32 protein-coding genes, 1 tRNA gene and 1 pseudogene (1 of these 34 running past the window's edge) are annotated in these 45,133 nt (G+C 71.9%); 19 read left to right on the top strand and 15 right to left on the bottom strand.

Features of this window, described 5'->3' with window-relative positions; all coding sequences use genetic code 11:
• The 3 genes from ACIPXM_RS05975 to ACIPXM_RS05985 form a co-directional block, all read right to left on the bottom strand.
• Positions 1 to 244, bottom strand: partial view of a hypothetical protein gene (locus ACIPXM_RS05975; protein ID WP_401652346.1) — the 5' portion only. It extends 50 nt beyond the left edge of the window; only the first 244 of its 294 coding nucleotides appear in the window; its start codon is at positions 242 to 244; the stop codon falls past the left edge of the window.
• Positions 245 to 302: 58 nt separating this feature from the next.
• A complete protein-coding gene (locus ACIPXM_RS05980; protein ID WP_401652348.1) occupies positions 303 to 1,025 on the bottom strand; it encodes a TetR/AcrR family transcriptional regulator in 723 nt (240 codons plus the stop codon).
• Between the two features lie 117 nt (positions 1,026 to 1,142).
• Complete coding sequence (locus ACIPXM_RS05985) at positions 1,143 to 2,078, bottom strand: diiron oxygenase (protein WP_401652349.1); 936 nt, start codon at positions 2,076 to 2,078, stop codon at positions 1,143 to 1,145.
• 111 nt (positions 2,079 to 2,189) lie between these two features.
• On the opposite strand from ACIPXM_RS05985, the gene ACIPXM_RS05990 reads away from it, so the two are divergent.
• Positions 2,190 to 3,320 carry a ferritin-like domain-containing protein gene (locus ACIPXM_RS05990; protein ID WP_401652351.1) on the top strand — a complete coding sequence of 377 codons (1,131 nt, stop codon included), beginning with the start codon at positions 2,190 to 2,192 and terminating at the stop codon, positions 3,318 to 3,320.
• Positions 3,321 to 3,410: 90 nt separating this feature from the next.
• On the opposite strand, the gene ACIPXM_RS05995 is transcribed toward ACIPXM_RS05990, so the two are convergent.
• On the bottom strand, positions 3,411 to 6,596 hold the full coding sequence (locus ACIPXM_RS05995; protein WP_401652353.1) for a DNRLRE domain-containing protein: 3,186 nt from the start codon (positions 6,594 to 6,596) through the stop codon (positions 3,411 to 3,413).
• A 645-nt stretch (positions 6,597 to 7,241) separates the two neighbouring features.
• Between ACIPXM_RS05995 and ACIPXM_RS06000 the strand changes: the two genes are divergently transcribed.
• Together ACIPXM_RS06000 and ACIPXM_RS06005 are read left to right on the top strand one after the other, a co-directional pair.
• Positions 7,242 to 14,759 (top strand): ricin-type beta-trefoil lectin domain protein, encoded by a 7,518-nt coding sequence (locus ACIPXM_RS06000; RefSeq protein WP_401652523.1) that lies wholly within the window; start codon positions 7,242 to 7,244, stop codon positions 14,757 to 14,759.
• Positions 14,756 to 15,274 carry a HEAT repeat domain-containing protein gene (locus ACIPXM_RS06005; protein ID WP_401652355.1) on the top strand — a complete coding sequence of 173 codons (519 nt, stop codon included), beginning with the start codon at positions 14,756 to 14,758 and terminating at the stop codon, positions 15,272 to 15,274. The genes ACIPXM_RS06000 and ACIPXM_RS06005 overlap by 4 nt, the downstream gene beginning before the upstream one ends.
• A gap of 93 nt (positions 15,275 to 15,367) precedes the next feature.
• Here ACIPXM_RS06005 and ACIPXM_RS06010 read toward each other — a convergent pair whose 3' ends face one another.
• The 8 genes from ACIPXM_RS06010 to ligD form a co-directional block, all read right to left on the bottom strand.
• A complete protein-coding gene (locus ACIPXM_RS06010) occupies positions 15,368 to 16,849 on the bottom strand; it encodes a penicillin-binding transpeptidase domain-containing protein (protein ID WP_401652525.1) in 1,482 nt (493 codons plus the stop codon).
• 32 nt (positions 16,850 to 16,881) lie between these two features.
• On the bottom strand, positions 16,882 to 18,282 hold the full coding sequence (locus ACIPXM_RS06015) for an FtsW/RodA/SpoVE family cell cycle protein (protein WP_401652357.1): 1,401 nt from the start codon (positions 18,280 to 18,282) through the stop codon (positions 16,882 to 16,884).
• A 65-nt stretch (positions 18,283 to 18,347) separates the two neighbouring features.
• Complete coding sequence (locus tag ACIPXM_RS06020) at positions 18,348 to 19,754, bottom strand: histidine kinase dimerization/phospho-acceptor domain-containing protein (RefSeq protein WP_401652359.1); 1,407 nt, start codon at positions 19,752 to 19,754, stop codon at positions 18,348 to 18,350.
• Positions 19,751 to 20,617, bottom strand: coding sequence for a hypothetical protein (locus tag ACIPXM_RS06025; RefSeq protein ID WP_401652361.1), 867 nt, complete (start codon positions 20,615 to 20,617; stop codon positions 19,751 to 19,753). Before ACIPXM_RS06025 ends, ACIPXM_RS06020 begins: the two co-directional genes overlap by 4 nt.
• Positions 20,618 to 20,675: 58 nt before the next feature.
• Positions 20,676 to 21,395, bottom strand: a complete 720-nt coding sequence (locus ACIPXM_RS06030) for a class F sortase (protein WP_401652363.1) — start codon at positions 21,393 to 21,395, stop codon at positions 20,676 to 20,678.
• Positions 21,396 to 21,744: 349 nt separating this feature from the next.
• Complete coding sequence (locus tag ACIPXM_RS06035; RefSeq protein WP_401652365.1) at positions 21,745 to 23,961, bottom strand: PBS lyase; 2,217 nt, start codon at positions 23,959 to 23,961, stop codon at positions 21,745 to 21,747.
• A gap of 438 nt (positions 23,962 to 24,399) precedes the next feature.
• A complete protein-coding gene (locus ACIPXM_RS06040) occupies positions 24,400 to 25,488 on the bottom strand; it encodes a DNA ligase (protein WP_401652367.1) in 1,089 nt (362 codons plus the stop codon).
• On the bottom strand, positions 25,485 to 26,402 hold the full coding sequence (gene ligD, locus ACIPXM_RS06045; protein ID WP_401652369.1) for a non-homologous end-joining DNA ligase: 918 nt from the start codon (positions 26,400 to 26,402) through the stop codon (positions 25,485 to 25,487). Before ligD ends, ACIPXM_RS06040 begins: the two co-directional genes overlap by 4 nt.
• A gap of 50 nt (positions 26,403 to 26,452) precedes the next feature.
• Between ligD and ACIPXM_RS06050 the strand changes: the two genes are divergently transcribed.
• The gene (locus tag ACIPXM_RS06050; protein WP_401652371.1) at positions 26,453 to 27,466 is read left to right on the top strand and encodes a Ku protein; all 1,014 of its coding nucleotides are present in this window, start codon (positions 26,453 to 26,455) and stop codon (positions 27,464 to 27,466) included.
• Between the two features lie 64 nt (positions 27,467 to 27,530).
• Positions 27,531 to 28,232 carry a 4'-phosphopantetheinyl transferase family protein gene (locus ACIPXM_RS06055; RefSeq protein ID WP_401652373.1) on the top strand — a complete coding sequence of 234 codons (702 nt, stop codon included), beginning with the start codon at positions 27,531 to 27,533 and terminating at the stop codon, positions 28,230 to 28,232.
• Positions 28,233 to 28,246: 14 nt separating this feature from the next.
• On the opposite strand, the gene ACIPXM_RS06060 is transcribed toward ACIPXM_RS06055, so the two are convergent.
• Complete coding sequence (locus ACIPXM_RS06060; protein WP_401652375.1) at positions 28,247 to 29,227, bottom strand: DUF5954 family protein; 981 nt, start codon at positions 29,225 to 29,227, stop codon at positions 28,247 to 28,249.
• 219 nt (positions 29,228 to 29,446) lie between these two features.
• Here ACIPXM_RS06060 and ACIPXM_RS06065 point away from each other — a divergent pair, with 219 nt between their 5' ends.
• Positions 29,447 to 29,932, top strand: coding sequence for a hypothetical protein (locus tag ACIPXM_RS06065; protein ID WP_401652377.1), 486 nt, complete (start codon positions 29,447 to 29,449; stop codon positions 29,930 to 29,932).
• Between the two features lie 101 nt (positions 29,933 to 30,033).
• On the opposite strand, the gene ACIPXM_RS06070 is transcribed toward ACIPXM_RS06065, so the two are convergent.
• Positions 30,034 to 30,105: transfer RNA gene (locus ACIPXM_RS06070), tRNA-Arg, on the bottom strand.
• 112 nt (positions 30,106 to 30,217) lie between these two features.
• Between ACIPXM_RS06070 and ACIPXM_RS06075 the strand changes: the two genes are divergently transcribed.
• The 13 genes from ACIPXM_RS06075 to ACIPXM_RS06135 all read left to right on the top strand — a co-directional run bounded on the left by ACIPXM_RS06075 (position 30,218) and on the right by ACIPXM_RS06135 (position 44,926).
• Positions 30,218 to 30,739: a response regulator gene (locus tag ACIPXM_RS06075; protein WP_401652379.1), complete on the top strand. Its 522-nt coding sequence runs from the start codon at positions 30,218 to 30,220 to the stop codon at positions 30,737 to 30,739.
• A gap of 169 nt (positions 30,740 to 30,908) precedes the next feature.
• Positions 30,909 to 32,015 (top strand): ArgS-related anticodon-binding protein NrtL, encoded by a 1,107-nt coding sequence (nrtL, locus tag ACIPXM_RS06080; protein ID WP_401652380.1) that lies wholly within the window; start codon positions 30,909 to 30,911, stop codon positions 32,013 to 32,015.
• 13 nt (positions 32,016 to 32,028) lie between these two features.
• Entirely contained in the window at positions 32,029 to 33,420 is a 1,392-nt protein-coding gene (gene lysA, locus ACIPXM_RS06085) for a diaminopimelate decarboxylase (protein WP_401652382.1), read from the top strand.
• A 183-nt stretch (positions 33,421 to 33,603) separates the two neighbouring features.
• Positions 33,604 to 34,902 (top strand): homoserine dehydrogenase, encoded by a 1,299-nt coding sequence (locus ACIPXM_RS06090; RefSeq protein ID WP_401652527.1) that lies wholly within the window; start codon positions 33,604 to 33,606, stop codon positions 34,900 to 34,902.
• Positions 34,903 to 34,909: 7 nt separating this feature from the next.
• On the top strand, positions 34,910 to 35,980 hold the full coding sequence (gene thrC, locus ACIPXM_RS06095; RefSeq protein ID WP_401652384.1) for a threonine synthase: 1,071 nt from the start codon (positions 34,910 to 34,912) through the stop codon (positions 35,978 to 35,980).
• Between the two features lie 346 nt (positions 35,981 to 36,326).
• Positions 36,327 to 37,244, top strand: a complete 918-nt coding sequence (thrB, locus tag ACIPXM_RS06100; RefSeq protein ID WP_401652386.1) for a homoserine kinase — start codon at positions 36,327 to 36,329, stop codon at positions 37,242 to 37,244.
• A gap of 414 nt (positions 37,245 to 37,658) precedes the next feature.
• A complete protein-coding gene (gene rho, locus ACIPXM_RS06105; RefSeq protein WP_401652388.1) occupies positions 37,659 to 39,719 on the top strand; it encodes a transcription termination factor Rho in 2,061 nt (686 codons plus the stop codon).
• 217 nt (positions 39,720 to 39,936) lie between these two features.
• The gene (locus ACIPXM_RS06110) at positions 39,937 to 41,028 is read left to right on the top strand and encodes an LCP family protein (RefSeq protein WP_401652390.1); all 1,092 of its coding nucleotides are present in this window, start codon (positions 39,937 to 39,939) and stop codon (positions 41,026 to 41,028) included.
• 188 nt (positions 41,029 to 41,216) lie between these two features.
• The gene (gene rpmE, locus ACIPXM_RS06115; RefSeq protein ID WP_309052006.1) at positions 41,217 to 41,441 is read left to right on the top strand and encodes a 50S ribosomal protein L31; all 225 of its coding nucleotides are present in this window, start codon (positions 41,217 to 41,219) and stop codon (positions 41,439 to 41,441) included.
• A gap of 97 nt (positions 41,442 to 41,538) precedes the next feature.
• Positions 41,539 to 42,615: a peptide chain release factor 1 gene (prfA, locus tag ACIPXM_RS06120; protein WP_401652392.1), complete on the top strand. Its 1,077-nt coding sequence runs from the start codon at positions 41,539 to 41,541 to the stop codon at positions 42,613 to 42,615.
• Between the two features lie 133 nt (positions 42,616 to 42,748).
• Positions 42,749 to 43,594, top strand: a complete 846-nt coding sequence (gene prmC / locus ACIPXM_RS06125) for a peptide chain release factor N(5)-glutamine methyltransferase (RefSeq protein WP_401652394.1) — start codon at positions 42,749 to 42,751, stop codon at positions 43,592 to 43,594.
• Between the two features lie 34 nt (positions 43,595 to 43,628).
• The gene (locus tag ACIPXM_RS06130; RefSeq protein WP_401652396.1) at positions 43,629 to 44,276 is read left to right on the top strand and encodes an L-threonylcarbamoyladenylate synthase; all 648 of its coding nucleotides are present in this window, start codon (positions 43,629 to 43,631) and stop codon (positions 44,274 to 44,276) included.
• On the top strand, positions 44,273 to 44,926 hold the full coding sequence (locus tag ACIPXM_RS06135) for a protein-tyrosine-phosphatase (protein WP_401652398.1): 654 nt from the start codon (positions 44,273 to 44,275) through the stop codon (positions 44,924 to 44,926). The genes ACIPXM_RS06130 and ACIPXM_RS06135 overlap by 4 nt, the downstream gene beginning before the upstream one ends.
• 107 nt (positions 44,927 to 45,033) lie before the next feature.
• Here the strand turns inward: ACIPXM_RS06135 and ACIPXM_RS06140 are convergent.
• Positions 45,034 to 45,133 (bottom strand): annotated as a pseudogene (locus tag ACIPXM_RS06140) (IS481 family transposase); the annotation flags it as partial.

The following is a 45,133-nucleotide window of genomic DNA, read 5'->3' on the forward strand; positions in this document are numbered from 1 at the left end:
ACTTCAGCTCCCGCCGCTCCCGCCCGTCCGGCGCGTACACGTACATCCAGCCGCGCTGCAGCCCGAGCCGCTTGGTGTAGCCGGCGGGCTCGCGGCGGTACGCGTGGACGGTGGCCGGGTGCCCGTCGTGGGCCGGGACCGGCACCTCGTACCACTTCGGCGGGTGCCCGATGGGGCCGACCAGGACGGGCAGCACCCGCCCGTCGAGGGGGCCGCCGCGGAAGGGGGTGTTCTCGCTCTTCACCCCACCAGTGTCACCCGCCCCTCACCCCACCCGTGTCACCGGGCGCGCCCGCCCCCGGTCACAGCAGGTGTGCGGCCTCGCCGATCACCGGGATCACGTTCCGGGTGAGCCGTCCCACCGGGCCGCCCGGCCGCTCCCGGCCGAGCAGCCGGGTCACCACGTCCGCCGTCTCGGCGTCCCCGGCCGCGGTCGCCGCGAGCAGTGCCACCAGGTGGTCCACCAGCCAGTCCCGCAGCTCCGCCGGGTCCGGCCGCTTGCCCTCGTCGACCCAGATCAGCGAGGCCGCCTCGACCGCCGCGATCCAGGTCCGCACCATCATCCCGAGCCGCGGCCCCGGCCGCTCCGCGCCCAGGTGGAACAGGATCTCGGCGGCGGCGGCCCGCCGCACCTCGTCGACGATCGCCGAGGTCCGCGAGGTCCCCGCCACGCTCCCGCCGCGCAGCAGCGCCGCGAACCCGGCGTCGTGCTCGTCGACGAAGGCGAGATAGCGGTCCAGGACCCGGGACAGCCGCTCGGTCGGCGGGCCCTCGGGCGGTTCGGTGAAGCAGCGTTCCAGCGCGTCGGCGGAGGAGCGCAGCGCCGCCTCGTACAACTGCTGCTTGCCACCGGGGAAGTAGCGGTAGACGAGCGGGCGGGAGACCCCGGCGGCCTCGGCGACGTCGTCGAGCGACACCTCCTCCGGCGGCCGGTGCGCGAACAGCGTCTGGGCGGCGTCGAGCAGCTGCCGCCGCCGCTCCTCGACGCCGAGCCTGCGGTACGCGGGGGAGGCGGCACTGGTCATGACCGCAGCGTAACCCCGGGGGGCGCGGGCCGGTCCCGGCCGCTTCGGCCGATCTCCGGCGACGGCCGACGGGGTCGCGCCCGTTCCGCGCCCGTTCCGCGCCCGTTCCGCGCCCGCTCAGGCCAGCAGGCCCGACGACCGCCAGAGCCGTCGCCCCGCGCCCCGCAGCACCCCGATGTCGTCCAGGAAGTCGGTGAGCCGCCCGGCCCCGGTCCGCATCACCTCGCGGCGGTGGCCGCTGGCCCGTACCTGGGCGACGGCCTGCCGCCGGTCCAGGCCGACGTGGTCGTACACCGCCGGGTTCACGAAGCAGGTGGAGAAGACCCGCGCCGCCTCGCCGCAGCTGAGCCGGGTGAACTCCCGCTCCCAGCGCGGCGCGGTGATCATCTGGCGGCGCAACTCCTCGCGGGCGTACCGGACATGGCGGGCCTCCTCCACCACATGGATCCGGGTGACCCCGCGCACCAGCGGCTGGACCCGCTCGTCGGGGAAGGTCAGCCGCTGCATCCAGTCCAGGATCTCCTCGCCGAGCAGGGTCGCGGCGAACGAACCGGGCGTGGTGGAGACGGTCTTGAGGACCCTGCCGAGCTGGTGGTAGACGCGCGGCACCGGGTACGCGGGCGAGCCGCCGCGGGTGATCAGCCGGGCGAACATCATGGAGTGGCGGCACTCGTCGGCGATCTCGGTGAGCGCGTAGCGGACGTGGTCGCTGGTCAGCGGCTTGTCGTAGATGTGCCGGACGAGCAGCTGCATCAGGATGATCTCGAACCAGATGCCGAGCGAGGCGAGCGAGGCGGCCTCGTGGCGGGCCAGGTCCTGGCGCTGTTCCTCGGACATCCGGTGCCACAGCGGGGTGTCGTACAGCGACACCAGCTCGGGTGGCCAGAACCACTTGCCGTCCTCGAAGGGGGCCGCCCAGTCGAGTTCGGTCTCGGGGTCGAAGGAGTGCTTGAGCGAGGACTCCAGGAGGCGCTGGGCGACCTGTTCGCGGTCGCGCAGCGGGCCGAGGGCGTCCCGCAGCAGAGTGAAGTCGGGTTCCGTCAGGCGCGGCATGACACTTATCAGACTCTCCGTCAGTAACGTCGTCAATCCCTCCCGCACGACTTGTTGACCCCGCGTCTACCAACGTGTGAGCCTGCTGCCAACCGCAGGAAGGAGCCGTCAGTGTCGACGCACGACTTCTACGTCCAGACCCCGAACGAGCCCTCGAAGGGCCCCCTCTGGCAGGTGCCGGCGTCCGGCGCGGCCCGCTTCACCTGGGAGTACGACCTGAGCGCGGCCGGCAATCCGCGCCTCCTCGCCCTCTACCAGAAGGGCAAGGACAAGCAGTGGGACGGCGCCACCCGGATCGACTGGGACCTGGAGGTCGACCCGTACGACCCGCTCGGCACCCCCGACGAGGCCCTGGCCCTCTACGGCACCCGGCACTGGGCCAAGCTCACCGAGAAGGACAAGGGCGAGCTCCGGCAGCACTACACCGCCTGGAACTTCAGCCAGTTCCTGCACGGCGAGCAGGGCGCCATGATCTGCGCCGCCCGGATCGTGGAGTCCGTCCCCGACCTCGACGCCAAGTTCTACTCGGCCACCCAGACCATGGACGAGGCCCGGCACGCCGAGATCTACGGCCGCTTCCTGCACGAGAAGATCGGGATGCTCTACCCGATCAACGACAACCTCCAGGGGCTGCTCGACGACACCCTGCGCGACTCCCGCTGGGACATGCCCTACCTCGGCATGCAGGTGCTCATCGAGGGCCTGGCGCTCGCCGCCTTCGGCATGATCCGCGACACCACCGACAAGCCGCTGCCCAAGCAGATCCTGGCGTACGTGATGCAGGACGAGGCCCGGCACGTGGCCTTCGGCCGGATGGCGCTGCGCGCCTACTACCAGCAGCTCTCCGACGCCGAACTGCGCGAGCGCGAGGAGTTCGTGATCGAGGGCTGCTATCTGATGCGGGACCGGCTGCGCGGGGTCGAGGTCCTGGAGAACTTCGCCATCCCGAAGCGGGAGGCCGAGGAGTTCAGCGAGCAGAGCGAGTTCCTGCACCTGTTCCGCAAGCTGCTCTTCAGCCGGATCGTGCCCTGCGTCAAGGACATCGGCCTGTGGGGCCCCCGGCTCCAGAAGGCGTACCTCGACATGGGCGTCTTCGACCTCGGCGACTCCAACCTGGACCTGCTGATGACCCAGGACGAGGAGATCGCCGAGGCCCTGGACCGGGAGCGGTTCGCGGCGGAGGAGGCGGCCCGGGTGGCGGAGGTGACGGCGGCGATCGCGGCGGGGGAGACGGACGGGTAGCGGGGCGGGCGCGGCGGACAGGGGTGAGCCCCCGGCGCCTGCGCGGCGCCGGGGGCTCGGTGTCATGACCCGTGGTGCGGGCCGGTGGGATCAGCCGAAGGCCCTGATGTCCCGCCAGTCGACCGACAGCACGGTCTTGGCCGGGCCGTTGGTGTTGGTGGTGGACGGGTAGTACAGGCGGATGTTGCCGGTGTCCCCGGTGCGCGCCCACATGTCCGGGATTCCGTCCTTGTTGACGTCGGGGATGCCGATCACGGAAGTCACGTTCGTCTCGGTCCAGTTGGTGCCGAAGGCGACATCACCGTTGAGCGAGTTCGCCGCCACCTTGATGGACTCCAGGTCGACCGCGCCGGTGACCGCACCGGGCTTGCCGTGCCGGACGTACATGTTGCCGTTGTCCAGGTTGCGCCACAGCAGGTCGGGGGTGCCGTCCTTGTTCATGTCCGCGATGTTGACGATGTCGCGGCGGGCCCAGGCGGTGCCCTCCATGAGCGTGGCGGTCTGGAAGCTGGCGCCGGTGTAACCGGACAGCACCCAGAAGGCGTTGCCGGCGCGCAGCGCGAGGTCCGGCTGCTTGTCGCCCGTGACGTCGCCGATCGCCTTCAGCTGCGTCCAGGTGCTCGGCGCGGGCGCGTTGGACGGGAGCCGGATCTTGATCCGGTCGTCCACGTTGAAGCTGCCGTAGCCGTCGCCCGGGTACAGCCAGAACTGCTTGTCCGGGGTGACGGCGAACAGATCGGTCGAACCGTCGCCCGGGTAGGCGTCGTTGTAGTGCGCGATCAGCGAGGCGGTGCCCGCCGCGTCGATCCAGTGGTTCGGCGGGTCGACCTTCTTGCCCGCGGTCATGTAGGACGCGGCCAGGCAGCTGTAGAGCTCACCACCGGTGCCCGGGACCGCGGCGTCGGCGGGAGCGCCGACACAGTTCTTCAGCCTGCCGTCCGGGAAGAGGACGAGCAGGTCGGGGATGTTGTCACCGCCGGTGTCCATCGGACCGTCGGCCGTGTCACGGGGCGGCAGGTAGAAGCTGTAGTCGCCGCGCAGGCTCTGGTTGCCGCTGACGTCGTACGCGAACACGTTGAGCTGGATCGGACCCGCGTGCGGCGGGGAGATGTCGAACGTGACCTTGCCGTTCACCGGCTTCGGCGAGTCCTGGTACCCCCACCCCTCGAAGCCGTACGAGAAGCGCGTCGCGCCCGTGGCCTCGAAGGTGACCGAACCCGACTTGCCGAACTTCACCTTCGCCCAGGTCTTGCCGTCCGGGGTGGCCTCGTCGAACACCGGGCTGGTGATCTCGGGCTGCGGCGGCGCGGTCGGGTCGATGGTGAGACGGCACGGGTAGCTGCCGTCCGGGAAGTACGACGAGGTCGAACCCGCGTCGGGGTACGTGGTGTCCTCGGACCGCACGTCCCACAGGAACGTGGTGTTGGTCTTGAGGTCCTTCAGGAGCGGATCCGTGGCCGGGATGATCACCTGTGCCCAGCCGTTGGCGTCCGGGGTCGCCAGCGGACGGTCCAGGGCCGAGCCGCCGTCCTTCCAGAAGCGGAAGCGCAGCTTGGACAGGTTGCCGTCGACGTCGACGGCCTTGGCCTTCAACGTGAGGTTGGTGCGCCCGATGAGCACGCCGGTGCCGGAGCTGCCGGTGATGCAGGAGCCGCCGGGCACGGAGGAGCCGGAGGTCGGCTGGGACGGCGCCCGGTTGAACTGGCCCGTCAGGGTCGCGCCGGTGGCGGCGAACTTGCGCCAGGTCTGGGTGTCGGACTCGCTGGTGGCGCGCATGCCGAAGGTGATGTTCGGCCAGCCCTTGTCCGCGCCCTCCTGGGCGGCGGCGGTGACGGTGAACGCCTCGTACTCGTCCGGGCAGGAGCTCGACCAGCCGTGCGCGAAGGACTTCTTCTGCAGCACCTTCGCCCAGCTCGGCTGCGCGTTCCAGGTGGTGCCCGAGGAGATCGAGCCGGTCAGCCAGAACTCCATCTGCCGGTCGGTGCAGGACCACGAGTGGTTGTTCTTCACCTTGAAGGTGGCCCAGTCGAACTTCGCGCCCTTGTAGCCGGACGAGAAGTTCATCCGCCAGAAGGAGCGGGCCAGACCGCCGGTGTCGCTCTCGTAGCCGACCCGGGCGTCCGAGGTGCCGGAGGAGAAGTTCGTACCGTTCCAGAAGCTGGAGCTCGGGTACTTGCGGTACGCGACCGTCCAGGCGAGCCAGCCGGCGTTGAGCGGCGGGTCGATGAAGACCGGGTACGTGGTGTCGGCGCGGGTCAGCAGACCCGTCTCGGCCACCTTCAGACCCACGGTCAGGTCGCCGGTGCCGTCCCCGTCGAGCGCCACCGGGAGCTGCGCCGAGTTGGCACCCGGCTCGATGCCGGTGAGGCCGGAGAGCTTGAGGACGTCGGCGGAGGTGGCGGCCGCGGTGCGCGGCGCCTTGTCCGGCGCGTCGGCGTCACGGCCCGCGGAGTCCCAGGCGAACGGCGTCGGGATGGACCCGATCTCCTCGCCCGCCTTGTCCAGGACCTGGATCACGTTCGCTTCGGCGTTCTGCCGGAAGACGGCGGTCTTCGACGTCACACCGAACTTCACCGTGGCAAGCGACTCGTGGCGCGCGGCCTCGCGGTTCTTCACGATCAGGACCTGGCCGAAGCCCCCCTCCGCACGGGCCACGAGCAGCAGGTCGACGCCCGGGAAGACCTCGGGGTACAGCGCGCGGGGACCGTCGAGCACCGGCTCGGGCAGGGCCGTCGGCCAGGTGTACGTGACGGTGTGGCCGCCCAGGTCGACCTCGGCCAGCGGGGTGCCGTGCGACGCGCCCGCGGCGGGCGATCCCTCGGCCAGCGGCAGGCGGCTGAAGGAACGGTCGGCGCGGGCGGCCTTGCCGCCGCCGGAGAAGCGGACCGGGACGACCGCGTTCGCCGGGACGACGTTCAGCGGCCCGGCGTCCTTCGACCGGTGCAGCGTGGTGTCGATCGGCGCCCAGTTGCCCTCGGCGTTCTTCGCCCGCTGCGGCAGGGCGTCGATCTGCGTGAGCATCTTGCCGTTGGGCTGGGCCCAGAGGAGCTGGGTCGCGGTGGTCGCCGTGTCGACGAGCACCTTCTTGCCCGTCCGCTTCGCCTCGGCCACCGCGGTGGCCTCGTCGCGCGGACCCACCGAGGCGTTGCGCGCCTCGGTGGAGGTCTGGGAACCCGGGACAGTCGGGCCGCTCGGCTGCCACCAGGGCAGGAGCGCGGCGGTGAGGGCGGCCAGAACGAGGCCGAGAGTGAGGCTCAGCCGCGTGCGCGTGCGCACGAATGGGCTGAGAAGACGAGGCGGCGCGGGCACGGCGGTCTACTCCCGTGGGAACCAGAGGATTTCGGACAGCACAGACAGCCCCGCGGTCCAGACCACGGGGCAGCACAGGCGCGCACACGATCACATGGCAACCAAGCCACGTCCATATCTGAGAGTTTTATGAAGACGTTATGAGGGAGTGTGAAAGAATTCGACGTGACGTCAGGATGGCCGGATTGTGCCCATTTGATGGAGCGTTACCTTCCGGATGTCCGAGGTGCCCGATCTGTCGCGAAGGTTGAAAGTGCGACAGTCTGTTTGCGAGTGCACCGTGGTGAAGCTCACCTTCGCGCAGTTGCAGACGTGATCATCGATCTTGAATCCCCGGCCCGCATGACAGAGAGTGCGCACGCACGCGCCTGATCCGGGCGCGTGCTCTTTGGTGTTTCCGCACCTCATCCGTTGTCTTGTTCGTCTGGGTGGGAGTCGACGCGTATGCGTGCTTCAGGTCCACTGTCATGGCTGGGGCGCAATCGCCTCGCCCTGACAGAGTCACAACGACGACGCCGTCGGCGAAGCCGCACGGCGATCGTCCTATTGTTGTCATCGACATTGACGGTGACCAGCCTGGGCTCGCAGGCCCTGGCCGTCCCCGGGGACGGGATGAGCCGGGAGGAGACGACCGCCGAGGTCGACCTCCCCGACATCCCGAAGAGCACCGTCCTCGACGAGGACATCGAGGCTCAGAAGATCCTGAGCACCGGTCAGCCGCAGGACGTCAACCCGTACAAGCCGGTCGCGGTCGACCCCTGGGCGGCGGACGCCGGCAAGGCGGACCCCTCCAAGGTGGCGCCCGGCACGACGGTCCAGGTCACCAACACCGCCACCTCGGCGCTGCTGCCGGTCGGCGTCGGCGTCCCGGTCGGACAGGACCCCGCGTCGATCGCCGGTGACTGGCAGGTCGCCATCAAGTCGACCACCACGTCCGAGGAATCCGGCGTCCCCGGCATGGTCATGGAGATCGTGCCCCCGGCGACCGCCGACCCCGCCGCACAGGTCCTCCTCGACGTCGACACCAGTGGCTTCAAGGACCGCTACGGCCAGCTCGCCGCCGAGCGCTTCGGCCTGATGCTGCTGCCGAACTGCGTCCTCGACTCCCCGGACACCGGTGACTGCGCCCCCGACGAGGGCGTCGAGACCATGGCCGGGACGGACGAGCAGGACCACGGCGTCGAGCGGCTGCGCAGCACCGTCAAGGACGTCCCCACCGCCCAGGCCGGCCTCAAGCCGGTCTCGGCGAAGAGCTCCGCGACCCGGCAGATCCTGTCCGGCACCGTTCCGGTCGCGAACCTGCTGCCGGACGCCGACGCCGCTTCGCAGACCTCGGGTGCCTCGGGTGCCTCGGCGCGCAAGGCGTCGCTGCCCGCGACGGACGGCCTGCAGGTCGTCGACGGCTCCGGCCGCCAGGTCGTCGGCGCGATGGACACCGGCTCCTCCGCGTCCGGTGACTTCACCGCGTCGCCGCTGCTGTCCTCCGGCTCGTGGGCCGCGGGTTCGTCGAACGGCGCGTTCACCTACGCGTACCAGGTGCAGACCCCGGAGACCGCCGGCGGCCTGATGCCGAAGGTGAACCTGTCGTACAACTCGCAGTCCGTCGACGGCCGCACCTCCTCGACGAACAACCAGGCCTCCTGGATCGGCGACGGCTGGGACTACAACCCGGGCTCCATCAGCCGGACGTACACCAACTGCCGCCAGGACTCCAAGAAGGCCGGCGCCAACAACAAGGACCACAAGACCGCGGACCTGTGCTGGGGCTCCAACAACGCCACCCTCTCGCTCGGCGGCCAGACCACCGAGCTGGTCTGGGACGCGGACAAGAAGGACTGGTTCACCGCCAACGGCGACGGCTCGAAGATCGAGCGGAAGACCGGCGAGGCCACCGGCAACGGTGCCAAGGACGGTGAGTACTGGATCGTCACCACCAAGGACGGCACCAAGTACCACTTCGGTCTGAACAAGCTCCCCAACTGGTCCGACCACGGCGCCGACGCCGACGACCCGACCACGGACTCCGTCCTGACGGTCCCGGTCTACGGCAACCACGCGGACGAGCCCTGCTACGCGGGCCCGACCAAGGAGGACTGGAAGAAGTCGTCCTGCACCCAGGCCTGGCAGTGGAACCTCGACTACGTCGAGGACATCCACGGCAACGCCATGTCCTTCTGGTGGAAGAAGGAGCAGAACTACTACGCCAAGAACTTCTACTTCAAGGGTCCGGTCAAGTACGACCGCGGCGGCTACCTGTCGCACATCTACTACGGCCAGCGCAAGGACAACCTCTTCACCGCCACCGCGCCCGCGCGCATCGGCTTCGAGGTCGCCGAACGCTGCTACCCCAACAGTCCGTCGGACACGACGACCTGCTCCCAGGCGAGCTTCACGTCGACCGACCCCGGTAAGTACCGGCCCTGGTTCGACACCCCGGCCGACCTGAACTGCCAGCGCGTCACCTCCACGTACAAGCGCAAGTGCTGGAACGCCGGTCCGACCTTCTGGACCACCAAGCGCCTGGACAAGATCACCACCTCGGCGCAGCGCCTGACCACCACCAGCGCGCGCCAGGTCGTCGACGAGTACCAGCTCAAGCAGAGCTTCCCGATCCTGCGGACGGGCGCGAACACGGCCCTGTGGCTGGAGTCGATCCAGCGCACCGGCTACGCCCGCAAGGGTTCCACCGACGCCAAGGTCGAGCTGAACCCGGTCCGCTTCGAGTACAACGCCGACGACATGCCCAACCGCGTCCTGCGCGGCGGCAGCGAGATGACCGACCCGCGGCCGGGCTTCTCGCGCCTGCGCGTCGCCCGCGTCGTCAACGAGTACGGCGGCGAGACGGTCGTCGGCTACAAGAAGCGCGAGGGCCAGTGCCTGTCGGGCACCGGTCTGCCGGGCAAGACCGACACGGCGGCGCTGAAGTCCAACACGCGTCTGTGCTACCCCTCGTACTGGCACCCGGACTCCGAGATCGAGGACATCGACTGGTTCAACAAGTACGTGGTCGACTCGATCGAGGAGCTGCCGAACGTCGCCGGCTCGTTCTCGACGACGACCGGGTACGACTACAAGAACGCCGGCTGGAAGCTGGCCGAGGCCGAGTTCACGAAGAAGTCCACCCGGACCTACTCGCAGTTCGCGGGCTTCGAGCAGACCACCGTCATCACCGGTGAGCGCAAGGCCGCATCCGACAGCGGCGAGGGCTCCACCCCCGGCGAGGACACCCCCGGCCAGGGCGGTCCCGGCGCCGAGGCGCCCAAGACCAAGGCCGTCACCCGCTTCTTCCGCGGCATGGGCGACACCGTCCCCATGACGGACATCCACGGCAACCCGATCAAGTCGACGGACGGCAAGCAGGTCTACGACCGCGACGCCTTCGCCGGCCGGATCGCCGAGGAGCTGTCCTACACCAACGCGACGGACGCCGACACCAACTGGCTGACCCGCAGCATCACCGTCCCCGAGGCGACGGAACTGGCGCGCCGCGACCGCGGCGACGGCCTGACCCCGCTGAAGGCGTGGCGGGTCACGGAGCCGGAGGAGGTCGCCTACACGAAGTCGTCGGGCACGGGTGACGACAAGCGCACCCTGCGGACCGTGCGGACCAGCACGACGTACGAGCCGACGTACGGGCTTCCCGTCCTCGTGGAGTCGCTGGGCGACGACGCGGCGGACAAGAGCGCGGACGACAGCTGCACCAAGCTGGAGTACCTGCACCAGACGGACAAGAACCTGATCGGTCTGTCGAAGCAGGTCCTGGTCTCGCCGACGACCTGCGCGAACGCCAACTGGGGCAACCTGGCCACCCTCAGCGGCGGCCAGCGGACGGCCTACGACGGCACGGCGTACGGCACGGCGCTCGGCGCCACGACCCGTGGCCTGGCCACCGAGTCGTGGTCGCTGAACGGCACCGGCACCGGCTTCCAGACCAACGGCACCAGCGGCTTCGACGAGATCGGCCGGGTCGTCCGGCAGACCAACGCCGAGCAGCTCGCCAAGGCCACCCCGAAGTCCTCCACGATCACCTACGCCTCCGACGGGCCGGCCACCGGCCAGGTCTTCAAGGTCACCACGACCAACGTCCTCGGCCACAGCCAGATCCAGGAGCTGGACCCGGGACGCGCGGTCGCGCTGAAGACGACCGACGTCAACGGCCAGGTCAGCCAGGCCGTCTACGACCCGCTGGGCCGGATGGCCGAGGCGTGGGCGGTCGGCCGCAATCCGGGCTCGGGCGTCGCGGACTTCCGCGCCGACTACGTGATCCCGAAGGAGACGGTCGACCCGGACGACCCGGACGGCAAGATGGTCCGGAAGCCTCCCTACGTCGTCACGTACACGCGTGGCTACGAGGACCGGATCGAGAAGTCCGTCACGATCTACGACGGTCTGGGCCGCGAGCGGCAGTCGCAGGAGGAGGCGGACGGCGGCGGCCGTCTGATCACCGACACGCTGTACAACAGCGCCGGTGAGATCTACCAGACCAACAACGCCTACCTGAACCAGGACGACCCGAGCGGAGACCTGTTCACTCCGCTGGCCGACACCACGGTCCCGAACATCACCCGCTACGAGTACGACGGCCTCGGCCGCGTGCTCGAGGAGATGCCGGTCCTCAAGGTGAAGGCCCCGGGCACCACCGAGGCCATCTCGCAGGAGGTCCCGGAGAAGGCCGTCCGCTACGAGTACGGCGCGGACTGGTCGAAGGTCATCCAGCCGCAGGGCGACTCGACCTACCGCGTCTGGACCGACGCGACGGGCCGCACCGTCCGGACCGACACCTTCAACCCGGCGGCGCCGGGCGGCTTCACGTCGACTCGCTACGAGTACGACACCGAGGGCCTGCCGGTGAAGGCGACCGCCTCGGCGGACCCGACCCACCCGTGGTCCTGGACGTACGACCGCCGCGGCAACCTGGAGACGACCACCGACCCGGACAAGGGCACGAGCCGCGTCGAGTACGACGCCTTCGACCGTCCGCTGACCACCACCAACGCGCGTGGCGTGAAGACCTGGACCGGCTACGACGAACTGTCGCGGCCGACCCAGACCCGTGAGACCAGCTCGGCCGGCAAGCTCCTGGAAGACCTCACCTACGACACCGTCCCGGGCGGCAAGGGCATGCCCGCCACCGCCACCCGTTACACGGACGCGCTGGCGTACACCCAGAAGGTCAACGGCTACACCAAGGACTACCAGCCGACCTCGACCACGCTGTCCCTGCCGCAGTCCCTCGCCGACACGTGGGGCTTCGCCAAGGACTACACGTACGACTACACGTACTCCGACAACGGCATGCTCGACGAGAGCACGCTGCCCGCCGTCGGCAAGTTCGCCAGCGAGAAGCTCGTCGTCCGCTACAACAAGGACGGCAAGCCGCTCTCGATCTCCGGAAAGGACTGGTACGGCTCCGAGACCGTCTACTCGCCCTACGGCCAGGTGCTCCGTTCCACCCTCGGCGCGATGCCGTACCGGGTGTGGACGCAGAACACCTACGACGAGAGCACCGGTGAGCTCTCCGGGCAGTCGGTCCACCGGGAGAAGGGCGGCCCCAACGACACGACCGCGGACCGGTCCCTCGTCGGCGGCACCCTGGTCTCGGACCGCGCGTACAGCTACGACCCGGCCGGCAACGTCGCCTCGATCCAGGAGAAGTCCGTCGGGATCGAGGAGCGCCAGTGCTTCGCGTACGACCCGCTGGGCCAGCTGAAGTCCGCCTGGACCAACAAGGAACCGGCGACGCAGGGCTGCACCACGCCGAAGAACACCGACGGCACGCTCAACGCCGTCTCCGGCACCGACGGCTCCGGCTACTGGCAGGAGTACGAGTACGACCTGCTCGGCAACCGCAAGAAGCTCACCGAGAAGGACCTGTCGGGCAACACGGCCAAGGACGCCACGACCGACTACGCGTACGGCAAGGCGGACGGCAGCCAGCCGCACACGCTGACCAAGGTGTCCAAGACCTACACCACCCCCGCGGGGCAGCAGGTCAAGACGGAGGCCACCCGGCTGTACGAGCTGACCGGCGAGACCAAGACGATCAGCTCGGTCGCGAACGGTGACAAGCAGGAGCTGAGCTGGACCTACGACGGTCAGGTCGACCGGATCACCGGTCAGGGCTCCGGCGGCAAGACCCCGTACCTGGGGCTCGGCCAGAAGTGCATCGACCTGAAGTCGGGTCTCGCGAGCGCCGGCAACGCCATCCAGCTGTACCAGTGCAACGGCACGGTGGCGCAGGCGTGGCATTTCGACCCCGCCCCGGCGCAGGCGGACGCCAACGTCGGCACCCTTGAGGTGTACGACACCTGGTGCGTCCAGCCGACCGCCAACACCGCGGGTTCGGCCGCGCAGCTGCAGAAGTGCAACGGCACCACCGCGCAGCAGCTCAAGCGCAACGCGTCGGGTCAGCTGACGCACGTCGCCTCCGGTCTGTGCCTCGCGGTGCAGGGCGCGGCGAACGTCAACGGCACGGCGATCGTGCTGGCCACCTGTGACGCGGCCCAGGCCGCCCAGCAGTGGCTGCCGCAGAACGACACCCGTCACATCTACGGCCCCGACGGCAGCCGACTGCTGACCATCCAGGGCAAGCAGGCGACCCTGCACCTGGGCGAGGCCACGGTCACCGTCCAGCAGGGCGGCATCCTGGTCCGCACCGAGCGCACCTACTCGACGGCCGACGGCGCGATCCTGCGCTACGCCAACGGCTCGGGCGGCGAGGCGCTCACCGCGCTCGCCACGGACCACCAGGGCAGCGTGTACACCGAGGTCGCCCTCTCCGGCGGCATGTCGGTGCGGGTGCGCAAGCAGGACCCCTTCGGCAACCAGCGCGGTGCCGACAGGGCAGGCCAGAACATCCAGACCAGCAAGGGTTTCCTGGGTCAGACCCGCGACGACGCCTCCGGCTTCCAGCCGCTCGGCGCCCGTCTCTACGACCCGGTGGTCGGACGCTTCCTGTCCGTCGACCCGGAGCTGGACCTGAACGACCCGCTGCAGTCCAACGGGTACGCGTACGCGCAGAACAACCCGCTCACGTACGCCGACCCGAGCGGCATGGCGATCACCCTGAACGCCTCGGAGAAGGCCGCGGCGCTCAAGGGCGCGGGACTGTCCCCGGCGCAGGTCGCCCAGGCGCAGTCCATGATGGGCAAGTCGCTGTCCTCGGTGATCCTGTCGATCGCCTGGTCGACGCTGAAGGACTTCATCGGCATCACCGACGCCATGGCCTGCTTCGGCGGTGACATGTGGTCGTGCGGCAGCATCATCCTGGACGCCATTCCATGGACGAAGCTCGGCAAGATCCCGTCGGTCCTGAAGGCGATCAACCGCACCATCGACGCCATCCAGGCGTTCAAGGCGGCGAAGAAGGCCGCCGAGATCGTCCTCAAGGCCGCCAAGGCGGCCGAGGCAGCGGCCTTGAAGGCCAAGAAGCTGGCCATCGAGAAGGCCAAGAAGGAGGCCGCGCAACGGGCCAAGAAGAAGGCCGCCGAAGAAGCCAGGAGAAAGGCCGACGCGGCAGCCGCGGCCAAGCGCAAGACGGGTAACAACACCCACAAGGCAGCCCAGGCCAAGGCGGCGCCCAAGCCCTCCTCCATGCCGCAGCGCAAGCCCGCAGCCAGCGGCAAGAGCTCCGGCGGTGGCGGCGGCGGCAAGTCCGGCGGCTCCTCCCGCAGCAGCGGTGGCTCCAGCGGCGGCGGCGGCTCCGGCAAGGCCGACGGCGGCAGCAGCGGCGGAGGCGGTGGAGGCGATTCCGACGGGGAAACCACCTTCTACCGGACGATGAGCGAGGAGCACTATCAGACGCTCAAGGACGGTGGCGGCCTGTCGGCGACGGCGGAGACGTTCATCTCTCCGACGCAGGGTTTCTCCGAGGCGTACGATGGTGTGCTCGTCAAGTTCACGGTGAAGCCGGGTACCAGGGCTGCCTTGGAACAGATCGGCGTGCGGGACGTGTCCCGCGCGGCGAAGAGCCGCTACCCGAACATGCCGATCGTCGGCAAGGGCTGGCGCAAGAACAACGCGTTCTTCAAGGGCGAGGGCGACTCGCACATCAACATCGGTCTCGGTGGCGGCAAGGCGCTTCAGCTCTTCAACAAGAACACGGACGCCTGGGAGGTGATCAGGCGATGACGCCTGATGAGCAGGATTTGATTCTGGGTCTGGTGGTCGCCCCGGGGCAGCCGCCGACGCGCACGCTGGACGAGGTGCTGGCCCACTTCGGTGAGTCCGACGGCGAGATCCTGGCCCTGCGGCTCCTCCGGGACGCCATGGAGCGTCAGGACGCCGACGACGTCGAGATGGCGTTGATCGTCAAGGGCGCCGCCGAGGCTTCGGGCGAGAGCTTTCTCGAGCCGCTGATCGAGCTCTCCGGGGCCGACTGGCACTACAAGCACGAGGACGTCGTCTCCGGGCTCGGCAGGTACCGCGCGACCCGGACGGTTCCGGCACTGGTCGCGGCCACCGGCTGGATCCCCGACTACCTGGACTACGACGAGTCCAGGGCCCTCGCGGTGAAGGCGATCTGGGCACTCGGTGCCATTCCCGGGCCGGAGGCCCGGCAGGCCCTTGAGGACCTGCGTGACGACGAGAACGAGATCGTCCGCGAGAACGCGCTGAAGCAGCTCGCCCGCCGCGGCGAGCTCTGACCGCGCAGCTGTAACCGCACATCCGGGACGCCCGGCCGAGTCTTCTCGGCCGGGCGTCCCGCCGTTTCCGCCCCTGGGGACACGCCCCGCCCCTCACCCCCCACCCCGCCCCTCCCGCTCCGCCCGCAACCCCTCCTCCAGCACCGCCCGCGCGATCGGCGCCGCGTTGCCGCCCCCGCTGATGTCCGTGCGGTTCGCCTCCGCGTCCTCCACCACCACCGCCACCGCCACCGCCGGCTGGGCCGAGTCGGCGGCCTGGGCCCAGGCGATGAACCAGGCGTAGGGGGTGCCGGTGTTGCCGAGGCCGTGCTGGGCGGTGCCGGTCTTGCCGCCGACCCGGGCGCCGGGGATGGCCGCGTTCGTGCCGGTGCCGTCCTCGACCGCGCGGACCATCAGGTCCTGGAGGCGGACCGCGGTCGACGGGGACATCGCCTGGCGGTAGCTGCGGCGGCCGGTGGTGTCGACGGTGGTGCCGCCCGCCGTGGTGGTGCGCTCCACCAGGTGCGGCTCGGCGATCTCGCCGTTGTTGGCGACCGCCGCCGCCACCATCGCCATCTGCAGCGGGGTCGCCGCTGTGTCGAACTGGCCGATCGACGAAAGCGCCAGCTGGTCGTCGCTCATGTCGGTGTCGAAGTTCGACTTCGCCACCCAGGACGGGATGCGCAGCCCGGTGTCGTTGAAGCCGAACTTCTCCACCGCGCCCACCATGTCGTCGAGCCCCACCTTCACCCCGAGCCCCGCCATCACCGTGTTGCACGACCACTGGATCGCGTACGCCAGTGACGCGTCCGCGCAGCCCCGCGCCTCGTTCGGCAGCACCTGACGGGTGCCCGGCAGGACGAATGGATCCGGGATGCCGGTCGGCGCGTCCACGTCCGTCACCACGCCCGCGTCCAGCGCCGCCGCCGCCGTCACCACCTTGAACGTCGAACCCGGCGGATACGTCTGCCGGATCGCCCGCGCCAGCATCGGCTGGTTCGGCGAGGTGTTCAGCCGCCGCCACGCCTCGGTCACCCCAGGACCCGTACCGGACAGCACCCCCGGGTCGTACGACGGCGAGGAGACGAGCGCCAGGATCCGCCCGCTCGACGGCTCGATCGCCGCCACCGCGCCCCGCTTCCCGTCGAGCCCCCGGAACGCCGCCTCCTGCATCCGCGCCCGCAGCGTGGTGACGACATCGCCGCCCCGCTGCCGCCCCCGGCTCACGTCGTTCCACAGCGGCAGCGGCGCCAGCATCGGATCCGTACCCGACAACAGGTCGTCCTCCGCGCCCTCAAGGAGCGTGGTGCCGTACGTCTGCGAGGCGTAGCCGGTGACCGGCGCGTACAACGGGCCCTGGGTGTACGTGCGTTCCCAGCGCAGCTGCTGGCCGCTGTCGCGCGAGCCGGTCACCGGCCGCCCGTCCACCAGGATCGCGCCGCGCGGCTGCGCCCAACGGGCGATCGCGATCCGCCGGTTCGCCGGATTGTCGTCGTACGCGTCGGCCTCGAACACCATCACCCGGGCCGCGTTGACGAGCAGCGCCACCAACAGGACCAGGCAGAGCGCGGCGGCCCGCCGGATGTAGCGGATCATGTCCCGTCCTCCGCCCATGTCCCGTCCTCCGCTCATGTCGCGTCCTCCGCGATCGGTGCGATCACCCCGGTGTCCGCCGTCTCCGGCCGCGGCGCCCGCGCCGAGTCGGAGACCCGTACGAGCAGCGCCACGATCACCCAGTTGGTGACCACCGACGAACCGCCCTGCGCCAGGAACGGCATCGGCATCCCGGTCAGCGGGATCAGCCCCATCACCCCGCCCGCGATCACGAACACCTGGAGCGCCACGATCGAGGCCAGCCCGATCGCGAGCAGCCGCCCGAACGGATCGCGCAGCGCGAGCCCGGCCCGGTAGCCCCGGGCGACGAACAGCGCGTACAGCAGGAACAGCGCGGTGAGCCCGGAGAGTCCCAGTTCCTCGCCCGCCGTCGCCAGGATGAAGTCGGACTTCGCGGCGAAGCCGATCAGCACCGAGTGGCCGAGCCCGAGCCCGGTGCCCTGCATCCCGCCCGCCGCGAACGCGAACAGCGACTGGGCGAGCTGGCCGGGCCCGTCGCCCGCCCGGATCGACGCGAACGGGTCCAGCCAGTCGGTGACCCTGCTGTGCACATGCGGTTCCAGCGAGCCGACCAGGAACGCCCCGGCCGCCGCGAGCACAAGCCCGACCGCGATCCAGCCGGTCCGCCCGGTCGCCACGTACAGCATGATCACGAACAGGCCGAAGAACAGCAGCGAGGTGCCCAGGTCCCGTTCGAGGACGAGGACGCCGACGCTCAGCAGCCAGATCGCCACGATCGGGCCGAGCACCCGGCCGGTGGGGAACTGCAGCTTCCACACCGTCCGGCCGGTGTACGCGAGCGCGTTGCGGTTGGCGGCGAGGTACGCGGCGAAGAACACCGCGAGCAGGATCTTGGCGAACTCGCCCGGCTGGAAGGAGAGTCCGCCGACCCGGATCCAGATCTTGGCGCCGTTCACCGCCGGGAAGAAGATCGGCAGGATCATCAGACCGAGCGCGCTCGCCACCGACAGATACGCGTACCGCTGGAGCAGCCGGTGGTCCCGCAGCAGCAGCACGACCGCGATGAACAGGCCCACCCCCAGCGTCGACCACTCCAGTTGCACCGGCGCCGCCCGCTCGCCCGGCGTCTCCAGGTCGAGCCGGTAGATCAGCACCAGACCGAGTCCGTTGAGCAGTACGGCGATCGGCAGCAGCAGCGGATCGGCGTACGGGGCCCGCCACCGCACCGCGAGATGCGCGAGCAGCGCCAGGAGCCCGAGCCCGGCGCCGTACCGGGCCGCGTCCGGCGGCACGGCGTGCGCCCGGGCGATGCCGACCTCCGCGTACCCGAGCACCGAGATCAGCACCGCGCCGACCAGCAGCGACAGCTCGACCCCGCGCCGCTTCGGCACCCGGAGCGCGGGCGGCGGCGCGTCCTTACGGTCCTTCGCGTCCGTCGGCGGCGGTGCGGTCATGGACCGCAACGTAGCAAGCAGTAAGCCTTATGTCCCTTTTGTGTGACGGTGTGCCGCCGGGTCGCTCACCCGGCACCTGTGCCCGCATCGCGACCGGCACCTCCAGGGCTCCCGTCCCCGTCCTCGTCCCCGTCCGGCTCCTCTGCGAGCCGTACGTACTCCGGCAGCGTCAGTCGCGCCAGCGCCCCGCCACCGCCACCGTCGCCCTCACCGCCACCCTCACCCTCGCCCTCCGGCACGTTGCCGAACACCAGCTTCGCGCCGATCGCCTCCGCCTGCCCCAGCGCGATCGTCAGCCCGAGGCCGTGCCCCTTGCCGCCGCTGCCGCTCTCCGTACGGAACCGCTGCGGCCCCGCCGCCAGCAGGTAGTCCGGGAACCCGGGCCCGTGGTCCCGGACCGTCACCACCGGGCCGTCCACCGTCACCACCACCGGCGGGGTGCCGTGCTTGTGCGCGTTGGCGACCAGATTGCCGAGCACCCGCTCAAGACGCCGCTTGTCCGTCTCCACGGTCACGTCCCGCACCACCCGCACCTCGGTGGGGGGTCCGGCCGCGTTGCCGCTCGCCGCGACCGCGCGCACCGCGCGCTCGGCGAGCGGCCCGAGGGCGTGCACGGCCAGGTCGACCTTCTCGGTGCCCGCGTCGAGCCGGGAGATCTCCAGGAGGTCCTCGGTCAGCGCCCGCATGGTCCGCACCCGGTCCTGCACCAGCTCCGACGGCCGTCCCTCGGGCAGCAGTTCGGCCGCCGCCGACAGGCCGGTGAGCGGGGTGCGCAGCTCGTGCGCCACGTCCGCGGTGAACCGCTGCTCCGTCTGCAGCTTGCGCTGCAGCGAGGACGCCATGGTGTCGAGCGCGCCGGAGACGGTGGCCACCTCGTCGAGCGGCCGCGAAGGGTCCTTCGTCCGGGGGTCGTTGACCCGCGCGTCGAGATCGCCGCCGCTGATCCGCCGGGCCACCTGGGCGGTGGCGTGCAGCCGCCGGGTGATCCGGGTGACCGCGAACGCGCCCACCAGCAGGGTCGCCCCGATGGCCAGCACCGAGGAGCCGAGGATCGAGCGGTCGAGTCCGTCGATGGTGGCCGCGCCCTGGCTGTAGTCGAGCCGTACGGCGAGCGCCCGGCCGTCCGCCGGGGCCGCCGCCCACATCGTCGGCCGGCCCTGGAACTCGGTGACCATCGTGCCCCGCTCGCCGCGCACCGCCAGGTCCCGCAGCGAGCGCGGCAGGCCGGGCGGGTCGACCGCGGCGAACCGGGGGAGCGGCTCGCCCGACTCGTACAGCCTGCTCATCTCCTCCAGCCGGGTCAGCGCCTTGTCGCGGGAGTCCTTGACGGTCTGGCTCGCCACCGACACATGGACGAGCACGCCGAGCAGCGCCGCGAGCGCGCAGCACATCACGGCGATGAAGACCGCGGCCTTCCAGGTGAGGGTCGCGGTCCACGCGGGCAGCCGGTAGCGGCGCCGCCGTCTGCTCACGGGGTGCCCTCCGAGGAGTCGGCCGAGGAGTCGGCCGGGGGTGCGGGGCGCGGCCCGGGCGGCGGGGTCGTGGCCGGCGTCGGGGTGGGGCTGACGAACGCGGGCGCCGGTACGACGGTGGCGCCCGCGCCCGGCGGCTTCACCCGCACGATCTCGTCCCGGGCGGGCAGCATGGTGCGCTGCTGCTCGTCCCAGGACCAGGCGGTGCGGTACTCGTACCCGGGGATCCCGGCGGAGCTGACCCGCATGATCAGGTCCCGGCCGGCCAGCTCGACGCTGACCACCTGGTCGACGGTGGACATGATCCGGGTCAGGCCGCCGTTCTCGGCGAGGTAGACCCGGACGCCGACCTGCTGGTCGGGCATCCGGATGCCGACGATCAGTTCGTCGCGGCCGTTGCCGGTGAGGTCTCGGTAGTACGGGGCGAGCACCGGGCAGTCACCCTTGCCCACGCCGGACCGGTCCCGGCCGCCGGGGTTGGCCGGGCACGCCTCGATGGCCCGTACGGTCTCCTCGTAGAGCCCGTCGGCGCCGGACCTGGCGTCCTCGTGGGCCCGCACCTCCGCCTTGACGACGGCGACCGGGTCGACGGCGTGGACGTCGTTGCCGGGCACGGTGATCCCGGGGACCCGCTCGGTGGTGTTCTCGCCGTAGTCGATCGGCGGATTGGTGGCGGGCGGCAGGTCGGGCCAGAGCCGGACCGGGCCGACGGCGCTGGGGGTGCGGCCCGAGCTCTCCAGGCCGCCCTGGCCGCCGCAGCCGCTGAGGGTGACCGCGAAGGCGATCGCGAGCACGCCGAGGCCCACGACCGGGACGGCCGTGGTGGTGGTGGCGGTGGCGAGCCGCCGTCGGCGCGAGGTCACCCTGTCGTTCTCCGTTCGTGCCGCCGGCCGGAACCGGCGGGGCCTGATTCGGCGGGGCCTACTTCACCAGGTCGGCGAAGAGGATGATGTTGTCGGACCGGTGGCCGTCCCGGACGGGGCCGCCACAGGTGATGAGCCGGAGCTCGGGACGGTCGGTCTTCCCATAGACCTTATTCGTAGGGAAGTCCTTTTTGTCCACCTGCTGGATCTCGCGGACCTCGAACCGGGCGGTCGTGCCGTCGTCCCGGCCCACCTCGATCACGGCGCCCGGCTTCACCTTGGCGACGTCCTTCATGAGCGCGGGACCGCGCGCGGTGTCGTAGTGCGCGACCACCACGGACGCGCCCCGCTCACCCGGCGTGACACTGCCCGTGTACCACCCGGCGAGCTCCGCCTGATCGACCGACGGCACCTGCATCTCCTGCTTCGCGTCCAGGCCGAGCTTCAGTACGGGCCCGGCATCCACTCCCGCAGACGGTATGACCAGGCGATTCGGTTCCGAAGCGGACATCGGGGCGGCCGGATCCCGCTCGACCCGCTTGACCGCGGCGTTGTGCACGGCCGGGTCCGGCACGCCGTTGCCGGCCGTTTCGGAGACCCCGGCGGCCCCGGACGCCCCGGACACCCCGGCGCAGCCGAGCAGCCCGCCCCCGACGGCGAGCACGAGCGCCCCGGCGACGAACGCGCCACGACGGCGCGGGCGAGGGTGCGGGCGCTCCGTGCGGGGACGGTCCGCGCGGTCCTGGCGGCCGTCCGGGTGGGTGGTGGTGCGGCTCATGGGGGGCTCCGATCCGGTCGGTGGGGGAGGGGTGACCGGATTCGAAGGTAAATGTCCGTCTTTGCGGTTGTGTAACGGAGAGCCGGAGGTGTGACGGCGGAGCTGTCACGGGGCCGGGCGGGGGCCTGATGGAGCCCGGGCGGGGGCCGGGTGGCGGGGGCGGGCGGGACTTATGGCCTGTACGGGGCCGGTACGGGGCCTGTACGTGCACGGGGCCGGGCCGGGCGGCCGGCTGGGCGGTGACGCGGCGGGGCTGGGCGCGGCCGGGCGGCCGGAAACCGTCCACCACCCCCCCCGCGCGTCACGCCCCCCGCGCGCCTCACGCCCCGCGCGCCTCACCCGGGCGGTCCTAGAACCCCCGCCGCTCCATCTGGTCCAGCGCCGCCCGGCACAGCGTGAGCAGCTTCTCGTCGTCGTGGACGTCGTGGGAGCCCGCACCGTCCTCGCGGGCGTTGTGCCGACGGCGCCGCGACAGCTCGGCGCGGATCGCCGGTTCCGCCTCCGCCGCCGACGGACCCATCTCCGCGAAGCACTCGGCGACCACCACCCGGGTGTGCCGGTTCTCCTCCCAGGCCGCCAGCAGCACCGGCAGGGTGACCTCGGCGTCGCCGCCGACCCGCCACAGCGCCGCCGCCGACCGCACCCGCACCCACAGGTCCCGCGAGCCGAGCCCGGCCCGCAGCGCGGGCACCGTACGGGCCGCCGCCGGACCGATCGCGCCGGCCGCCCGGGCCGCCGCACACCACTCGGCCGAGGTGGAGCCGGGCCGCAGCCACCGGTCGACCGCGTCCAGCGCCTCGTCCAGGGACCCGTCGAGCGACCACATCGCGCGCGCCGCCATCGACGACACCGCCGCCGACTCGGAACCGAGCAGCCGCCGCACGTCCGGCAGCGCCTCCCGGGCCACCGGACCGAACGACGCGAGGGTGCGCAGACACGCCTCCCGCACCCAGTCCCGCCGGTTCGCCGGTGCCCCGCGCAGCACCCGCAGCACCTCGGGCAGCGCCTGCGTGCCCCGGACCGCGCCGAGCGCGAACAGTAACGGCGCCGCCCGGTCGTACAGCAGGTCGTCGAGCTCCACCTCACCGAGCCGCCGCCGCAGCACCGGCGCCAGCGGCAGCGCGGCGGGGCCGAGCGCGTCGACCGCGTACAGCAGCTCACGGCGCACCTCGCGCTCCTCCAGGGCGCGCGCGAGCAGCGGGATCGCCCGCGGGTCGCCGCACCGGGCGAGCGCGAGCAGCGCACCGCCACGTCCGGCCCGCGCCCCGGGCCCGGGCAACCCGAGCGGCCCCGCCGAGGCGGCGGTCAGCCGCTGGGCGAGCGCGTCGGCGGCGGGCCCGGCCAGCTCGAAGAGCCGTTCGAGGAAGGAGGTGGCGGCCTCGCGCAGCCTCGGGTCGGGGTCGGCGAGCTGCGCCCCGACCAGCCGCACCACCTCGTCGTACCGCCCGCGCCAGACTCGTATCAGACCGCCGCACAGCCAGATGGCGTCCGACCGCTGCCCCCAGTCCGGGCTGCGCAGCTGCGCCAGGATCAGCGCGATGCGGTCGTCGACCCGGTCGTCGAGGGCGGAGTGGAGGGTACGGAGCAGCTCCTCGGTCCATGGCGAGGGGCGGCCGGCGGCCTGCTCGTCGAAGAGCTCCCTGACCTGCCCGATGAGGCTCGGCGCGGGCAGCCCGGCCCCGCCCTCGTCCTCGCCCTCGGCTTCGAGGCCGACGTCGAGGCCGACGTCGAGGCCGAGCTCCAGGTCGAGATCGAAGGGGCCGTAGCCGTCGAACTCGTCGGGGGCGCCGCCGGGGCCGGACCCCGCGCCGCCCGTGCCGTCCGCCGGGGCCGTCCGGACCTCGTCGAGCAGCGCCGTCACCCGCTCCACCACGTCGTACGGGATCTCGCCCGGCGCGACCCGGGCGAGCTGCGCGAGCGCGGCGAGCCGCAGGCCCGGCGCCTGCGCGGCCCGGGACAGCCACGACAGCCAGTCGACGGTCTCGGCGCGCAGCGTCTCGTGCCGCAGCGCGAGCCGCCCGACGGCGGCGACGAGTGCCAGCCGCACCTCGGTGTCCCGCTCCACGGTGAGCCGCTCGCGCAGCAGGTCGAGCACCCGTACCGGATCGCCGTGCAGCGACGCGAGCGCGCAGGGCGCGGCCAGCCGCACCTCCGGATCGGGGTCGTCGACCAGGCCGAGGAACACGTCGGACCCGGCGGCCACCGCGGCGGCGGCCATCGCGTAGTTCGCGGCCGGTATGAACTCCTCGTCGTCCGGGTCGAGTTCGTCCAGCTCCTCGTCGCCGCACAGGTCGATGCCGCCGATGCTGGTGAGCAGCTCCACGATGCCACCGCGGTCCTGGACGGTGGGGTCGGCGACGAGTTCGAGGAGGAAGGGGATGCAGGCGAGGGTGGAGTCGTAGACGTCGCCCTGGTGGTGCACGGCGCCGTACATGCCGTCGAGCGCGTTCTCACGCTCGGCGGGGTCGGCGGAGGCGAGCCCCCGCAGCAGCTCGGGCACGTCGTCCGCGGGGCCGTACGCATGGCCCAGCGAGGCCCAGTCGACCTCCTCGATCCCCGTCAGCATCCAGCCCGCCTTCCCCGTGAGCGCTGTACCAGGCAGCAAGTGTGCACCAACGTGCCGACAACAAGGCCCTGCCCGCAGCACGCGGCGCCGCGAGCCCCGCGCGGCCGCACGCTTTGCGCCACGCCGGGCCACGCCTCGGGCCCCGCCGACCCCCCGGCCCGCCGCCCACGGCGCTTTCCGCCCCGCTTCCGCCGCCGCCGGGCCGCCCGTAAGGGACGGCGGACATGGGCAGTTGTGCGCGGAGGGGCGGCACCGGGGGTGCGGGGAGGGCGCGCGGGCACTTTGTCCTGAACGGAACGGGGGGACGGGGGAATCGAATTCCGGCCGTTGGGCCAGTTCGCCCCGCAGTGGGGCGCGTCGGGAGTGGGTCGGGGGCGGTCAGGGGGCGCGCGGGGGGCGAGCGGGGTGGGGCGCGCGGGGGCGGGGCGCCCTGGCCCGTCAGGCGGCCCGGCCCGGGCGGTCGGGGGGCTCCCCGGCCGGGCCCGCGTTCCCGGCGTGGTCCCCGGTCGGGCCCTCGGCCGGGTCCTCGGGCCAGGGCGCGTCCTCCCGCACCCGGACGAAGCGCGCGGTGTCCTGGCGCCCGGCGATGAGCAGGAGCTCCACGGTGGCGGGCGGGTCGAGCGGCCGTACCGGGCCGTGCTCCGGATGGTCGACGGGTGGCCGTACGGGCGGTCGTACGGGCGGCCGTACGGGCGGTCGTACGGCTGCGTCGTCGGCGGCGGGGCGCAGCGCGGGCGCGGTCAGTTCGGCGACCTCGCGGGCCTGCGCGCCGGTGAGCCGGGGCGTGGTGCGCAGTTCGCGCCCGTCCGGCAGCCGGACGAGCAGCGCGTGCGGCCGGTCCGGCGGCCCGAACACCCCGACAAGGAGGGCGTCCTGGGTGTCGGACTGGCGGACCTTGCGCCAGGCCCAGGTGGCGCCGCCGGGCCGGTACGCCGAGTTCCACGCCTTCGCCACCACCCCCTCCACCCCGGCGTCGCGCAGCGCGCCGAACCACTCGCGGGCGGTGGTCTCGTCCTCGGTGGCGAGCACCCGTTGCAACGGCGGCCCGGTCCCGTCGAGCGCCGCGCCGAGCAGCTCCCAGCGCTCCCGCAGCGGCCGGGTGCGCAGATCGTGGCCGGGCAGCGCGAGCAGGTCGAAGGCGATGAACGAGACGGGCACGCCCGCCCGCTCGCGCTCGCGGTGGGTGCGCAGCAGGTCGGTGAAGCTGAGCCGTCCGTCGCGGTACGCGCAGAGCTCGCCGTCCAGGACGATGCCGGGCGGCAGCCGCGCGCCCAGGTAGGCGGCGATGGCGGGGAACTCGGGGGCCAGGTCGCGCCGGTTGCGGGACTGGAGGAAGACCTGGCGGTCGGCGAGGACGAAGGCGAGGGCGCGGAAGCCGTCCAGCTTGAGGGAGTACTGCAGGCCGCCGGGGACCGAGCCCTGCCCGGGGAGCCGGTCGGCGGCGCGGGGCCGCATGACGTCGACGGGCGGGCGCAGCACGATGTCGCCGGGGGCGGCGGTTCCGTCCTCCCGGGTGGACCCGCTCATGAGGATCGTCCTGTCCCCGAGGCCGGCAGGGCGCCCGCCACCTCGGGATCGAACAGAGGTGCGAGCAGCTCCCCGTACCGGTCGAGCCGGTCCGCCATGTCCCCGAGCAGCAGCACGAGCCGGTCCGGCGTGCCGCGCTCCGCCGTCTCCTCGACCTCGTCCCAGGTCACCGGCGCGGAGACGGCCGGCAGCGGCCGGGCCCGCAGGGTGTAGGGGGTGGCGGTGGTCTTCGCGGCGGCGTTCTGGCTGTGGTCGACGAAGACCTTCCCCGGGCGCAGGGCCTTCGTCATCCGGTGCAGCACGAGCCGCGGCAGCTCGGCCTCGGCCGTGACGGCGAGCTCGCGCGCGTACGCCGACACCTCGGGCGAGGGCGCCGGGACCAGCGGCACGAGCAGGTGCAGCCCCTTGGCGCCGGAGGTCTTCGCGTACGCCGTGAGTCCGTCGGCGGCCAGCCGTTCGCGCAGGTGGAGGGCGACCCGGCAGCACTCGACGACGGTCGCGGGCGGCCCGGGGTCGAGGTCGAGTACGAGCCGGTCGGCGAGGCCGGGCGCCCCGTCCCGCCACTGCGGGGTGTGGAACTCGACCACCAGGTTCGCCGCCCACATCAGCGACGGCAGGTCCTGGATCACCGGCTGCCGGGCCCGGGGCGCGTCCGAGCGCGGCACGGGGGCCGTCGTCACCCAGGCGGGTGTGCCGGGCGGCGGGTTCTTGGTGAAGAACAGCTGGCCGTCGGGGCCGTCCGGGTAGCGGAGGAAGGAGACCGGCCGGTCCCGCAGGTGCGGCAGGATCGCGGGCCCGACGGTGGCGTAGTAGTGCAGCAGCTCGCCCTTGGTGGTGCCGGTGGCGGGGTGGAGGACCTTGTCGAGGTTGCTGAGGCTCAGCCGCCGCCCCGCCACCTCGGTGATGGGCGTCATACGATGAGAATCCCACGATTCCCCCACCTTCGGCGTGAAAGGGGATAAAGGTGCGATCCATCTGGAACGGCGCCATATCCTTCGGCCTGGTCAGCATCCCGATCAAGCTGGTCAACGCCACCGAGAGCCGCTCGGTCTCCTTCCGGCAGATCCACACGGAGGACGGCGGCCGGATCCGCTACCGCAAGGTGTGCGAGCTGGACGGCGCCGAGGTCACCCAGGCGGAGATCGGGAAGGCGTACGAGGACGCCGACGGGACCATGATCCCGATCACCGACGAGGACCTGGCGGCGCTGCCGCTGCCGACGGCGAAGACGATCGAGATCGTGGCCTTCGTGCCGGCCGGTGAGATCGATCCGCTCCAGATGGACGCCGCGTACTACCTCTCCGCCAACGGCGTCCCCGCCGCCAAGCCGTACACCCTGCTCCGCGAGGCGCTGAAGCGCAGCGAGAAGGTGGCGGTGGCGAAATACGCGCTGCGCGGCCGGGAACGGCTCGGGATGCTGCGGGTGGTCGACGACGTGATCGCCATGCACGGGCTGCTCTGGCCGGACGAGATCCGCGCCCCCGAGGGCGTCGCGCCGGAGACCCCGGTGCAGGTCAGGGAGGCCGAACTCGACCTGGCGGACGCGCTGATGGCGACGCTGGGAGAAGTCGACATCTCGACCCTGCACGACGACTACCGCGAGGCCGTGGAGGAGATGATCGCGGCGAAGGCGGAGGGCGGCGCGGGGGTGGTCCCGCCGGAGGCGGACGCGGACGGCGGGGGACAGGTGATCGACCTGATGGCGGCGCTCGAAAGCAGCGTGCGGGCGGCGAAGGAGGCGCGGGGCGAGACGGCGGAGGCGGGGGAGGCGGCGCCGGTGACGCGGTTGCGGCCGCGCTCGCGCGGGACGACGCCTAAGGAGACGGGGGCGAAGAAGTCGACGTCGGCCAAATCGACCACGACGGCCAAGCCGACGGCCAAGTCGACGTCGAAGAAGACAGCGGCGAAGAAGACGACCGCGAAGACGACCGCGAAGACGACCGCGAAGAAGGCGACCCCGCGCAAGCGCACGGCCTGAGCCCACCGCTGACCCGGGTACGGGATACGGTCGTACGAGGTGAGGCGAGGTGGGAGGGGGCCCGATGCGGGCGACGGGGGCGACGGGGGCGGAAGCCTGGCTGCTGGAACTGGACGAGGCGGCGGCGGGCCCCGTTCGGGCGGCCGGGGCGATGGCGGTCCTGGACGAGCGGGAGCGGGCCAGGGCGGCGGCGTTCGTACGGGCCGAGGACCGTGTCCTCTATACGGCGGCGCACGTCGCACTGCGCCGGGTGCTGGGCGAACTCCTCGACGTCCGCCCGGCGGAGCTGGTCTTCCGGCGCGAGCCCTGCCCCTGTTGCGGCGAGCCGCACGGCCGCCCCGCGCTCGACGTACCGGGCCTGACCGAGCCGCCGCTGCACTTCTCGCTCTCGCACACCCGCGGCCGGGTGCTGATCGCGACGGCGCCGGTGCCGGTGGGCGCGGACGTGGAGGCCCGGCCCGACCCGGCGGCCGTACCCGACCTGACGACTGTCCTGCACCCGGCCGAACGCGCCGAACTCGCCGCCGAGCGGGACCCGTTCCGGCAGGCCCTCGCGTTCGGCCGGATCTGGGCGCGCAAGGAGGCGTACCTGAAGGGCCTCGGCACCGGCCTGGGCCGCGCCCCGCACCTGGACGACGTCCGCCCGTCGGCCGCGGCGCCCCCGCCGGGCTGGACGCTGTACGACGTGGACTGCGGCCCGGCGCACCACGGGGCGATGGCGGTGGCGTCGGCGGCGGGCCCGCCGCCGACCGTGCACCGCCTCTGAGCACCGCCGTCGGCCTACTCGCCCGCGGGGTCGGCCTCGTGGTGGATGACGCCGTTCTCGTCCATGGTGGGGTGGAGCTTCATCGGCCCGTACTGATCGACGTCGGTGGAGCGCGGCGGCTCGGGTCCGTCGGGGCCGAAGCGGACCATGCGTTCGGCCCGGAAGACACGGAACAGGCGGCCTTCCAGGGTGAGTTCGTTGGACCGGCCGCGGGCCCGGAACTCGTCGGCGGCGCGCTGGTAGCGGGCTCGCCGCTCGTCGTCGAACTCGTACATCATCGGCCAGAGTTCGGTGAGTACGTCACAGAGGAAGGCGCGGGCCTCGTGCGGGGTCGGCATGATGGAGCCCTGCGGCTCCCAGCGGGCGCCGGACTTTTCGACGATGCCGAACGTGGTGGGGAGCAGCACCACATCGGGGTGGGAGAGCAGGGCGTCGGTGGACTCGTCGCGGACCTCGGCCGGGTAGCGCGCGCCGAAATAGCTGAACTCGCGCAGGCTCGACCGCAGCGACTCCGCCACCCGCCCGAGCTTGCGCGCGGGGTCGAGGGTGAAGCCCTCGTCGGGCGGGGTGGGCTGGGGGCGGCGCTTGTCCCAGTTCGGGTCGAGGGGCTCCACGTCGGTGGGCCGCGGCGGTTCGAGCCCCTCGGGCCCGGACCGCGCCACCTCGTCCCCGCGCACCACCCGGAACCGCTCCCCGAGCACCCGCACCTCGTTGACGGTCTCCCGCTCCAGGACGTCGACCGCGGCGAGCAACTCCCGCCGCTCGGCCGGGTCGTCGGTGTCGTCCTTGGCCCGGAACCACAGCAGCGAGTTCAACGAGTCCCGCGCACACTGCGCGGTCGGCTCCCGCACCGGTTTGACCAGCGTCCAGACCCCGTCCTCCCCGCACACCGCAATCCCGAACAAGGCCCCCCGCACGGCCAGCGACGGATACCGCACCGCCGCCTGCACCGCGTCGGCCTCACTCACCAGCGCCACCGGATCGTCATCACCCATGCACGCATTGTGACCCTCCCCGCCCTCCCGCCGGGCGGGAACGCCGAACTCACCCACCCGCCGTCCGAAACCGCGCGCTCGCCGCGCCGCTCGCCGTGCCGGTCGCCCTGCCCGACAGGACGGCCCGGCAGGCCCGGCCCAACTCCCGAATCGGCCAAGTGGCCTTTTTGTACTGCTTTTCGGGAAGGCCGGTTCTCGTCACACTCCGATGGGGCGGGCATGAGTTCAAGCCCGGCGCGGGCCGTGCCGGGGGAGGACGACGTGCTGGCCGAGGCCGCACAGGCGGCGACGGCCCACCGGAACGGGGCCTGTCTGCGTATCCCCGTCGCCGTCGACACGTCCGACCGGCTCCCGGACCCCGCCAGGATCCGCGCCCTGCTCAAGGCGCTCCGCCTCGAACCCGAGCAGGTCGACCTCCTCCTCGACGCCGGCCCGGTGGATTCGGACTTCGAGCGGGACAGACTGGCGGATCGCGCGGTGCTCGCCCTGCACGCGCTGCGCCCGTGGCGCTGGCGCCACAACCTGACTGCGTTCCCGAGAAGTCGGTCGACAGCGGTGATCCACCACGACGCCCAGCTCGTCGACTGCGCGACCGGAAGACGCCCCAAGGCGGGCGGCGGCACGGAGTGGCGCGCCTGGGCGACCTCCCACCACCTGGCGCTGGTCACATCCAGGCTGGCGCCGGAGAGCGAAAAGGCGGCCTGACGGTCCATCGGCCCCGTCGACATCACCGCCCGCACATACAACAAGACCCCGTACTCAGCGTTTCCGCTGACCACGGGGTCTGTGTGGCACTTCCTGCGAAGTGCCCCCGGCAGGATTCGAACCTGCGCACACGGCTCCGGAGGCCGTTGCTCTATCCCCTGAGCTACGGGGGCGTCTGCCGCGTTCTCTTGGCGACGGGTAGAACCCTACCAGCTCCCCGAGGGTGCCCATGAACAGGTATTTCCGTGGTGTCACCAGGGGGGTGTTCGCTCGCACGGGTCAGAAGTGGGCAAAACCCGGACGCCGGTGGGTGGGGCGACCTACTCTCGAGGGGTGTCAGGCGTGTCCGGGCGGGTGCTGGTTGTGGATGACAACCGGGTGATCCGTCAGCTGATCAGGGTCAATCTCGAACTCGAGGGGTTCGAGGTCGTGACCGCGGCCGATGGTGCCGAGTGTCTGGATGTCGTGCACGAGGTGCGGCCGGACGTCGTCACCCTCGATGTCGTCATGCCCCGGCTCGACGGGCTGCGGACGGCCGCGCGGCTGCGCGAGGATCCGCGGACCCGGCATCTGCCGGTGGCGATCATCAGTGCCTGCACCGAGTACGAGACGGACGGCGGGGGAGCGGTCTCCGGCGTCGACGCGTTTCTCGCCAAGCCCTTCGAGCCGTCCGAGCTGGTCCAGGTCGTCCGGCAGCTCATGCACCGCGAGCGGCGCCGGCGTGGTGACGGTGGGGACGGGACCGGGCACGACGGCTCCGAGGAGCCGCCCGCAGTCGGGTCCACCTGTTCGCGCAGCGAGTTCTAGAGGGTTCTGCAGAGAGTTCCAGAGACAGATCAGGCATAGATCAGGCATAGATCAGGGAGAGGGCTCGGAGAGGGTTCCCGAACAGGGGCTCCGTCGCGGGCCCGCACCCCCTGCCCACATGCCGAAACCGGTTCGCCTCCCCACCCCCCTCCTCCCCTACGCTGGTCCCGTGACCCCCGCGGACCTCTCCCTCACCGTGCTGCACGCCGTGCGCCGCGCGGTCGACGACGGTGCGCTGCGGGTCGACGTGCCCGCGCCCGACGCCGTCAAGGTCGAGCGGCCGCGCGGCGGCGGCACCGGGGACTACGCGACCAGCGTCGCGCTGCGGCTCGCCGGGCCCGCCGGGCGGGCGGCCGGGGAGGTCGCGCGGATCCTGCGGGAGCGGCTCGAAGGAGCCCCCGGGATCAAGGCCGTCGACATCACCGGGCCCGGGTTCCTCAACTTCACCCTCGACGGGGGCGGCGGCCGGCAGGTCGTCGCCGAGATCCGGCAGGCCGGGCGGGCGTACGGCGCATCCGACGCGCTCGCCGGAGAGCGGGTCCGGCTGCGGCCCGCCGACGAGCACCGCGCCCGGGTCGTCACCGACACCGTCCTGCGGCTGCTCCGCCACCAGGGCGCCGACGCCGACCTGGCCCCCGAGCCCGACGGTGCCTCCTTCCCCGTACTGCCCGCGCCCGGCCGGACCTCACCCCCCGCCCCCGCCCCCGAAGGCGACCCCCTCCCCGTACTGCCCGCGCCCGGCCGGACCTCACCCCCCGCCCCCGCCCCCGAAGGCGACTTCGACGGCGACTCCGACGCCGTCCGCTGGGCCCTCCTCCGGCCCGCCGTCCACGACCACGCGCTCGCCCTCCCGCCCCTCCTCGTCCAGCACGAGCGCAACCCGCTCTTCCGCGTCCGGTACGCCCACTCCCGGGCCCGCCGGCTCCTCGTGAACGCCGCACAGCTCGGCTTCACCCCCGCCTACGAGCACGGGTACGAGAGCGAGAGTGAGAACGAGCGGCGGAGCGACGACAACGGCGACGTACTGCTCGGCGCGCTCCGGGACCATCCCGCCGTCCTCCTCTCCGCCGCCCGGCTCCGCGCGCCCGACCGGCTCGCGCGGCACCTCGAGGTCGTCGCCGACGCGCTCCTCGCGTACCAGCACACCGTCCTGCCGCTCGGCGACGAGAAACCCTCGGCCGCCCACCGCGCCCGGCTCGCGCTCGCCGAAGCCGCCGGGACGGTGCTCGCCGGTGGCCTCGCCCTGCTCGGCATCAGCGCACCCGAACAGATCTGAAGGACGACATCCCATGAGCCGCTCCGCCCACCCCGCCGGACCCCGCCACGCCGACGTCCTGCCCGAGGGGCACTACTCCGCGCCGCCCGCCGACCTCAACCGGCTCGACCCCAAGGTCTGGTCGCGGACCGTCGGCCGGGACGCCGACGGGGTCGCCACGGTCGGCGGGATCCCGGTCACCCGGCTCGCCGAGGAGTTCGGCACCCCCGCCTACTTCCTCGACGAGAAGGACTTCCGGGTCCGCTGCCGCGCCTGGGCCGACGCCTTCGGCAAGGACGCCGACGTCTTCTACGCGGGCAAGGCGTTCCTGTCCCGCGCGATCGTCCGCTGGCTCGCCCAGGAGGGCCTGAACCTCGACGTCTGCTCCGGCGGCGAGCTGAGCACCGCGCTCTCCGCCGGGATGCCCGCCGAGCGGATCGCCTTCCACGGCAACAACAAGAGCGAGGACGAGATCCGCCGGGCCGTCGAGGCCGGGGTCGGCCGGATCGTCCTCGACTCCTTCCAGGAGATCGTCCGGGTCGCGCACATCGCGCAGTCGCTCGGCAAGCGCCAGCGGGTGCAGATCCGGGTCACCGTCGGCGTCGAGGCGCACACCCACGAGTTCATCGCCACCGCGCACGAGGACCAGAAGTTCGGCATCGCGCTGGCCGGCGGGCAGGCCGCCGAGGCCGTCCGCCGCGCGCTGAGCCTCGACGGCCTGGAACTCATCGGCATCCACTCGCACATCGGCTCGCAGATCTTCGACATGGCCGGCTTCGAGGTGTCCGCCCGCCGCGTCGTCGGACTGCTCGCCGAGGTCCGCGACGAGCACGGCGTCGAGCTGCCCGAGATCGACCTCGGCGGCGGCCTCGGCATCGCCTACACCTCCGACGACGACCCGCGCGAGCCGCAGCACATCGCCAAGGCGCTCACCGAGATCGTCACCCGCGAGTGCGAGGCCGCCGGGCTGCGCACGCCGCGGATCTCCGTCGAGCCGGGCCGCGCCATCGTCGGGCCGACCGCCTTCACGCTGTACGAGGTGGGCACCATCAAGCCGCTCGACGGGCTGCGCACGTACGTCTCCGTGGACGGCGGCATGTCCGACAACATCCGGACCGCGCTGTACGACGCCGAGTACAGCGTCGCCCTGGTGTCCCGGACCAGTGACGCGGAGCCGATGCTCGTCCGGGTGGTCGGCAAGCACTGCGAGAGCGGTGACATCGTCGTACGGGACGCGTTCCTGCCCGCCGACCTGGCGCCCGGCGACCTGATCGCCGTACCCGCCACCGGCGCGTACTGCCGGTCCATGGCCAGCAACTACAACCACGCGCTGCGACCGCCGGTCGTCGCCGTGCGGGACGGCGACGCGCAGGTCATCGTGAGGCGTGAGACGGAGGAAGATCTCCTGCGTCTCGACGTCGGGTGATGAAATAGTCGAGTGACGGAATTGTCAGGTGGTGGAATTCATGTCTCACGATCCGGACCGGGTGAGGAATCGCCCGTCCGGTGAGTGAGACTGGTTCCCGGCGCGGTGTCGGCCGGAAACTCCCGGCCGGGGCGGCGCGAGCTCCACATGATTGACGAGAAAGACGAGAGACGAGGTCGGATGATGCGTACGCGTCCGCTGAAGGTGGCGCTGCTGGGCTGTGGAGTGGTCGGCTCAGAGGTGGCGCGCATCATGACGACGCACGCCGACGACCTCGCCGCGCGCATCGGCGCCCCGGTCGAGCTCGCCGGTGTGGCCGTCCGCCGTCCCGACAAGGTGCGCGGCGGCATTCCCGCCGAGCTGATCACCACGGACGCGACCGCCCTCGTCAAACGCGGCGACATCGACGTCGTCGTCGAGGTCATCGGCGGCATCGAGCCCGCCCGCACCCTCATCACCACCGCGTTCGAGCACGGCGCCTCCGTCGTCTCCGCGAACAAGGCGCTGCTCGCCCAGGACGGCGCGGCCCTGCACTCCGCGGCCGTCGACCACGGCGAGGACCTCTACTACGAGGCCGCCGTCGCCGGCGCCATCCCGCTGATCCGGCCGCTGCGCGAGTCCCTCGCCGGCGACAAGATCAACCGGGTGATGGGCATCGTCAACGGCACCACCAACTTCATCCTCGACAAGATGGACACCTCCGGCGCCGGATACTCCGAGGCGCTCGACGAGGCCACCGCGCTCGGGTACGCCGAGGCCGACCCGACCGCCGACGTCGAGGGCTTCGACGCCGCCGCCAAGGCCGCCATCCTGGCCGGGATCGCCTTCCACACCCGGGTCCGGCTCGACGACGTGTACCGCGAGGGCATGACCGAGGTCACCGCCGCCGACTTCGCCTCCGCCAAGCAGATGGGCTGCACCATCAAGCTGCTCGCCATCTGCGAGCGGGCCGCCGACGGCGGCTCCGTCACGGCGCGCGTGCACCCGGCGATGATCCCGCTCAGCCACCCGCTCGCCTCCGTCCGCGAGGCGTACAACGCGGTCTTCGTCGAGGCGGAGGCCGCCGGGCGGCTCATGTTCTACGGCCCCGGCGCGGGCGGTTCGCCGACCGCGTCCGCGGTCCTCGGCGACCTGGTCGCCGTCTGCCGCAACAAGCTCAACGGGGCGAACGGCCCCGGCGACTCCGCGTACACCCAGCTGCCCGTGAGCCCCATGGGCGACGTGGTGACGCGCTATCACATCAGCCTCGACGTGGCCGACAAGCCGGGTGTGCTCGCCCAGGTGGCGACGGTCTTCGCCGAGCACGGTGTGTCCATCGACACGGTCCGCCAGCAGGGCAGGCCCGACGGCGGCGGCGAGGCTTCCCTCGTCGTCGTCACCCACCGCGCGCCCGACGCCGCCCTCTCCGGGACCGTCGAAGCGCTGCGCAAGCTCGACACCGTGCACGGTGTCGCCAGCATCATGCGTGTTGAAGGGGAGTAAAGGACCCATGACCAGCAAGGGCACCCACCAGTGGCGCGGCATCATCGAGGAGTACCGGGACCGTCTTCCGGTCACGGACACGACGCCGGTCGTCACGCTCCGTGAGGGCGGTACGCCGCTCGTCCCCGCTCAGGTGCTCTCCGAGCGCACGGGCTGCGAGGTGCACCTCAAGGTCGAGGGCGCCAACCCCACCGGCTCCTTCAAGGACCGGGGCATGACGATGGCCATCTCCAAGGCCAAGGAGGAGGGCGCGCAGGCGGTCATCTGCGCGTCCACCGGCAACACCTCGGCCTCGGCCGCCGCGTACGCGGTGCGCGCCGGGATGGTGTCCGCCGTCCTGGTGCCGCAGGGCAAGATCGCGCTCGGCAAGATGGGCCAGGCCCTGGTGCACGGCGCGAAGATCCTCCAGGTGGACGGCAATTTCGACGACTGCCTCACGCTGGCCCGCGGCCTCTCCGAGAACTACCCGGTGGCGCTGGTCAATTCGGTGAACCCGGTGCGCATCGAGGGCCAGAAGACGGCCGCGTTCGAGATCGTCGACATGCTCGGCGACGCCCCCGACATCCACGTCCTGCCGGTCGGCAACGCGGGCAACATCACGGCCTACTGGAAGGGCTACACCGAGTACGCCGCCGACGGCCTCGCGACGCACACCCCGCGCATGTGGGGCTTCCAGGCGTCCGGTTCGGCGCCGCTGGTGCGCGGCGAGGTCGTCAAGGACCCGTCGACGATCGCCACCGCGATCCGCATCGGCAACCCGGCCTCGTGGCGCCAGGCGATCGCCGCGCGCGACGAGTCGGGCGGCTTCATCGACGAGGTGACGGACCGTGAGATCCTGCAGGCGTACCGCCTGTTGGCCGCGCAGGAGGGCGTCTTCGTGGAGCCCGCGTCGGCCGCGTCGGTCGCCGGTCTGCTGAAGGCCGTCGCGCAGGGCAAGGTCGACCCGGGTCAGAAGATCGTCTGTACGGTCACGGGCAACGGCCTGAAGGACCCCGACTGGGCCGTCGCCGGTGCCCCGCAGCCGGTCACCGTCCCGGTCGACGCGGCGGCCGCCGCCGAGCGCCTCGGGCTGGCCTGAACCGACGCACGACACGGCCCCCGGCGATGATTTCCGGTCGTGAGAACGGCCGGAAAACATCGCTTCACCGGGCCTCGGGGCCTTCCCGGCCCCGAACCTGACCCCGGGTCAAACCCGATCAGGAACCTACATAGGCGCACAGGTTGGCGCGCGACACGCATCGTGCGCCTCCTGTGCGCCCTATGTCGCGACAGAACCTTCCTTCGATAGGCTGTACCGAACCCGCCCCGACGCATATGCGTCGTGTCGTTGCCGTCGCCGCCCCAGGGGGCGAGCGGCGCCCGGGTTCTCCGTACGTCCTCCGAACAATTCCGCAAGTCCGCACGTCAAGGAGAGTCATCGAGCGATGGCCGGTCCCGCCTTCCGCGCCGCCGCCGTACGGGTGCGCGTTCCCGCCACCAGCGCCAACCTCGGCCCGGGCTTCGACGCCTTCGGGCTCTCGCTGGGGCTCTACGACGACGTCGTCGTCCGGGTCGCCGACGCCGGGCTGCACGTCGACATCGCCGGCGAGGGCGCCGACAACCTGCCGCGCGACGAGAGCCACCTGCTCGTCCGCTCGATGCGCACGGCGTTCGACCTGCTCGGCGGTCAGCCCCGCGGCCTCGAGGTCGTCTGCGCCAACCGCATCCCGCACGGCCGCGGCCTCGGTTCCTCCTCCGCCGCCATCTGCGCCGGCATCGTCGCCGCCCGCGCCGTGACCATAGGCGGCGACACCCGCCTCGACGACACGGCGCTGCTCGAACTGGCCACCGAGATCGAGGGCCACCCCGACAACGTCGCCGCCTGTCTGCTCGGTGGATTCACCCTCGCCTGGACCGAGTCCGGCGCCGCGCGGGCGATCAGGATGGATCCCTCGGATTCCATCGTTCCGGTGGTTTTCGTCCCCGGGAAGCCCGTACTGACGGAGACCGCCCGCGGCCTGCTGCCGCGCACCGTCCCGCACGTCGACGCCGCCGCCAACGCGGGTCGCGCCGCCCTGCTCGTCGAGGCCCTCACCCGCCGCCCCGAACTGCTGCTCGCCGCCACCGAGGACCGGCTGCACCAGGAGTACCGGGCGCCCGCGATGCCGGAGAGCCTCGCCCTGGTGAACCGGCTGCGCGCCGACGGAGTGCCCGCGGTCATCTCCGGCGCGGGCCCCACGGTGCTCGCGCTCGCCGAGCCCGCGACCGCCGACAAGGTCGCCCTCCTGGCGGGCGACGGCTGGGCCGCGAACCGGCTCGACCTCGACATGCCCGGCGCGAGCGTGCTGCCGCTGGCGCCCTGACGGGCAGCCGCGCGGCCCCCCGACCGGGGCCGCGCGGACACGGATTGCCGGTGACGGAGAGGGGGAATGTTTGTTGGAGCCGGTAGTGTTAACCTCAAGTCTGCACCCGACGTCTTCAAGGCGCGGTGCTCAGTGTCCCCCTCGGGACCATCAATTCTTCCGGGAGCCTCCTCCACTGCCTGAGCAGCCTGCCTGAGCAGATTCGAGCACGCTCCGGAACCGGCACGACACCCCTCGCTTTCTCCGCTGAGGGCCGAGCAGGGGGCTCGGGCCGGACACAGCACTTTTCTCTTTTCCGCCGTACACCCGGCGGGACCACCGCCCCGACACGGTTCGCCAAGCAGGACCGCTGCCGGACAGCACAACCGGTCGCCGAGCCAGATGGCCGACGTCCGCTCCAGGGAAGGACCCTTCGTGAGCGACACCACCGATCTGATGGGCGTGACTGCCGACAACAGTGTCGACACCGCCGCGCCCGCCGAAGGTGCTGCCACTGGCACCACCGCACGGCGCCGCCGCTCCGGCACCGGCCTCGAGGGCATGGTCCTGGCCGAGCTGCAGCAGGTCGCGTCCGGCCTCGGCATCAGGGGCACCGCGCGGATGCGCAAGAGCCAGCTGATCGAGGTCATCAAGGAGGCGCAGGCCGGGGGCGGCGCCCCCGCCGCCGCGCCCGCCACGTCCGGCGACGCCGCCGAGACCAAGCCGAAGCGCCGCGCCACCTCCAAGGCCCGCACCGGCGAGACCGCCGAAGCCGCCGCGCCGAAGGCCGAGAAGGCCGAGCAGGGCGAGCCCGCCGCCGCCCAGCAGATCGAGATCCCCGGCCAGCCCGCGGGCGACGCCGCCCAGACCGGCGAGCGCCGCCGCCGTCGCGCCACCGCCCCGGCCGGTTCGCCGGACGGCGTCGACGCCAAGGCCGCCGAGACCGTCAAGACCGAGGCGCGCGCCACCGAGACCCGTACCGCCGAGTCCCGCACCGAGGCCAAGGGCGACGCCCAGGCCGACGCGGACGGCGAGGGCCGTGGCCGTCGTGACCGTCGCGACCGCCGTGACCGGCAGCGCGACCGCAAGGGCGACGACCAGCAGGCCGGCGGCCAGGGCGGTGGCCAGGGCGGCCAGCGCAAGGACCGTCAGGACCGGCAGGACCGCCAGGGTGGTCAGGACCGCCAGGGCGGTCAGCAGCAGGGGCAGGCCGGCGGCCCGCAGGGCGGCGGCGCGGGCCCGCAGGACGACGACGACTTCGACGGCGGCCGTCGCGGCCGTCGTGGCCGCTACCGCGACCGCCGTGGCCGTCGTGGCCGCGACGACTTCGCGACCGGCGAGCCGCAGGTCTCCGACGACGACGTGCTGATCCCCGTCGCCGGCATCCTCGACATCCTCGACAACTACGCGTTCATCCGTACCTCCGGCTACCTGCCCGGCCCGAACGACGTGTACGTCTCGCTCGCCCAGGTCCGCAAGAGCGGCCTGCGCAAGGGTGACCACGTCACCGGTGCGGTGCGGCAGCCGAAGGAGGGCGAGCGCCGCGAGAAGTTCAACGCGCTGGTGCGCCTCGACTCGGTCAACGGCATGGCGCCGGAGTCCGGCCGCGGCCGCCCCGAGTTCAACAAGCTGACGCCGCTCTACCCGCAGGACCGGCTCCGTCTGGAGTCCGACCCGGGTGTGCTGACCACGCGGATCATCGACCTCGTGTCGCCGATCGGCAAGGGCCAGCGCGGTCTGATCGTGGCCCCGCCGAAGACCGGCAAGACCATGATCATGCAGGCGATCGCCAACGCGATCACCCACAACAACCCCGAGTGCCACCTGATGGTCGTCCTGGTCGACGAGCGTCCGGAAGAGGTCACCGACATGCAGCGGTCGGTCAAGGGCGAGGTCATCTCCTCGACCTTCGACCGTCCGGCCGAGGACCACACCACCGTCGCCGAGCTCGCCATCGAGCGCGCCAAGCGCCTGGTGGAGCTGGGCCACGACGTGGTCGTGCTGCTCGACTCGATCACCCGTCTGGGCCGCGCGTACAACCTCGCCGCCCCGGCCTCCGGCCGCATCCTGTCCGGTGGTGTCGACTCGACCGCGCTCTACCCGCCGAAGCGCTTCTTCGGTGCCGCGCGCAACATCGAGGACGGCGGCTCGCTGACCATCCTGGCCACCGCGCTGGTCGACACCGGCTCGCGGATGGACGAGGTGATCTTCGAGGAGTTCAAGGGCACCGGCAACATGGAGCTCAAGCTCGACCGCAAGCTCGCCGACAAGCGGATCTTCCCGGCCGTCGACGTCGACGCCTCGGGCACCCGCAAGGAGGAGATCCTGCTCAGCAGCGACGAGCTCTCCATCACCTGGAAGCTGCGTCGTGTGCTGCACGCGCTCGACCAGCAGCAGGCGATCGAGCTGCTCATCGACAAGCTGAAGCAGACGAAGTCGAACGCCGAGTTCCTGCTCCAGATCCAGAAGACGACGCCCGGCGGCAGCAACGACTGACGTTTCCCCGCTCCGGGAGACCTCGGTCACACGCCGGGACCGGGCCCCAGGCCCGTGATCTCTTCGTGACCTGCGCAAACGACCGCGCCCGCCGTGTCCGCACGGTGGGCGCGGTCGTGTTACGGGCCGTCGCTCACCGAAACCTCACAGGGTCGTGTGCAACCCTTTTGGGTGGTTCGCCGTCACACAAGGTGAATCACAGGCCCTAGGGGAGACGATGACCGAGCAGCACAGCAGCGGCCGAATACGCGGCAACGGCCGCCGTCGCAAGCCGCCCGCCAAGGGGCGCCGCGCCGCGAGCGCCGTCGCCTGGGGTGCCGCCGTGCTCGTGCTCGTCGGCGGCTCCGGACTCGGGTACGTGTACTTCAAGCTCAACGGCAACATCAAGGGCGTCGACATCAACGGGCAGCTCGGCAAGGACCGGCCCGTCAACGTCGACAACGGCTCGATGGACATCCTGGTCCTCGGCTCCGACTCGCGCTCCGGCGCCAACGACGAGTACGGCAAGGACGAGGGCGGCGCCCGCTCCGACACCGCGATGATCGTGCACGTGTACGAGGGCCACAAGAAGGCGTCCGTCGTCTCCGTCCCGCGCGACACCCTCGTCGACCGTCCGCAGTGCACCGACGACAAGGGCAACACCACGCCCGCCCAGCACCGGGCCATGTTCAACACCGCGTACGAGGTCGGCGGCCCGGCCTGCGCCGTGAAGACCGTCGAGGCGATGTCCGGCATCCGCATGGACCACTACATCGAGGTCGACTTCACCGGCTTCAAGAAGCTCATCGACGAGCTCGGCGGCGTGAAGGTCACCACCACCAAGGCGATCAAGGACTCCAAGAGCCACCTCGACCTCGAACCGGGCACCCACACCCTCGACGGCGAGCAGTCCCTCGGCCTGGTCCGCACCCGCAAGAGCGTCGGCGACGGCAGCGACCTCGGCCGCATCCAGCTCCAGCAGGCGTTCATGAAGGCGTTCATCGAACAGGTCAAGAGCGTCGGGGTGTTCACCAACCCCAAGACCCTGCTCGACCTCGCCGACACCGCCACCAAGGCCATCACGCCCGACTCCGAGCTCGACTCCGTGAACGAGCTGATGGGCTTCGCCAAGGGACTGTCCGGGATCGGCGCCAAGGACGTGCAGATGGTCACGCTGCCCGTCGAGTACGACCCCGTCGACCCCAACCGGGTCCGGCCCATCGAGGCCAAGGCCGACCAGGTCTGGAAGGCGCTCAAGGCCGACAAGCCGATCCCCGCGAGCGCCACCAAGGACGCCGCCACCGGCCAGGCCGAGGGCCTGGTGAAGTAGCCCGCCGTGCCGCCCCGGGCCGCCCCTGGCCGTACCCCGGGGGCGCCGCGGACCCGCCGGGAATAGTTCCGCGACGACCCCGGTTTTGGGAGATGCGGCCGGTCCTGGCAGACTGGTACGTCGGCCCCGGTTCACGCATGTGCACCCCGCACGGGCGACCCGGAGCCCTCCCGAAACTAGGAGACACCTTGAAGCGCGAGATCCACCCCGAGTACGTCGAGACCCAGGTCAGCTGCACCTGTGGCGCGTCGTTCACCACTCGTAGCACCCTGACCGACGGCACCATCCGTGCCGAGGTCTGCTCCGAGTGCCACCCGTTCTACACGGGCAAGCAGAAGATCCTCGACACCGGCGGCCGCGTCGCCCGCTTCGAGGCCCGCTTCGGCAAGGCTGCCGGCTCCGCCAAGAAGTAGCGAGCCACTGCGCCGGTTCTCGGCCGCCCCCGCGCGGGGTGGCCGGGACCGGCGCTTTGCCGTCCCGTAGCAACTGACGAAAGACCAGGAGCCCCCGATGTTCGAGGCGGTCGAGGAACTGGTCGGCGAGCACGCCGACCTCGAGAAGAAGCTCGCCGACCCTTCGGTCCACGCCGACCAGGCGAACGCGCGCAAGCTGAACAAGCGGTACGCCGAGCTGACCCCGATCGTCGCCACCTACCGCTCCTGGAAGCAGGACGGGGACGACATCGAGACGGCGCGCGAGCTGATGCACGACGACCCCGACTTCGCCGCCGAGGTCAAGGAGCTGGAGAAGCACCGCGAGGAGCTGACCGAGAAGCTGCGGCTGCTGCTCGTCCCGCGCGACCCCAGCGACGACAAGGACGTCATCCTGGAGATCAAGGCCGGCGCCGGCGGCGACGAGTCCGCCCTGTTCGCCGGTGACCTGCTGCGGATGTACCTGCGCTACGCCGAGCGGATCGGCTGGAAGACCGAGATCATCGACGCCACCGAGTCCGAGCTCGGCGGCTACAAGGACGTCCAGGTCGCCGTGAAGACCAAGGGCGGCAACGGGGCCACCGAGCCCGGCCAGGGCGTCTGGGCGCGACTGAAGTACGAGGGCGGCGTGCACCGCGTGCAGCGCGTGCCCGCGACCGAGTCGCAGGGCCGCATCCACACCTCCGCCGCCGGTGTGCTCGTCACGCCCGAGGCCGAGGAGGTCGAGGTCGAGGTCCACGCCAACGACCTGCGCATCGACGTCTACCGCTCGTCGGGCCCCGGCGGCCAGTCGGTCAACACCACCGACTCCGCCGTCCGCATCACGCACCTGCCGACCGGCATCGTCGCCTCCTGCCAGAACGAGAAGAGCCAGCTCCAGAACAAGGAGCAGGCCATGCGCATCCTGCGCTCCCGGCTGCTCGCCGCCGCCCAGGAGAAGGCCGAGGCCGAGGCCGCCGACGCGCGCCGCAGCCAGGTCCGCACGGTCGACCGCTCCGAGAAGATCCGGACGTACAACTTCCCCGAGAACCGCATCTCGGACCACCGGGTCGGCTTCAAGGCGTACAACTTGGACCAGGTGCTCGACGGCGAGCTCGACGCGGTCATCCAGGCATGCGTCGACGCGGACTCCGCGGCGAAGCTCGCCGCCGCGTAGCCCGTCGGCGTCGGCCGGCACCGGGCGGCGTCCGGTGCCGGCCGTCAGGGTCCGGCCGTCAGCACCGCCCGGACCACCGAGTCACCCCCGCGTCACCCTCGTAAAGCCCCCACCCGCACCACGGAGGACCAGCGTGAACCTGCTGCTTGCCGAGGTGGCCCAGGCCACCCAGCGGCTGGCCGACGCCGGCGTTCCCTCACCGCGTTTCGACGCCGAGGAGCTCGCCGCGTTCGTGCACGGCGTCAAGCGGGGGGAGCTGCACAACGTCAAGGACGCGGACTTCGACGCCCGCTACTGGGAGGCCGTCGCGCGTCGCGAGGCGCGCGAGCCGCTCCAGCACATCACCGGCCGCGCGTTCTTCCGCTACCTGGAGCTCCAGGTCGGCCCCGGCGTGTTCGTGCCCCGCCCGGAGACCGAGTCGGTCGTCGGCTGGGCCATAGACGCCGTGCGCGCGATGGACGTCGTCGAACCGCTCATCGTCGACCTGTGCACCGGCTCCGGCGCGATCGCCCTCGCCATGGCGCAGGAGGTGCCGCGCTCGCGCGTGCACGCCGTCGAGCTGTCCGACGACGCACTGGTGTGGACCCGGAAGAACGCCGAGGGCTCGCGGGTCACCGTGCACCAGGGCGACGCGCTCAGCGCGCTGCCCGAGCTGGACGGCCAGGTCGACCTGGTCATCTCCAACCCGCCGTACATCCCGCTCACCGAGTGGGAGTACGTGGCCCCCGAGGCCCGCGACCACGACCCGGAGATGGCGCTGTTCTCCGGCGAGGACGGCCTCGACACCATCCGGGGCATCGAGCGGACCGCGCACCGGCTGCTGCGGCCCGGCGGGCTCGTCGTGATCGAGCACGCGGACACGCAGGGCGGCCAGGTGCCGTGGATCTTCAACGAGGAGGCCGGCTGGACGGACGCCGCCGACCACCCCGATCTGAACAACCGGCCGCGCTTCGCGACCGCCCGCAAGGCCACCCCATGACCAGGCACGACGTGTACGAGGAGGACCGGGACTGATGGCTCGGCGATACGACTGCAACGAGGCGACGGACCGTGCGACGGGTCTGCGTGAGGCCGCGTCCGCCGTACGCCGGGGCGAACTGGTCGTGCTGCCCACCGACACCGTGTACGGCATCGGGGCGGACGCGTTCAGCGCGGAGGCGGTCGCGGACCTGCTGGACGCGAAGGGGCGCGGCCGGAACATGCCGACGCCGGTCCTCATCGGTTCGCCGAACACGCTGCACGGGCTCGTGACCGACTTCTCCGAGATGGCGTGGGAACTGGTCGACGCGTTCTGGCCGGGCGCCCTGACGCTGGTCGCCAAGCACCAGCCGTCGCTGCAGTGGGACCTCGGTGACACCCGGGGCACCGTCGCGATCCGGATGCCGCTGCACCCGGTCGCGATCGAGCTGCTCACCGAGGTCGGCCCGATGGCGGTGTCCTCGGCGAACCTGACCGGGCACCCGTCCCCGGAGGACTGCGACGCGGCCCAGGGCATGCTCGGCGACGCCGTCTCCGTCTACCTCGACGGCGGTCCGACCCCCGGCATCGTGCCGTCGTCGATCGTCGACGTCACCGGCAAGGTCCCGGTGCTGCTGCGGGAGGGGGCACTGTCGGCGGACGAGCTCCGGAAGGTGGTACCCGACCTCGAGGTGGCGAATTGACCGCCCCTGAGGGGCGTGGCATAGCGGGGCACGAGTTCGACGGCAAGACCTTCCGCATCCTCCACGTCAGCACCGGCAACGTGTGCCGCTCGCCGATCACCGAGCGGCTGACCCGGCATGCCCTGATCCACCGGCTCGACGACCCGCTGGTCGGCGGCCTGATCGTGGAGAGCGCGGGCACCTGGGGGCACGAGGGTGCGCCGATGGAGAGCAACGCGGAGCAGGTCCTGGCCGACTTCGGCGCGGACTACAGCGGCTTCGTGGGCCGCGAGCTCCTCGACGAGCACGTGATCCGCGCGGACCTGGTCCTCACGGCGACCCGGGACCACCGGGCCCAGGTCATCTCGATGGGCCACTCGGCGGGCCTGCGCACCTTCACCCTGAAGGAGTTCACCCGCCTCGTCCGCGCCATAGACCCGGCGACCCTGCCGGACCCCCGCGACGGCCACAACACGGTCGACCGCGCCCGCGCCCTGGTCCGCGCGGCGGCGGCGCTGCGCGGCTGGCTGCTCGCCCCGTCGGCGGAGGCGGACGAGGTCAACGACCCGTACGGCGCGCCGATCACGTTCTTCCGCTCGATCGGCGAGGAGATCCAGCAGGCGCTGGACCCGGTCGTGACGGCGTTGACCGGAGTACGGACAAAGGGCTGAGCCCGGCGGTCGGAGGCCGCCGCAGCGGCCCGATGCCCGGGAGGCCCTCCGGGGCCGAGTGGTGCGAGGGGTGCGTCGGGGAGTGGGTCCGGGGTACGGACGAAGGGCTAGGTGTATTGCCCTGTGAGGTTGGGGACGCGGCTGGCGGGTGGTTTGCCTGTGAGTGCGGTGTGTCCGCGGTGGTGATTGTAGGTGTGCAGCCAGTCG

The organism is Streptomyces sp. NPDC090025 (genome assembly GCF_044748125.1).
Taxonomy (GTDB): Bacteria; Actinomycetota; Actinomycetes; order Streptomycetales; family Streptomycetaceae; genus Streptomyces.

Excerpts from the sequence above, each read along its gene's own strand:
- lysA (WP_401652382.1), top strand. The coding sequence starts at position 32,029 with ATGAGCCGCTCCGCCCACCCCGCCGGACCCCGCCACGCCGACGTCCTG.
- thrC (WP_401652384.1), top strand. The coding sequence starts at position 34,910 with ATGACCAGCAAGGGCACCCACCAGTGGCGCGGCATCATCGAGGAGTAC.
- ACIPXM_RS06060 (WP_401652375.1), bottom strand. The coding sequence starts at position 29,227 with ATGGGTGATGACGATCCGGTGGCGCTGGTGAGTGAGGCCGACGCGGTG.
- ACIPXM_RS06005 (WP_401652355.1), top strand. The coding sequence starts at position 14,756 with ATGACGCCTGATGAGCAGGATTTGATTCTGGGTCTGGTGGTCGCCCCG.
- ACIPXM_RS05985 (WP_401652349.1), bottom strand. The coding sequence starts at position 2,078 with ATGCCGCGCCTGACGGAACCCGACTTCACTCTGCTGCGGGACGCCCTC.
- ACIPXM_RS06000 (WP_401652523.1), top strand. The coding sequence starts at position 7,242 with ATGAGCCGGGAGGAGACGACCGCCGAGGTCGACCTCCCCGACATCCCG.
- prfA (WP_401652392.1), top strand. The coding sequence starts at position 41,539 with ATGTTCGAGGCGGTCGAGGAACTGGTCGGCGAGCACGCCGACCTCGAG.
- ACIPXM_RS06130 (WP_401652396.1), top strand. The coding sequence starts at position 43,629 with ATGGCTCGGCGATACGACTGCAACGAGGCGACGGACCGTGCGACGGGT.
- ACIPXM_RS06035 (WP_401652365.1), bottom strand. The coding sequence starts at position 23,961 with ATGCTGACGGGGATCGAGGAGGTCGACTGGGCCTCGCTGGGCCATGCG.
- ACIPXM_RS06055 (WP_401652373.1), top strand. The coding sequence starts at position 27,531 with ATGCGGGCGACGGGGGCGACGGGGGCGGAAGCCTGGCTGCTGGAACTG.
- ACIPXM_RS06065 (WP_401652377.1), top strand. The coding sequence starts at position 29,447 with ATGAGTTCAAGCCCGGCGCGGGCCGTGCCGGGGGAGGACGACGTGCTG.
- ACIPXM_RS06110 (WP_401652390.1), top strand. The coding sequence starts at position 39,937 with ATGACCGAGCAGCACAGCAGCGGCCGAATACGCGGCAACGGCCGCCGT.
- ACIPXM_RS05980 (WP_401652348.1), bottom strand. The coding sequence starts at position 1,025 with ATGACCAGTGCCGCCTCCCCCGCGTACCGCAGGCTCGGCGTCGAGGAG.
- ACIPXM_RS06090 (WP_401652527.1), top strand. The coding sequence starts at position 33,604 with ATGCGTACGCGTCCGCTGAAGGTGGCGCTGCTGGGCTGTGGAGTGGTC.
- ligD (WP_401652369.1), bottom strand. The coding sequence starts at position 26,402 with ATGACGCCCATCACCGAGGTGGCGGGGCGGCGGCTGAGCCTCAGCAAC.
- ACIPXM_RS06030 (WP_401652363.1), bottom strand. The coding sequence starts at position 21,395 with ATGAGCCGCACCACCACCCACCCGGACGGCCGCCAGGACCGCGCGGAC.
- ACIPXM_RS06010 (WP_401652525.1), bottom strand. The coding sequence starts at position 16,849 with ATGATCCGCTACATCCGGCGGGCCGCCGCGCTCTGCCTGGTCCTGTTG.
- ACIPXM_RS06015 (WP_401652357.1), bottom strand. The coding sequence starts at position 18,282 with ATGACCGCACCGCCGCCGACGGACGCGAAGGACCGTAAGGACGCGCCG.
- ACIPXM_RS06040 (WP_401652367.1), bottom strand. The coding sequence starts at position 25,488 with ATGAGCGGGTCCACCCGGGAGGACGGAACCGCCGCCCCCGGCGACATC.
- thrB (WP_401652386.1), top strand. The coding sequence starts at position 36,327 with ATGGCCGGTCCCGCCTTCCGCGCCGCCGCCGTACGGGTGCGCGTTCCC.